This window comes from Pseudoalteromonas sp. H105 (assembly GCF_001469215.1).
Classification (GTDB): Bacteria; Pseudomonadota; Gammaproteobacteria; order Enterobacterales; family Alteromonadaceae; genus Pseudoalteromonas.
This window is the reverse complement of record NZ_LOFH01000003.1, coordinates 288,358-346,028: the sequence shown is the minus strand read 5'-3', so window position 1 is coordinate 346,028 and position 57,671 is coordinate 288,358. Positions and strand designations below refer to the sequence as shown.

Here is a 57,671-nt window from a genome sequence, read left to right as displayed (position 1 = left end):
AGTACATTGCTATTTTTGATTGTGACCACATCCCTGCCCGCTCATTTTTGCAAATGACCATGGGTCAGTTTATGGCTGATGAAAAAGTATGTTTGGTGCAAACGCCCCATCACTTTTTCTCTGCAGACCCCTTTGAAAGAAACCTTGATAATCATCGCAAAATCCCAAATGAAAACATGCTGTTTTATGGATTAATTCAAGATGGTAATGACATGTGGGATGCGACCTTTTTCTGCGGTTCGTGCGCCGTTTTAAAGCGCAAAGCGCTAGATGATATTGGTGGTTTCGCGGTAGAAACGGTTACCGAAGATGCCCATACAGCATTGCGCATGCAACGGGAAGGCTATAAAACAGCCTACATCAATATCCCACAAGCTGCAGGGCTTGCGACTGATAGCTTATCCGCTCATGTTGGCCAACGTATTAGATGGGCCCGAGGCATGGCGCAAATTTTTAGACTTGATAACCCACTACTCGGCAAAGGGCTCAGTTTAGTACAACGTCTATGCTACATAAATGCGATGCTTCACTTTTTATCAGGTATTCCTCGCATTGTATTTTTAACAGCCCCGCTGGCATTAATCTATTTCAACGCTTACATTATTTACGCACCATTTTTTGCTATATTTTTATACATTGTCCCCACTTTAATGCAAGTAAAAATAACCAACTCCAGAGTGCAGGGTAAGTACCGATATTCGTTTTGGGGAGAAGTTTATGAGTCTGTTTTGGCATGGTACATATTAAAACCGACCACAGTGGCGTTAATAAACCCGAATAAAGGAAAGTTTAATGTTACTGAAAAAGGCGGTTTAAACGATACCGCCCGTTATGACTGGCTAATATCCAAGCCCTATATCGTGCTATTATTAATTAATGTCATTGGCATGTGTTACGCTATTTTTCGCTTACTTTTTGGTGATGTGTCACAAATAGGCGTGTTACTTATTAGCATGATTTGGGTTAGCTATAACATCATCATTTTAGGGGCGGCAGTTGCCGTTGCAGCAGAAGCAAAACAAGTACGTAGTTCTCATCGAATAAAAGCCAATTTCCCTGCCGCTATTAGGTTAGAGAATGGTCGAACAATTAAGGTTAAAATTACAGATTACTCTGACAGTGGCGTTGGCATTGAAACTATTAGTGAGCACCCCTGCCGAGAGAATGATAAAGTAGAGCTCTTGATGAGCCGAGGCAAAAAACAATTTTCATTCCCAACGTTTATTTGTAACACTCGAAAAACCCAAATAGGTTTAACCTTGCGAGATCTTGATTTAGCTAAACAAAAAGCATTTATCCAGTGTACTTTCTCAAGAGCTGATGCATGGATAGATTGGCAAGAAAACTTTAAACACGATAGACCCTCATATAGCTTTAAACACGTCTTTATTACCAGCTTGAGAGGCTTTACTAATTTGATTTACCATGCGCCAAGTCAATTCAAACCATTTATAATTTTAATGGCCAACATAATTAACTTTGTAGTGTCGTTATTACCAAAAAAACCAATAAAGTATTATAACCAATATGACTAAATTTATATTTAAACCTGTTTTCCTACTCTTCGCATTATGCAGTGCTCTTTTTGCTGGCGCATCAGAACCGCTCGCAGATAAAAGCATTTTTGATGCAGGGTATCCTGAGCAATCACCAACACAAAGCCTTACTCTTAGCTTTAAGCGTTTGGGGGTCAATAAATATAAACTAGATGGTATCAATAACAAAACAACGGTTGATTTTACAAACCGTCTAGACAAAATTGGGAAAAAGTTAGCGCTCAACTTTTCTTATAGTCATTCCCCGGCATTAATTAGTCGAGTTTCACATTTAAAAATTTATTTTAACGAAAATCTAATAACGGTCATGCCAATTAATGACCACAATAAAAAGATAGAATCATTAGCAACACATAGCATTGAACTAAACCCAAAATACATAAAAGATTTCAACCAAGTGCGTTTTGAATTAGTGGGCTATTACGATTTGATTTGCCAAGATGATTTTAGCAAAACAATTTGGACAGAGCTGAGCCAAAATAGCTCTATAACGCTCGATCAACAAGCATTAGCACTTGAGAGTTTGCTGGAATATCTCCCAGCCCCATTTTTTGATGAGCGGGATTATACGCAATTAAAGCTGCCGTTTATTTTTACTTCCAAAACAGATAAAAACACCCTAGAGGCAGCGGCTACATTGTCTAGTTGGTTTTCAGCGAAAGCTGATTGGCGAAAAGCAACATTCCCAGTAGCGTTTAATAAAACACCGACTCAGCACAGCGTCGTCTTTGCTACTAATGCTAACAAACCAGACTTTTTGCTCGATTACCCTGATGTAGAAAAACCAACCGTAGAAATTATTTCGAGTCCAATTAATCGCTACGCAAAGATTTTGCTTATTTTAGGTAAAGATACGAGTCAGTTAAAAGAAGCGGCGATTGGTTTAGCATTCGGCCATAAAGTAATGACGGGGCGAACAGCCAGCGTTAACGCAATCAACGAGTTGCCACTGAGAAAGGCTTATGATGCCCCTAGATGGGTTCGCTCTGATAGACCCGTTGCGTTTGAAGAATTCGTTGAATACCCTAATCAACTTCAATCTCAAGGTATTCAGGGACGCCCTGTCAATCTTGATGTTCGCTTTGCCCCAGACCTATTTACATGGCGTAAGGAAGGTATTCCGATTGACTTACACTATCGTAATGCGCCTGCCGATGACGCATTACTTTCGCGTTTAAACATGCTTATTAACGGTAAGTTTATTAATGGTTTCGTATTAGCGACGGATAGTTCACAAATGGTTGAGTCAAACGGGTTTATGCCATTGCTTAGTGATAAAAATATGGCTCATACCCAGCGCGATTTTGAATTAACGGGCTTAGACCTCAGCAAGAAAAATCAACTTACTTATGATTTTAACTTTGGTGTTGTTAAAGCCGGTAAGTGCAGCGCAATTCCTGCAGGTGGAGAGTATGGTGTTATTGATGGCAGCTCTACAATAGACGTGAGTGGTTTTCATCATTACATTGCCATGCCTAATCTAAAGGTGTTTGCAAATAGCGGCTTTCCATTTACAAAGTATGCAGATTTACATCAAACAACCCTCATTATAGAACCAAATAGTTCAGCACAAGCAATAGAGTTACTGCTCAATTTCTCAGGACACTTGGGGCAAATAACGGGGTACCCAGCACACCGCTTGAACATTGAATTTCCAGCGAGTCGCCTAGACCTGTCAGACAAAGATTTGATCATTATTGGTAAGCCAGATGCACTTAACTCTGAGCTACCAAAAGATACCGCTATTAGTGTACTACTGAAAAATAACCAACGTATCGTTAATCAAGCACTTTATAATGGTGCTTACAATGATAATGAGCCCGATAAAATAAATGTAAGTATCAATAGTAGAGGCCAATTAGGCATCATCTCGGGTTATCAATCACCGTTCAATTCCGATCGTTCCGTCGTATCAATGATTGCAACCACCGATAATGCTTATAAACTACTGAGTGATTCTCTTATCAACGACAGTATTACGGCGCAAATAAAAGGCAGTGCCACGGTGATAAGTATTAAAGGAATAAAAACAGTCAACACAGATGATCTTTATTATATTGGTCAAGTCCCTATACACACTTTAATTTGGTTCCACTTCTCAGATCACCCATTTGTGTTGGCCTTTTTATCCATCTTTATTTTACTGCTTATCTCCTTTTTACTTTGGCGCTTACTCGGTATTTTAACTCAAAAACGTTTATCTGAAGGAGACGAATAATGAAAAGTACGTGCATTAAAATTTATTCATTATTGGCTTTTTTATTGCTTTCAACAACCAGCTTTGCACAAACGGTATGCGAGCCCTGGATGCAATGGCAAACGTTTAAAAAGCATTTTATCACTGCAGAAGGTCGCGTTATTGACCTGGGCAGTAAACAATCAATTACAACATCAGAAGGGCAATCTTACGCATTATTTTTTGCATTAATTGCCAATGATCGTTTAACGTTTGATAAATTGCTCAATTGGACAGAGGTAAACCTCGCTGAAGGAGACTTAAGCACCCGTCTTCCAGCTTGGCAATGGGGTATTAATGAACTTGGCCAAGAATCAATTTTAGATTCTAACCCTGCATCAGACTCAGACTTATGGATTGCTTACACACTTTCTCAAGCCGCTCTGCTTTGGCAAGATAGGCGTTATAGTGTTCTCGCAGCGGTAATGGCGAAACGCATTATGCGTGAAGAAACAGCTTATATACCTAATTTAGGGCTATCTTTATTACCTGCACCAAATGGTTTTGAATATCCAAATGACCAATACAAGTTCAATCCTAGTTACGCACCTTTGTTTATCTTACGTCAGCTAAGTCAGTTGTACCCACACTCACCTTGGCAGCAATTACATGATAACTCTGCAAAGCTGATTCTTGATACGAGCAAAGAAGGCGTTAGCCCTGACTGGGTAATGTATCAACCAGCTAAGGGATTTTATTATGACAAGGCCACGCCTGACTTAGGTAGCTATAATGCTATTCGCGTTTATTTATGGGCCAGTATGATGGCTGAAGACGCACCGTACAGAAACGAGTTAATTGAGCAATTTAAACCAATGTCAGACCATGTAGTTCGGCTTTCTGGTTCCCCATTAAATACATTTGCTAAGACAGGGGAAGTAAAAAAGTATGGCCCTCGTGGGTTTGATGCTGCATTATTGCCACTATTAGCTATTTATAACGAAAATGAGACCGTTACTGCACTTCAGCAAAAACTAATGATTGACACCTCATTTACCACAAAGCGTTATTACGATAGTGTACTTTACTTATTCGGTACAAGTGCCATCAACAAGCAATTCACTATTGATGAAATGGGGAAATTGATGCCTCATTGGAGCACTGAATGTCGCTAAAAAGGTTGCTGGGTGTTTCACTGTTAAGTACCTTTTATTTCGCATCATCGGCTGTGCTTGCACAGCCAAAAAAAGATTTAGATACGCAATCAATTAACTGGTTAGTGAGTCAAATAGAGTTAGGCGAAATTCAGCAGAACACATTACTCATGACAGACAGTTTAGATAAGCTAATGAGTATCGCGCCCAATAACGTATTGGCAAAGTGTGCTCAGGCTCGTGTCTATTTAACGTTAAATAAGCCAAGCAAAGCACGCACTATCATAGACCAGTTTAGTGCCTTGGATAATACCCAACATTGCGTTAAGCAGTTGAAAGTATTTGCTAAAATAAGCACCCAAGATAAGCAACGAGTCCAAGAAGCCCGCTTATTAGCTAAGGCTGGTCAATACCCTGCCGCAATTAAAATATACGATAGTTTGTTTTCATCTGTTTATCCAAATTCTGAATATGAATTCGAACATATTGGCTGGCTTGCAATTGATTCAAATAATTGGCAGCAGACACTCAGAGGCTACAGGTCATTGCGCAGTCGTTATCCGAGTATTGGCCGGTATGATATTGCCTATGCAAGACATTTATTAAAACGTGACCCATATAATCAAGAAGCGTTTGATATCTATACTCACTACTCTCACAGTAATCAGTACAGTGTTGCAGCAGAGTTTGCTTGGCTAGATGCGTTAAGAAATATGCCAATAAATGAAAAAACGCTATTGGCCTATCGCGACTACATAAGCCACTACCCTAATAGCAGCAAAGGGAAATTGCAGTTTTCTGATTTTAAGAATGATTTAAAAAACGAGTTAATAAAACAAGCCGATCCCGCCTACAAGCTTTGGGTACGAGGTGCTGATGCACTTGAAAAGAAGCAATACATAAAGGCTGAGCGCTTACTACTTAGGGCTAATAAGGGAAGGCCTAATGATCACGAAATATTGAATAGTTTAGGCTTACTGAACCTTCGCCAAGGTAGAAATGAAAAAGCCTATAAATACTTCAAACAAGCACAACGTAGTACATTAGAAGTTGATTTTGTCTCTGTTTATAGAAACTTAGCTAAAACAGCCAAATTTTGGCAATACATAGAACAAACACAACTCGCTTTAAATATGCAGCAGTTTAAACGTGCCCGACTTAAGCTTGACCTTGCTGACACTTTAGCTGAAAGCCCTGATACCGTTAATTACTACCGAGCTGAAGTGTTTAAAGCACAAGGTAACTACCAACAAGCCATGAATTATTACAACAAGGTGTTAGCGAATGACCCTACAAGTAATTCAGCACTGCGTGGTATGTTAGAAGTGTTAAGTGTTGATAATAATTTTGAACGAATTAATCAATTCTATTACCAACTTTCACGAGCTCAACAACAAGCAATTGCCCAAGAGTACACGGCATTTCAAAGCCAACAGTTGCGACAAAGAGCAACCACACTAACCGAGCAAGGGCTGTTAGATGAAGCCGTTGAACTGTTGCTTGTGGCTATTAAGCAAACACCTAGAGAAAGCTGGTTATACTATGACTTAGCAAATGTGTACCAACAACAAGGTTTAAATACCCACGCAAGAGCTTTATATAATAGAACTTTATGGCAATTCCCGCTTGATGCAGAGTTGCGATACAGCCACGCGATATTTCTCAGTTCTCTTAATGATTATGAAGGCGCGTTAAATACCCTTCAGTATATTCCAAACAATGCAAGAACTGACGAAGTTGAACAATTTGCTCAACAGCTCAACGTTAACGCAAAAATTAATCAGCTTGAAAATAATAACGGTATTGCTAGAAGCACCATAATTTATAACCTAACAGAGTTAGGGGCTCAACCATTAACGCCACTCATGCAAGCTGAACTTGCCGTGCAGTGGCAACAAATAAATGAGTTGCACTATGCCACCAAGCAGCTAAAAACAGCTTTAGAACGAGATACTTCGTTAAGCCCATACTGGCATATGACTTATGGGGAGTGGCTGCTAGATAATGATAACGAGGCACAAACAAAACAATGGTTTGCTGATTATCAGTTACCTCAACCTGCAACAGCCGATGAGCAGGCTCGCTGGTTATCATTGCAAGTTGCATACATTAATAAATTCAATCCAACACAACAACGACTTGATAAGTTAAATCAACTAGCCATAAACTCATCAAACAACCCTGAAGTGATAGAAGCTATCATTGCGACAAATATAGAACTCAATCAACCTAGAGCAGCGATTGATTTATATTTACAGCAACGTCAAGAAGGCACTACGTTATCCTCAGACACTCAGCTTGCAGTCGCGCAAATTAGCCGGGAACAAGGTGAAACTGCGTTATCTGATAATATCATTTCGTCATTAGTCAATAATGTTCAAGCGGATCAGACCTATCAGCAACAAATTTTAATGACAGCACTCATCGACTTAGATGATAAAAGCAATGCCATTGATTTGGCAAAAAACTTATTGGTTAAATCTGACTATAATCAAGAAATGTATTATCAAGCCGCGCAAGTTGCGCAAAGTAAATCACAGCCTTTTTATGCTGAAACTTGGTACAAAGAGGCTATTGAGCCGCATAGCAGTATAAAAGCAACCAATGACCCTGATCTTAACTATAAGCTGTATGCGTTAGATGATGATTCACCTTGGTATGTAAATAACGCTAAACGCGAATTAGCCTCTATGGTGCAACGAAACCAAGCTTATATCACAGCTGGTATTAACTTTAGTAGCCAAACAAGTACACAAAATGAATCGACCTTTGGCGCAGGCTCTATCCCTATTGAAGCAGGCTTTCCATTATGGGATGGATTGGCAATAATTAAACTCGATCCTGTCAAAGTCACCAGCCAAGAAACGCGGTTTGATGAGACATTCTCAGGTAGCCGTTACGGTCAGGGCGCATTATGTATTTTAGACTGCCCCTTAAACAGTATTAAACCAGCGCAAGAAGGGATTGATATAGGTCTCGCATGGGAAAATGAGACATGGCGGTTTGACATTGGGTCGACTCCGCTGGGGTTTTTAGTTGAAGATCTTGTCTGGGGCATCGATTATAAAAATAGTATTGGCGACATCGGCTACAGTGTAACATTCAATAAACGCCCAGTGACAAGTTCTGTTTTATCTTACGCAGGCCTTGAAGATGTATTTACAAACCAAGTTTGGGGGGGCGTTAGAGCAACCAGCTTGCGCTTAAATGTATCACACGATCTCGGATTAGAGTGGGGGTTTTGGGGCTCTACCGATTTTCAGCTTCTGCAGGGGCAAAATGTTAAAGATAACCAGCAGTACAGCATTATGGGTGGAGCATATAATCGCTACATACAAGAAAAAGATGTTGAATTAACCATCGGTGCCAGCTTATTACATTGGTCATATAAGTACAATTTAAGTGAAGAGACCTACGGCCATGGTGGCTACTACAGTCCACAAAGCTATATTGGCGCTTCTGTGCCTATTACCTTCGATCATCGTTTAACAAATGATTTTATCTATAGGTTACGTGCAGGTGTGTCGTGGTCAACAACCACCAATGATGGCAATGAGTTTTTCCCAAATGACTCTCTATTACAAGCTCAAGCAATACAAAGGGAAGCTATTACGGGTGTCAACCCGTTCTTTGAAGGTGATAAAAGTTCAGGCATTTCATATAACTTAGGTGGAAGCTTTGAATACCGATTTACCCCTCACTGGTTTTTTGGCGGATTTTTTAACCTCGACCGTGCGGATTTTTATGAACCAAATTATGGCCAGCTTTATTTTAGATATTACTTCAAACCGGTTTACACTGAAATGATATTCCCTGGAACCCCTGTTGTACCTTATGCTAACTATTAACGTTTAGCATCAAGGTACAAGCTAGACTAACTATCGCAATCACTTCCCCTGACCATAAGGTCTATGTATACTTAGCCGCAATTGTAGCTAGGATAAGGGTGTGACTCTTACCACTAAGTTATCGCTTAGTTAGCAAACCATTACCTTAGCTGCATTGAAAACACACATGGCCGCCCGTTCAAAAAGTGCTTAAAAGCACGAACGAATAAAGCAATAAATATAAGGCCTCAATAATAATATAAGTTAGGAAAGAAATATGAGTTCATCTTCAACTGGGGGCTTCTTTGGTCACCCGAAAGGACTTTCGACACTGTTCTTCACTGAAATGTGGGAGCGAATGAGCTACTACGGCATGCGTGCTTTATTAGTACTTTTCATGACTGCCAGCTTGCAAGAAGAAGGGTTAGGTTTTACGGTTGCTTCTGCAGCAGCTATTTATGGTTTATATACTGGTGCGGTGTACTTTTTAGGTTTACCCGGTGGTTGGCTAGCTGACCGTTTATTCGGTGGTCAAAAAGCAGTGTGGTACGGCGGTATCATTATTATGATAGGCCATATTATCTTGGCTGTACCGCATGAATACTCGTTTTTCATTGGTCTCATTTTTGTTGCATCGGGTACAGGTTTATTAAAACCAAATATCAGCGCAATGGTGGGCCAGCTATATACCAGCGAAGATGAACGTCGCGACAGTGGTTATGCAATCTATTACATGGGTATCAACTTAGGCTCAATCATTGGTTACTATGTATGTGGTTACTTTATGGAAAACGTAGGTTGGCACTGGGCATTTGGTGCTGCAGCCGTAGGTATGGGGATTGGTTTAATTCAGTACCAACTAACAACTAAACATTTACCAAGCCACAGCGCGTTGCCTGCAAACCCGCTAACTCCTCAAGGAATTACGCGTACTTGGTTTGCCATCGCTGCCTTTGTTATTATTGTTGCAAGCGTTGTTGCTGCAGCCATGACAGGTAACCTAGTTATTGACCCTGTTGTTATTGCAGGTTACGTTGCAATTGTATTTACACTTATTTTCTTTGCTTACTTTGGTATTATTTACTTCAAAGGCAAACTAACTGAAGCTGAAAAGCGTCGCATGTGGGCACTCTTTTTAGTCTGTGTCGCCTCTGCGTGTTTCTGGTCTGGCTTCGAGCAAGCAGGTTCTTCACTAAACTTATTCGCTCGTGATTATACCGATCGCCTAGTAGGATCATTTGAAATCCCAACGGCGTGGTTCCAATCATTGAATGCAATTTTCATTATTGTACTTTCTCCATTTTTTGCAGCACTGTGGATTAACCTTTCTAAAAAGATGATTTCGCCATCGTATAGTGTGAAATGTGCACTTGGCTTGATCATCATGGCTTCGGGTTTCTTAGTTATGTTTATGGCAGCCCATTATGCAGCTGAAGGTTTAAAGGTGGCACCTTACTGGTTAGTCACTACTTATTTCTTACACACTGTTGGTGAGCTTTGTTTAAGCCCTGTCGCATTAAGTGCAGTAAGCCGTTTATCACCACAGCGTTTCTCAGGCCAAATGATGGGGGTATTCGTTTTAACTTACTCTATCGGTAATATCATTGCAGGCTTACTTGCTGGTGGTTTCGATCCGAACAATATGGAAGAGATTCCGTATCTTTACCTACAAATTGCATTATTTAGTATTGGCGTAGGTATTATACTGGTACTAATGAGCTTCAAAGCTAAAATATGGGAAAAACAGGGTTTAACTGATACCAGCGCACAGTAAATCTAATACTGCGTAGTCGACCCATACATGTCGATTACCTTCCCTTTAAAAGGCATGGTAGCAATACCCTGCCTTTTTTATTACTCCTAAAAAATATTGGCCACTGCCTCTCTGCACTTAACGCTTAATAATACCAATCCTCAAAATAGAACTCTTAATTAAGCGAATTGGTATAACTCGTTATTTTATTGCGAATATTTTCTGTTCAAAGCGCCTATAACCTTGCTTTTATAACTGCTATCATTATCTCTCTAAATTTAGTGGTAAGATGGATATTATGACTTTTTATTCAAGCATTAAGTTATGCTTAATCAGTGCGCTGGCTCTTTTAATCAGTGCTTGCGGTGGTGATAGCTCACAAAAAGACACCAACTTTATAGTCGAAAAATCAAACCTGATTATTTATAAAAGTACAGGGTTGTCTGAGCTTTATGATAGTAACTTAGTTGAACTTGATGCCCCTGCTGATGCTGTATCTACAGACACGAGCTTTGTTTTTAGTAAAACAGATCTGGATGATACAAATAAAGCACAGAGTATTGTATCTGCCAGTTATACGTTTACTCCGCAGGACATCGTATTCAATACCCCTATTACATTAACGATCATGGTTACCGATACAACACCATTGCAAGCCTTTACCATTGTTCAACTCGTTGAAGGCACGTGGCAGCCGTTAACCAGTACAACGGATGAATCAAACCGTGTTAGCGCACAAATAACTGAGTTTGGTACATTTGCAGTTCAAGCACGCACTTTGCCTGCGATAACCAAAAGCATTGGACCTTCATGCGTTGATAACCAAAGCGAACAAACATTACGGTTTATTCATGTCGCTGATCTACACTCTCGGTTTGGCTTTAAAGAACAATATTTCAGCCGTATTAAAAGCTATTATAAAGCAGCCTTAGCCGAACAGCCTTATACCCTTTTTACTAATGGGGGCGATGATTATGAGAAAGGCACTGTTGCAGAACAAATATCCATGGGACAGGCTACTGTTGAGGCAATCAAAGCGATGTCTTTTGATGTTAGGGTTGTTGGAAATCACGATTACGCGTGGGGGCCAGAGCAGCTGCTTGATTATGCCAATGACGACAACGCCATCGTGCTTGCCAGTAACACTCAGTATGAAGGCTCAGAAGATAAAACTTTTGCCGGGGTAGATTTCTCTGTTGTGCAGGTTGGGTGCTTAAAAGTTGGCTTCTTTGGCATGACATCGGTGCCTTGGAATGAGTTGGACGAGCCACTTGAAACCGATCCAATCCCTGATTTTATCGCGAATTTTAAAATGAATTGGCTGTGGCAAGATGTTGCCCAAGAGTTAGTCAATAAGTATCGACAAGATGTTGATTATATCGTCATGGTTAGCCATTTAGGTGAAGGGTCTGATACACGAGTTGCTCAAAATGTACCTGGAATCGATTTAGTATTAGGTGGCCATACACATGGTGGCGAGAGCTATCAAGAGCTGGAAAACGGGACGATTGTTATTCAGCCAAACTTTTTTGCGCAAGGGCTGACAGACCTAACGCTCACTTTTGACGCCCAAGCAAAAACAGTGACAAATATTGACTATAACACAGTAACAACAAACTCTATTTCATCCATTGATTCTGATACACAACGCCAAATCGATTTAATAATGGGTAAGTACGCACCCGATGCGCAAACTGAAATTGCACTTTCACAAAACTACCCTACAAACGAACAGATCAGTGAAATAACCGCATTAGCCACACAGCATCAATTTCAAACTGTCGACGCGGTGTTGTTTGATCCCATGCAAGTACAAGATAGATGGATCCCTGGCACATTGACGCAAGAAGACTTTCACAATGTATTTCAAGTAGAAAGGCAGCCTTCAAATACACCTGGCTTTAATGCTATTTACCAAGTATCTGTCAGCGGTGAAGACCTTAAAACTATGGCAATAAGCCAGCCTGACTGGGTTTATATAGCGCCTGAAAATATTGATGACACACAGGTCTATACGCTTGCTTTACAAAAAGGGCCTGCATTTAATGGAGAGTTATTTTTTGGTAGTGCGAACTTAATGAATCCGACTTTGTTAGCTGAAGCCTGGGCTGTGCTTGATAATTATGCACGATTTCGAACCACTCAGTGCATGTATATCGACTCTGATGACATACTAAACGCGTGTAAGGTCGATGATAGTATTACTATCTGGAACTTTGACAATCCAATCGCGCCATTTGAAGCAGATAGCGGTCCTGGGGTTCTCAGCTACTATGATCCCGAATCTGATAATTGGGGCGATGAGAAAACACAGTTTAAAACAACCACCGAATTAAACATTTCAGAACTAAACGGAGGTCCTTCTGGTGTGATGGCATTTGCACGCCATAGCCCCACTGAAGGCATTAGATTAACACCAAATACACCAGCAAATGGTGATTTTAAAGAACAAAACCTTATTGCAGACTATACGCTCGTAATGGATGTTTTATGGCCTGAAGACAGCGACAAAAGCTGGCGTTCGTTATTACAAACTGATTTAACCAACCTAACTGATGCTGAACTATACTACAATACAAGTAACGGTATCGGTATAACAACCACTGATAGCGGCTACTTTGGTGAGCTAAATAGTAATGAATGGAATCGCATTGCGTTTGTATTTTACGCTGCTCCTTCTAATGGTGTGTTGAAAATATACATTAATGGTGAGCTCGTCGGGGTTAAAGATGAAGGTGAAATAAACAGTCGCTGGGCGATTGACCAAGCCGCCTTGCTATTAACTGAAAATGATTATGAAACGAAACCTGGTTTCTTAAACGCAATGCTATTTGCAGGGCGCACGATGACAGACAATGAAATTGCATCGCTTGGTGAAGCCAAGCAATCATTATCATTCACCCAATCAATCCGCGCGCTAAATCAAAGGGTAGAACGCCATTACCAAAACGCACCAACTATAAAACCTAATGTGTGGTTACAGCAGCGAAGCCTGTTTTTCAACAAAAAACAACCAAGTGTAAACAATTAATTACAAGTGCGGTGAGTAAGTTAAGAAAAATCAGCCCTTACTTACTTGCCGCATTATGTGAATAAAGCATTATTTTACATAGTGTTATACACAATCAATTTTCAATATAATGATCGCAGCATTCATGCTACACAGCTTACTCTTCTAGTACTCTCCCATTTCAAAAACGCCGTCCCATTTAATTTACAATTTAGCGCTGAGCTAAATAAATGCCACCTCTTCCCCTAATCGAATTTATAGTTAATCATCTCCCCAATAAACAACACTAAACGCAGTGCTTAATTGCGGGAGAATTGAAATGAGTGATGAAAAGAACCCTCTAGGTTTAGTTGGTATCGAGTTTACAGAATACGCAACACCAGATGCTGACTACATGGATAAAGTATTTACCGATTTTGGTTTTTCTAAGTTAAAAACATTTAAAGGTAAAGACATCGTTTACTACAACCAAAACGATATTCACTTTTTACTAAATAACGAACGCGGCGGTTTTTCTGCCGAGTTTGCTAAAAGTCATGGCCCTGCAATTTGCTCAATGGGCTGGCGTGTAGAAAACGCTCAACACGCATTTGAAACTGCTGTAGCACGCGGTGCAAAACCAGCAACAGATTCAACACATAAAGACTTACCTTACCCTGCAATTTACGGTATCGGTGATAGCTTAATATATTTCATCGAACAATTTGGTGATAAAGGGTCTATCTACGATAACGATTTTGAAGAACTGGCTGAGCAAAATGTTGTGGCTGACAAAGGTTTCCTTCGTATCGACCATTTAACCAATAACGTTTATAAAGGCACAATGGAAACATGGGCTAACTTTTATAAAGATGTATTTGGTTTCACTGAAGTACGTTATTTTGACATTAAAGGCCAAAAAACAGCCTTGTTATCTTATGCACTTAAATCGCCATGTGGCACCTTCTCAATTCCAATCAATGAAGGTAAAGGCAACGATAACAACCAAATTGATGAATACCTAGGTGAATACAATGGACCAGGTGTACAACATTTAGCATTTTTGACTGATGATCTTGTAGGCTCGCTTGATAAGCTAGATAAATCAACGATTGCAACTCTTGATATTATCCCTGAGTACTACGAGACAATTTTTGACCGTGTACCGTGGGTTAAAGAAGACAAAGAAAAAATCCGTGAGCATCAAATTTTGGTAGATAGCCAAAGTGAAGACTGTTACTTATTACAGATTTTCTCTAAAAACTTATTTGGTCCAATCTTTATTGAGATGATCCAACGTGTGGATGACGGTGGTTTTGGTGAAGGTAACTTCCAAGCACTGTTTGAATCGATTGAGCGTGATCAAGAGCGTCGCGGCGTTCTTTAAGCTTTAGACTATAAAATTAAAAAGCAGCGAACTCGCTGCTTTTTGTCGTTTAATCTATTTTATAAATCACAATCTGATTTTCACTGTTTAAATCGCGCTAATCATCACCATATCCACTGTAAAGCGCGACTGACTAAACCAAAGGAAATGTAATGAGTTTAATTAACGAAACCCATGATATAAATTTAACTAGCTGGGTAGCCTCAGCGAATGTTGCAAACTGTGACTTCCCTATTCAAAACTTACCATTTGCAGAAGTACGTCGTAAGAACGCTGACGAAGCTTTCCGTGGTGCTGTTGCTATTGGCGATCAAGTTATAGACCTTGCAAAAGTAAACGAATTAGCTATTTTTTCAGGTGATGCGCAAACTGCTGTTGCAGCGGCAAGCCAACCGACACTTAATGAGTTTATGGGCTTGGGCCAACAATATTGGTCAGCACTACGTTTAGCGCTTTCAAAAGCACTTCGTGAAGGTGCATCGGAGCAAGCTTTATTATCTGAAGCGTTAATTGCCCAAGCAGATATCGAATTCGCATTACCGTGTCGTATTGGCGATTACACTGATTTTTATACGTCAATTTACCACGCTACAGCCGTGGGTAGCTTATTTCGCCCAGATAACCCATTACTGCCAAACTACAAATGGGTGCCAATTGGTTACCATGGTCGTTCATCATCAATCGATGTATCAGGACAAACTTTCCATCGCCCTAATGGCCAAACTAAAGCACCAGATGCAGAAGTGCCATCATTTGGTCCGTGTAAACGCTTGGATTATGAATTAGAACTAGGTATCTATCTAGGTAAAGGCAATGAACTTGGCGATGCGATTGCTATCGAAAACGCTGAAAACCACGTATTTGGTTTCTGTGTTTTCAATGATTGGTCTGCACGTGACTTACAAGCGTGGGAATATCAACCACTAGGGCCTTTCCTTGCGAAAAACTTTGCTTCTACCGTTTCGCCTTGGATCGTCACTACTGAAGCGCTTGCTCCATACAGAACATCATGGACACGCGATGAGAATGATCCACAACCAATGGATTACCTCGAGTCTTCACAAAACCGTGAACTAGGCGCATTTGATATTCAGATGGATGTACAAATCGAAACGCAAAAAATGCGTGATGAAAAACACACACCAGAGCAAGTATCTAAGTCTAGCTTCAAACATTCATACTGGACAGTAGCGCAAATGGTTACTCACCACACTGTAAATGGCTGTAACTTTATGCCAGGTGATATGCTTGGTTCTGGTACACAATCAGGCCCAACACATGAAGAAGCCGGTTCATTACTTGAGTTATCGCGCGGTGGTAAAGAAAAGATTACCCTGAGTAACGGTGAGCAACGTAGCTTCTTAGAAGATGGCGATAATGTAATCATGCGTGGTTGGTGTGAAAAAGAAGGTTTTGCACGAATTGGTTTTGGCTCAGTTGAAGGCACTATCCTGCCAGCTAAGTGATTAATTAACCAATATTTTTAATAAAAAGTTAACAAATTAAAGCGCCCAACTGGGCGCTTTTTACATATAAATGAGTAAGAATTACAATTTTTTTCTGGCTTTTTTATTTCAAATTGCTATCGTGGACCAGTTAATAGCCAGTATTTATGAGCCATGTCAGTATTTATTAAGTCTTTTTACCACAAATTATTTCCTACCCGACAGCTATTGATCCGTCAAAATGGCGAGGTTAAACATGTGGTTTTAGCGCCTTGGCTACAAATTTCAATTGTTTTAGCTATTTTAGCAGCCACAGTGTGGCTGGTAACAACAACCGTTCACGTTTACTCTCAAACGAATAAAATTTCAGACATTGAAAAAAGCCAAATAACAAAGCAACAACAATGGCAACAACAACAGCAAACTCAACAAGCACTACATGAAAAACAATTAGAGCAATTAGCTGCACTTGAGCAAAAGCATGCTTTACTGCAAAGCATGATTGAATCGTTACCTGAGTCTATTAGCAAAGTAGGCGAGACTGATGCTGTTCAAATTGAAGAGAAAAAACAAGGTGATTTTCATGAGCCTCTTGTTGATGAACCGGTTAGTGGTAAAAATACGGCGCACCTAAACAACTACTCAGCAGAGCAACGATTCGCTCTTTTAAGTGAGCACTATCAAAACAATTTTACCGCACTGGAAGCACACATAGAAAACCGCCAACAACGTATTTTAGCAACACTAAAAGTGGCGGGAATTGATGATGCCATTTCAAGTCGACTACTCATCAATTCGAATGACACCGCGCAAGGTGGCCCACTCAATGTATTTGATGAATCAAAAATTCCGAGTGAATTTTTAGCCATCGCTGATAAATTATTACTGCTAAATAGCCTTGAAAGCTTACTTAATGAGTTACCGCAATCTCTCCCTGCCGCAGATTATTATATTTCAAGCAGCTACGGTTTACGTAAAGATCCTATGAATGGTCGCAGAGCATTTCATAAAGGCGTTGATTTAGCTGGTTGGCATAAAACCGAAATTTTCGCACCTGCTGATGGTACAGTCCTACGTGCTGGCCGTAATGGCGGTTATGGTAATTTTATTGAATTAAAACATAAGAATGGATTTGTAACTCGGTTTGGCCACCTTAATAAAATTAAAGTTAATAAAGGTCAAACGGTCACTAAAAATGACGTAATTGGCTTGATGGGTAGCACTGGTCGAAGTACTAGTACGCACTTGCATTATGAAGTGTTACTCAATGACAAGCATGTTAACCCCGTTAAAATTACTAAGGCGCTCGCACGTGTTCGGTAAAAAAAAGCAAACTAATACTGGTTTAACTGGTAACCAATTAAAAAGAACCAACAACACACCTTCTATTATTTCTGAAGATATGCGCCTCACTGGTAGTTTAACCAGCCAAGGTGAAGTTCAGCTCGATGGCCGAATTGATGGTGATGTACGTGTTAGCCTGTTAGTGATTGGTATTACTGGTGTTGTTGAAGGTAGCGTGGTTGCTGATAGCGTTGTTGTAAAAGGAAAGATCATCGGTTCACTCAATGCGGGTAAAGTTATTATTGAACAAACCGCAGAATTACATGGCGATATATACCAAGATACCCTCAGTATCGAAGCTGGCGCAACGATTGAAGGAAACTTAAAACAACGCCATGAAGCAGAAACCGTCGAGCTAAAGAGCACCGAAAATGATAAACCTGATCTTACTTCCGTGTTAGATACAGGTGATAGTGACTTGTCATTTTTCAATAAACAATCTGCCGAGAAAACAAAGTAACTATTTCTTTTTTGTAATGTACATTGTTATATCTGCGCTAAAAACTAGCTCGTTACGGGTGTTATAAAGCCTTACCGGTACCACTAAATCTTCTTTATCTAACCATTGCCTTGGCATTTGAATTTCTGCAATAGCTGTCACGTCAGTATCTACTTTAGCTAAGTAACTCACAGTCATCCCTTTAGGGATCCAGCGATGGGTTTTGTATGGGACGGTTGCATCAACCATAACGCCAGCGCATAGCTCAGCTAAATTACATTGCGCAATCGCATGAATAGTACCGATATGATTATGTACGCTGCGCCTATTTTTTACTACTGCACTACAATAGCCCTTTTTCAAATCCAAAATATAGGGTTTCATTGAACCAAAATAAGGGGCTTTAAAACATACAGCCTTAGTAAATAACCAATTACCAAACGGCATATTCTTTAATCTTAACCATGTTTTTAAAACTGCAGATTGTTCACTCATTATTTTTCTCATGTGAATGCTTTAATAATCACAAAGCTAACACATCAGACCAGTTATAAAAAGCTAAAAAACATCATATTCTGTTAAGCAAACTGTTAGGGGCTGTTTACCTTTCAAGGTTAAGTTTGCAGCAGTCTGTTTAGTAGTTGGTAGGCAGCGCCTATGTGGCGTGATTATTCCTCGTAAATAGGCGATAACGCAGCATCAATGCCAAACAGGCGCAACCCTTTGGGTTCTGCCTAGGGGCAATTTACTCTTTGTTGCCTACATGAATAGTGGTAAAGGGCGTGATCAGAACGCGTAAGCTTCGCTCGGTTTTGACTTAGCCCACTAGGTTACAAACCTCGCGCCGCGATTAAACCGCCCATAGCTGAACACATTTTAATCCGAAATGATAAACAGACCCTAATACAATGATGACTTTAGATATTTTCTTCTTTTAATAAATAGAGTGCTTTCAATTTACCTACAAGGCACTTAAAATATTGTTTTAAAGGAGTTCGAATGTACCCACCCCAGTCCAAACATACTATTAACTTGCTATTAATCCTTGCGCTACTTGTGATTTTTTGCCCTTTGGCAATTGATATTTATCTACCCGCATTCCCTACAATTGCACAACAGTTTCAAGTTGGTGAAAAACAAGTTCAGCAAACCGTGGCTATTTTCATGCTAACGGTAGGACTTGGGCAGTTAATCGCTGGCCCACTAGCAGATAAATTTGGCCGTAAACCAGTTGCGCTCGTTGGCGTAAGCCTTTATGGCATAGCTTCTTTAGGCGCTTACTTTGCCCCAAACTTCAATACCATGTTAGTAGCACGTGCCGTACAAGGGTTTGGAGCATGTGCAACTTTTGTAGTGGCCTTTGCAATTGTCAGAGATAGGTTTGGCAGCGAGCGAAGCGGCCAAATGATCACTTATTTAAATGGTATTGTGTGTTTTATCCCAGCATTAGCACCTATTTTGGGTGCTTGGCTTACAGTTCAGTTTGGCTGGCGCATGAATTTTCTATTTTTAGCTGGCTTTGCGTTTATAGGTCTTATTGTTACCTTACTTATGTTTAAGGAAACCCGCCCTGCTGATAGTGTTTACGATGGCCATATCCTCGACTTAAGGCGCTTTATTCCAATTATAACAACCCCTATTTTTCTTTTTAATAGCCTAATTTGCATGGTAGCCATGTCTGCAATTTTGGTATTTGTAACGCTGGCACCAGGCTGGCTTATTACAGAGCTTGGCGGAAGTGTTGCTGATTTCACTTTCTGGTTCACAATCAATGCTGTACTGAGTATTTTAGCAAGCTTCACCATGCCTGTATTTATAAAGAAAAATGCAACTAAAGCGTTAAAGTGTGGTTTATTGATACTCATAGGCTCTGGCTTTTTGATGATACTGTTGAGTAATCTAAAAACGCCTTTGGCATTAATGACACCTATGTTTATTGCGGCATTTGGCTTTGCTTTAACATTAGGCTCTGCGGCTGGAGGTGCGCTCAGCATATTCCCAAAACAAGCGGGAACTGCGTCTGCTTTAATTGGACTTATGCAAATGAGCGGTGCAAGTTTGCTCGTATTTTTGACGCAATATCTTAATTTATCGACTCCGCAATTAATTAGTGTTCACTTTTTATTGCTGATCCCTTTTTGCTATCTTCTTTTTAGACAGCTTATACAGCGCTCATCATAAGCCTTATTTTCAACAGCCAGCTTGTAAATAAGAATTATTAAATTTTATTTGTCCATTTAGACATCTCGATATGATTATTAATTATAAAAAATAAAAAAACAGACTTTTTTATTCCTTTTTTATGCATAATAACCCTTGTACCTACGCCACTATTAACTTATGGTTAAGCAATGTTAACAACACATTAACTAATATACACGTTTGGGATACAAAATATGAAAAATAATAAACTTGCCTTAGCCGTAATCATCAGTGGCCTTTTTGCTGCAGGCAGTGCATCTGCAGCAAACGAGCGATATATCATTCAAGTTGATAATAATAAAAAAGGAGTAGTAAAAGCACTCGCAAAAAAACTGGGGGGAGATCTTAAAGTTGATGGCAATGGTTTCATCGCAGCAGAATTTTCTGGCCATGACTTAGCCAGCGTTAAAGGATTACTCAATAACCCTCATATTAAATTAATCGAAGAAGATCAAAAACGATTCCCAACAGCGTTTTACAACGACGATGCTGGAAATGCAATGCAACAACAGCTAACACCTTATGCGGTTTATCAATCACAAGCTGACCAACTGACATTTGACGCGAATGCAGGTATGAAAGTATGTGTTATTGATTCTGGTCTAGATAGCTCAAACCCTGATTTTATTTGGGGCAATATCACGGGGGATAATGATTCAGGTACTGGTAATTGGTTTGATAATGGCGGCCCTCATGGTACTCATGTAGCCGGTACAATTGGTGCTGCTGATAATAATTTGGGTGTTGTGGGTATGGCACCTGGTGTTGCTATGCATATAATCAAAGTATTTAATGCTGAAGGATGGGGGTACTCATCTGATTTAGCTCAAGCAGCAAACTTATGCTCGCAAGCTGGCGCAAACATCATCAGTATGAGTTTAGGCGGTGGCGGTTCAAATAGCACAGAATCAAATGCATTCGACGCTTTCACCAATGCAGGCGGGTTAGTTGTTGCGGCTGCAGGCAATGACGGTAACAATGTACGCTCCTACCCAGCTGGATACCCTTCTGTGATGATGATTGGCGCAAATGACGCCAATAATCAAATTGCTGACTTCTCTCAGTTTCCTAGCTGCTCATCTGGCCGAGGGAAACGTGCTACAAATGACGAAACAATCTGTGTAGAAGTCACTGCAGGAGGTGTAGATACGTTATCAACCTACCCTGCAGGGATGGCAACTGCAGCTAACTTATCTGCTGATAATGTTGCATTTGATTCATCAGCAATGGAAAACTCAGGTCAAGCCACTGCTGCTGCCTATTTCATGGGTACCGGCGAAAGCATTGATACTGACGCAGCCGGTAAAATATGCTTAATTGACCGTGGTAACATCTCTTTTTACGACAAAGTAGCAAACTGTGAAAACTCAGGTGGTACTGGCGCGGTTATCATTAACAACGAGGCAGGTATGTTATATGCGACGCTGGGTGATACCAATAACACATCGATACCGGCTGTAGGCGCTGCATTTGAGGATCGTAATGCTCTACTTAACAGTGCCAGTATTAACATTACTATTGGTGCGAGTGATTATGGATTTATGAGCGGTACATCAATGGCCACTCCTGCTGTTTCAGGTATTGCTGCGCTCGTTTGGTCTTTGCATCCTGAGTGTACAGGGACTGAAATTCGTGATGCACTTAAAGCAACCGCAGAAGATCAAGGCGCGACTGGTCACGATGTATACTTTGGTCACGGTATTGTTAAAGCCGCTGATGCCGATGCTTATTTAACTGCAAATGGCTGTGCGGGTGGTGACGAGGGGGGTGTAACACCCCCTGGTAATGATGACATTAGCTTATCAGCTTCAGGGTATAAATCTAAAGGTACTAAATACATTGACCTTAGCTGGAGTGGAGCAACCACAAGCCAAGTTGATGTATACAGCAATGGTGTAAAAGTGTCGACTGTTGCCAACGCAAATAGTTACACAGATGTTATTTCAAGCAAAGGTGGCGGCAGCTACACTTATCAAGTCTGTGAAGCGCAAAGCACTAGCGTATGCTCTAACAACTCAACGGTTAATTTCTAATACTGTTAATCCAAGCATATAAAGCGAGCTCAGGCTCGCTTTTTCTTTTACTAAAAGCTTGTTAAGATAAGGCTCATTAAAATAACACACAGCCGCAATGATAAACGTTGAATTTTTACTATCCTTCCTAGCGGCAAGCTTTTTAATTGCTGTTGCTCCAGGCCCCTCTAATGCATTTCTTATGGCGCAAACCTTTGCTAATGGTCGTGCAGCGGGTTTACAAAGTGCATTTGGTTTTGCACTTGGCGGCGTAGTACATACGCTATTTGCCGTAGTTGGTTTAACAGCTATCTTAAAAGCCTCTGAGACAGCCTATGCGACAGTGCAGTATGCTGGCGCTGCCTATCTTTGCTATTTAGGTATCACCATACTAAAAAGCACATTAAGCAAGCCAACGTGTGAAAGTGAAGATAAGCCTCACGTTAATACAAAGAAGAAAAGTAATGTAATGTTACAAGCGATGATGACAGAGGTGCTTAACCCAAAAGTGGCGCTGTTTTTTATTGCTTTTATACCGCAGTTTGTTGATCCGACATTGTCGAGTTCAACCACATTTCAGCTGGCATTTTTTGGCTTACTCTACCCGCTTTTTGCTTTTCCTATCGACTGCACATATATTTACTTTGGTGACAAAATTGCCGACTATTTTAGATCACACCCGCAGAGCCAAGTTTGGATTGATCGTATAACAGGCGTCGTGTTTATCGCACTGGCCATTAATCTACTGATGTAATAACAATAAGAGTCAATATGGAACAAAAATTACAGTCACTCCCAGCGCATAAAAATATCGCTTTGGTTGCCCATGATGGTAAAAAAGCGGCCCTTCAAGCATGGTGTAAAAAACACCGCGCTAGCCTTAGTCAACATACATTGTATGGCACAGGCACCACAGGACATTTAATCGAACGCACCACAGGATTGAACGTTGTAAAACTATTGAGCGGTCCTATGGGTGGCGATCAACAGTTAGGAGCAAAGATTGCCGAGCATGAAGTGCATATGCTTATCTTCTTTTGGGACCCACTTGCATCACAGCCACATGACCCAGATGTTAAAGCGTTACTAAGACTGGCTGCGGTATGGAATATTCCCGTTGCCTGTAATGAAGTCAGTGCGGATATGCTATTAAGCTCAACGTTAATGAATAGTGAGCTTGAGCGTACCTTACCGGATTACGAAAAATACCTCGCAACTCGGCAAGTAGATTTATAAGTAAGCATCTGCTTACTTATAAATCATATTTGCCCATTTGGTTAGGCCGGCGGTAACACTACCAAAGTGATCGCCGTTCACTAGATTAATATCACCTAAGTGTTGTTTAAGCGCCGCTTTTATTAGCGGTGACTGCGCACTGCCCCCGGTTAAATAAATTACGTCTGGTACAACGCCTGCCTCTTTAATCGCCTCTTTAGCTAGGGTTACTATTTGATTTATGGAGTCGTCAACAGCTAACGCTAGGTCACTTAAATTCAATATTTTAGATAAATCCGTCGCTAGAAAGTCTAAATTGCAGTTAAAGCTTTGCTCAGACGATAAAGCTATTTTAGCGGCTTCGCCTTGTTGCACTAACTGATGCCCCTGTTTATTTTGCTGTAAATTAATTAAGCGTTGGAAAAGAGCAGGTTCGTTTACATCACGAAGCGCAGTTATAAGCTCACGAGTATGTGCTTGTGCGTAAAATTGGCTTTGTAAATTAACATCATTAATTTTACATGCCTGCCAAAAAGGTTGATTAGGCAATGGTAAGCCCGATTTAAACGCACTCCCAAGGCCTAATAATGGCATTAAACCGTGATAGCTCAGCGCAATATCAAGGTCGTTTCCACCGATACGTTTACCGCTGTGGGCTAAAAAGTCATTATCGCGATCGCTGTTACCACGGAAGTCAGGGCCCATTTGCACAAATGAGCAATCACTCGTACCACCACCAATATCAACTACGAGTACTTTTTGGTTTTGCGTTAAATTACTTTCGTAATCAATTCCTGCAGCTAAAGGCTCATATAAAAATGCAACGTCTTTAAATCCTGCACGTTTAGCGGCACGTTCTAGGATACCAATGGCTTGCTGATTTGACTCTTCCCCACCCACAGCCTGAAAATTAACTGGGCGGCCTATCACCGTATGTGTTAAGGATTGTTGCAAGGAAGCTTCAGCGCGTTGTTTTATTTTTAAAATCATTGCTGTTGCAATATCTTCAAAAAAATTGATTTGCCCTTGCTTTAAGCCCGTTGCGCCAAAAAATGACTTCGGTGATTTAACAAAGTAACCTTCTTCAGGAAATTGCACATACTCGTTAATAGCTTCACGGCCAATAAATAAACTTTGCTCATTAACGGCTAAATCAAGATCTGATTTTATACGCGGCAATGTATTTAGCAAGGCTTGGCGTTGGCTTTTATAATCGTGTTCGAAGGGGGTGCCAGTTAGGTTTTTAGCAACAAAATCAACGACCAATGCGCTATGGTGAGTGTAAAGAGTTGATGGCAAGTAATGCTTACCTTGCTCTAATGGCACAAGTTCAACAAGGTTGCTTTCCCCCATCACACCCATTGCACAATTCGAACTACCATAATCAAAACCAACTACCATGCTTCACCACATTCACGACCAAAAGGCCGCGCAATTTAGCATAATTAGCACCTTTATAAAACACTATTCACTTGAACGCTCTCGTAAAAAACTGGCAAAGCGTGGAAGGCCATTTTTTGTATAACCATGATATCGATAGGTAACACGAGCGCCAATGGCTGGGGGGTATTGCCTTTGTTTATTACTAAACCCTGTGCCTACCTTAAATACAATCCCCGCGTCATTTTTTACTTCTAAAGCACCAAGCATCCCATGGTACTTTCCTTTACCTGGGTGGTGAGCAATGACTGTTGCCTCTTCGTCAAAATAAGGCTTAAGCTTTAGTAGAGCTGAAGAACGACCAGCTTGATGCATCGAATTTGCTAAATGGAGCATCAGTCCCTCTCCCCCTTTGTGTGTGATAACGTCAAAATAGTCTGTTAATGCTTGGTTTGAAGTAAACTGATGTTGTTCTACAGCGCTAATATGCGGTTTATTTATTGTGCGTACAAGATGCAAATAGTTTTTATAACGGATATAGAATGGATTAGTTTGATCGGGCATATCAAATATACGGTATCTCACTTTTTGCCAATCTGAGTCTACTGGGTCTATCGTTCTGACGATGCCGCTCAGCGCGGCAAAATCTCCACGCTTAGTCCATAACTCGCCATCAAGCCATACGTTAGGCAGCACCTCACTAAACCACCGAGGCGCATAGATGGCATTCCCATTACGCGTGACAAATTGTGTTCCAGTCCAAATAGCTCTAACACCATCAAATTTTTCACTCACCAAATATTCCGTGATATTTTCAACTGTTGAGTCATCATAAACATGCGCCAACTGCACTGATGGCTTTGTATTAATGTCTGATACAGGGTCTGCAACAACGTTAAAACTTACCGCTAATAACCCTAAATAAAATAATGTAATAAATCCTTTATCCATTGATGTGTCCTTACTGTTGGGATAAATAAACTATAGTTTACTTTGTACCCATTGCAAAAACTCTTTTAATGAATGTAACTTCATAGCAGCATGAGTAAAATCATGCTTCATTGTATGATTGTTAGGCACCGCTACCACTTCAACACCTGCGTTGTATGCCGCGGTTACTCCGGTGTGAGTATCTTCAACAGCGATAGCTTCATTAGCTGATAAGCCAAGCTGTTTTAACGCTAAAAGGTATGGATCTCCCGCAGGTTTTGGGTTTACCACATCATTCTTCGTTACGACACAGTCAAACAGTTCATAGAAACCATACCCTTTAAGAATAGGTAAGGCTTCATTTCTTGCACTCCCTGTCACTAATGCCACCTTTAAACCACTTTGTTTAACCGCGAGTAAGGTTTCTTTTGCAAATGGCATAAGGGGGGGTAAGTGGGTTGTGACAAACGCATTAAAATAATCATGCTTTCTTTGTGCAAGCGCTTGCGGTGTAATTGCTAAGTTATAATATACAACGACTTCTTTGGCAGCTTCTACAGTCGCTTTACCTGAAAAACGCTGACAAAACTCATCTTCTTCATAACGAATGCCATACTCGGTTAAAATGTCATTCCAGCAATTAAAGTGCGCACTTTCAGAATCAACCAAGGTGCCGTCCATATCAAATAATATTGCCTGTAAAGTCATCGTCATTCCTTATTTAAAGCGCTAAAAAAAGGCGCACATGGCACCTTTTCATTATTTTAGCTACTGCGTTAATCCTGCAGGAGGCTCTGCCGATGCTTCCTCACCTGTTTCAACGTCAACAAGTTCATAGCCACGCTCTTTACGAACCACTTTTAATACCGGTTTTTCGAAAGCTGTTTTAAGCCGTTCGCAATCAGCTTGTAGCTCTTCAACGGTGTTACCAAATGGTGCAGCGCCGGTTTCTGACCAGTTAGTTACTTTACCATTTAAATTATATTCAACTTCATGTATCTGATATTGCGCTGCTTCATCTTTTGTTGCTTCACAAAATATTACACGATAGTTCCAAAATCCAGCCATTATTCGTCTCTTTTCTTTATCAGTTAATTACCGCTACTTTAGCAGTAATAAATGGGGTTTAACAATACAAAAGCCCGCAACATGTGCGGGCTTTTTATACTTCACAACTTTAAAGTGAATTTAGAAAAAACTTACTTTAAATTCAGCACCAATGTAACGCTCTTCGTTAACCATGCCGGTATTATTGTTGAAGTCTACAGCACCAATAGCTTGTTGCTCATCAAACATATTGCGCACAAACGCTGATACTTCATATTCATTATCACCTTCAGCCCACGCATAACCTGCACGAAGGCCAGTCTCTAATAATGCTTTACCTTCAAATTCAACTGATTCATATAAGAAGAAATCAATCTCACTGCGGTAAGAGATGTCAGCGTATGCAAAGAAGTCACCTTCAGCAACTTCTTTAGTATAACGAAGCGTTAAATTAGATATCCACTCTGGTGCATGCGGTAAACTGTTACCATCTAATACAGCTAAGCCGCTCGCATTAATTGGATCTTTTACAGTACATTGCGCGCAAACAGCAACTGCTAGGTCGTTATCATCAAGCTCTGTTTTGTTATAGCTAAGGTTAAATGTGGCATTTAACTCATCCGTTAATACCCACTCAGTGTCTAGCTCAAAACCATAACCAGTTGTTTTATCAGCATTAACTAAACGGTTAAAGTTAGCGCCTCCCCCTACAGCCGTTAACTGCTGGTCATCCATTTGGAAGTAGAAAACGGTTGCATTAACACGACCACGGCCGTCAAGTACATCTGATTTAATACCCGTTTCAAACGACGTAACAGTTTCTGATTGTGCTACCGTTACTTCATCTCCGAACAAGATACGGCCTTGCACACTTGGTGCACGGAAGCTATTAGCTACACGCGTATACCAATTAACATCGTCATTCACTTTGTAAGTCGTTGAAATGTCCCAGCTGATATGATCGTCAGCAAGATCTTCTGTTAAATATAATGCACCACCGCCAATTGGACTAAGTGTACGGTCTGCAGAAAACGTTTTGTCATCGTCTGAATAACGAAGGCCTGCTGTTACTTTTAAATCATCAGTAACGGTGTAATCAACAGAACCAAATACAGCCCATGCAGTTGTATCTTGTTGTTGGATTACATAGCCATTTAACGCGCCAGGTTGAGCTGAATAGGTATCAAAACTATAGTTTTCAATCGTGAGTGCTTCATCAAAATAAAACACACCCACTTGGTAATTTAGATCACCTGCGAAGTTGCTTGATAAACGAAGTTCTTGCGTTAATTGATCATGATCTGGGATACCATCAGCACTTTCTGAGTAGAAAGGAATAAAACCAGGTCCCATTGTTGGTAAATAGCTTGCTCCGTAACCACCATCGATATCTGCACGCGAATAAATTTCAGCACTTTCCCATGCTGAAATCGACGTAATTGTGTGGTTAGCTAAATCCCATTCAAGTTTAAGACTCGCACCTTGTGACTCAACTTGCTGTGTAGCACGCGATGCAGCATCATGGTAAACCACGCCATGCTCATAGTTATCAACTAAGTCATTTGAGCCTTTTTCGATTACGTTCGCACGAAACGCAATTGGAGAACCATCCATATCACGCACGTGGTAGTTGAATAAACCCGTAAAATCATTTCCTTCATAAAGGAATTGAATACGTGCGGCTTGATCTGTGTAACCACCTAAAGCATCTTTTTGTTCGAAACCGGGTGCACGATTATCAATATAATCGTCTTTGTTTTGCCAAAGAACAGAAACACGTGTTGATAAGCGATCGGTTAAACTTCCACCTATCGCACCTTCAAAATCAACTGCGCCTAAGCTTCCGTAAGATACAGAGCCATACCCTTCAAATTCTTGACTTGGCTTAACAGTATCAAACTTAACAAGACCTGCCGGTGTATTTCGACCAAACAAAGTACCTTGAGGACCACGCAGTACTTCTACGCGTGACACATCAAATACTGGAAAACCTTTCAAAATAGCGTTTTCTTGAACGACTTCATCAACCACTAAAGAAACGGGTTGTGATGCATTCAAATCGAAATCTGTATTACCAAGGCCACGAACATAAAAGCGTGGAAATGAACGACCAAAAGAAGATTCTATAGACAGGCTTGGTATTTTGGCATTCATGAAACGAATGTCCATACCCGCTGAGCTGTAAGCGTCTAAGCTATCACCTTGAAGTGCAGAAACAGCAACAGGAACTTCTTGCGCATTTTCGACACGCTTACGAGCGGTAATTTGGATAACTTCTAACTGGTTGTTTTTTTCTGCAGCAGGTGCGTCTTCTGCTACACTTGAAAATGAAGTACCTGCTACGGCAGAGAACAACGTTGCATTGATAAGAGTTGCTAACGTAGATCGTTTCATTGCTTTCATGTTGGGGTTTAGCCTTTTTAATGCACTCTTATTCAACGGTTGATGTGTTGCGCCAAATTCACTCGGCGGGTTCGGCCAATTTTTCGCGCCTTGAAATAATCTGCGCGGACCTCTTTGTCGAGAGTGCAAAACGAAGTAAAGAGGCTGAACGAACGGACAAGATTATAACACTTCATGACATTTTTACTGCATAAATACGTATAAAAAAACAAATATATTACAACTTTTAGCAACAAAGTAACGACTTTTAGACTCATTTATGCAAATATTTCACACTTTAGCGGACATATGTCCTGTATTTAATAATTGCAAAAATTGTAGCGAAAGCTTGTAAGTGAGAATAATTCACACTTCACTCATGTTGTCCCTTTTTGCTTACATTAACCGCTTACGTTTATACGTTCAGGGTTCGCAAGTTCACAGTTATGTTTATTTAGTAACCCTAAAATGGCCATATTGAGCTCCTCAACAACATCTAAATACCTGGTAAAATCGGTGGTATTTACATAGCTCAGTACATCGACTTGCAATGCCCAAGGTGTAAACCCTTTGAATTTAACACGACAAGGGTCATCACATACCTCTTGATGCTCATCTAACAACTGTTTACATGCTGTCATGAATTCTTTTAGATCGGTTTGTAGCGTTGTGGCACTTAACACTAATTGAGGGCGATAAGAAATACGCTCTCGTTCAGAAATGTTTTCTAGCTGCATATCAACAAACTTTGCATTCGCAACATAGACTACTGAGCGATCGAGTGTTCGAATGCGTGTTGCCCTTAACCCTATCTCTTCAATAGTGCCAATATGGTTATCAAACTTACATAAACTACCAATTCTTACTGGTGCTGATATATATAGCGTTATCGCACCAATAATATTCTCAACTGTCTTTTGCGCAGCCAGCGCAATGGCTAAGCCGCCAATGCCCAAGCCTGCTATTAGCGTGCTTGCATTAAAGCCTAAATTTTCAAACCAAATTAAGACGGCAATGATACTAATTAAAACTTTTACAACATTGCTCACTGGGCGCAGTAAAAACACAGCTTGAGGCTTGTCCTGTGCAACAAACCGCGCAGCTAATCGTTGCTTAAAAATATCAACAGCACGTATGAACACCCAAACCCAAGCGATGATCAATACCGTGGCCCCTTGAGAAATAGCAACAACAGCAAGTGTCATATTAGATGTGTCATTTAATGTACGCGCCAAATAGACAGCCATTAGTAAACACACAGGTCCGTTAATAAAGGTCAGTATGTCCGTGGGTGTTTGAATTCTTAATCGCTGTAAAATCGCAGAGAAAATGCGCGTTATCAGAACCGAAAACAGCACGAACCCTAAGAATGTCCCAGTAAAGTAAACCCACTGCCACAACATCACCCCTAATAGCTCAGCTTGAGGTAAATGTTTATATAGCCATTCACCAACAAGATTATAACCAAACTCTTTAATTAAAAACGGAATTTTACTCACTGTTGCATTTGATATTTTCCATATGTGTGATCCACCATGCTCGCTTGGCACACGTTGTAGCAGAATTTGTATAGGGCCAATTGATGTCGCGATCTCTGCGACTAAATCTCGGTAATCCGGTACACCTTCGTTTAGTTTACCTTCTGGGTTTTGACTTAATGTGTCTATATCAATCCACACTGTACGGTCAAATACCATTAACAGCTGCTCAGCTAACAACGCGGGAGAAACCGCTTTGACTTTAGGTGGTAAATTACGAAAGTCTAAATATTTGGCCGCCAGCTCAAAGTCTCGCGCTCTTGCAGCGTTTAAGTAAGCCTGCATTGCAGAGCTTGGCGTTAAACGGTGAAATTCATCGTAAGACAATAAGCCAACGCCTGTGGTCTCATCAACAGCGCTCTTAAATGTGTCCAATGCCTCTTTAGATTGATCTAAATTTTCCTTAGGAAGGGCGTTTAACTGAGCTTGCTCTTTACTTTCTTTGTCCATTATTGATTTGACTGTGATTTCTGGCTCAGCAAACACAGTAATGCTCATACAACTGAGAAAAAAAGCTATCATCCAAGTAACGTAAACTCTGCTGACGTTTACACCCATCTATTTATCCTTAATATCTTAAAAGTAGTCATGAATAACTATAAGAGGGTATGCGTTTATTTAAAAGTTAATCATCATTTTTATAAATTGATTTCACATATAAATAAGTGTGTTATTTGACCAGCGTGATGGCACACGCTAACGTAAGGTCAACACACAAAGGTAAGTAAAGCACGCGATCAGGGGAACACAATGACGTTAAAAAACACACTTTCAAAGAATTGGTCTTTACTTTTTGTTCGAGGATTCATTGCGGTTATTTTTGGCGTAATTACATGGTTTGCACCCGAGGTATCTCTTAAAATTATGTTGCTATTTTTTTCTGGATACTTTTTATTTGATGGCATATTAAGGGTTTGGGTCGCATGGAATTCAAAGCAACAAAACCCATATTGGCACTGGTTATTATTCGCAGGGGGTTTATCAATTATAGCTGGGCTGGTTTCATTATTTGCACCGAATGTCACCGCCATATTATTACTTTATTATGTTGCAGCATGGGCAATAGCGATCGGCGCAGTTGAAATTATCATCGCTATTAGGTTAAAAGCTGAAATAGCAGGTGAATGGTTTTTAATTATCACAGGCGCAATTTCTGTCTTTTTTGGTGTGTATTTGGTGTTTAATCCAAGCGCAGGTATTCACGCATTGCTTTGGTTAGTTGCAACCTACGCAGTAATTTTTGGGTCACTAATAATGGGGTTTTCACTTAAACTCAAAAAACTCGCAGCGTAATGTGATTAATCTACTATGGGATTAATTTTCCACAGTAAAAACTAATCTGCCCCTTAACAAGCCTTGGCGTTTTAAGGGGCCAAGGCCTATCTCTTATAATTTAAACTCAGCAACCAGTACATTCAGCTGTTGAGACATTTCGCTGAGTTGCTCACTTGATTGATGGGTATGTTTAGCCCCTAACTGTGTTTGCTCAGCAATTGCAGCAATCTCAGCAACATTTTGACTTATGTTTGTCACGGCGCTCTGTTGTTCGTTAGTTGCTTGAGCTATTTCTTCATTGATAGTAAAAAGAACTAACACAGCTTCGTCAATATGTTGCAATGTTTGTGTGCATTTTTGGCTTATTTTTAGACCTTCCTGCGTCGCGTTTTGTGCTTGTTGCATTTGTTCAACAGTAACCTGAACTCGCGTCTGTAGCTGCTCAATCATGGCTTCAATACTGCCTGTTGAATCTTGTGTTCGTTTTGCCAGTGTGCGCACTTCATCTGCAACAACAGCAAAGCCTCGCCCTTGCTCTCCAGCTCGAGCCGCCTCTATTGCCGCGTTTAATGCAAGTAAATTCGTTTGCTCCGCTACTTGCTTTATCACATTCAAAATATCGCCAATGTGCTCTGATGCAGCCTGTAATTCAAGGACAACAGATTGAGCATGCTCTACATTATTAGCAACTTGAGTAATTGAATTTAGGTTATCTGCAACATGCGCTAACCCTTGTTTACTGAGCATTTCAACCTTTTGTGTTGTGGTCAAGCTCTGTGCTGTTTGATTGGTAACAGAATGAGCTTGTGAACTAAGCTCTTCAATGTTGCTAGCAACATGCATTGTTTGTTGTTTTTGTTCGACAATTCCCACTTGTATTTGGCTTGTGACACAGGCTAACTCCTCAGCTTGAGATGCGAGCGTACTGGTATTATTACTAATAATATTTAATACTCCCTTAAAATCTTGATTCATCTCATTAAATGCATTTGCCATACTAGAAAGTTCATCTTTACCATGGCTTTTTAAAACTATGGTTAAATCTTTAGTCGCCGCTATTTCACTCATCGACGACGTTAATTTGGCCAGTGGTTTAGTAATATTTCGAGCAACCCATGAAGCCAATAGAATGAGTAATAAAACATAGCCAAGTGTACTGATTACGCTCACCATGAGCATTGAGGTAAACTCTGATTCTATGTCTTCTAAATAAATACCTGTTCCAATTACCCATTGCCCATAACTTAAGCGCTGCACAAATGAAGACTTCTGTTCGAGATCTGTTGAACCGGGTTTGGGCCATTGGTAATAAACAAATCCATGGTCATATGTTTTGGCTGTATTTACAAATTCAGTAAATGCAGTCGCAATAAAGGGTTTTGCGTGTTTTGTCATTGAAAGTGAGTTAAGTTGAGGCTTTATCGGATGCAGCACCATGTCTCCATCGAGATCAAACAAGAAAAAATACCCATTTTCACCATAACGAGCACTCTCTACTGTACGTTTAATTTCACTTTCTAATTTTGTAGGCGCATTAACATGTAGATTTTGTAACGCCCGTATCTGACTTTCTAAATTACTAATTAATAGTTTTGCACTGTTTTTTCGCTCTAAAAGCATGTGATCTTTAAGATCATAAGCGCTGTGTATTTGCAGCATAAAAATAATAATACTTGCGAATGCAATTATGAGGCGTAACTTTGCAGATACTTTTAAATTATTCAAACAGTTAGTTAACAGTTTCATGGTTTTTCCAAATAATGACAACATAGAGCGAACTCTCATTAATACCCAGATTGTACCGATATAAAAAACAATTGAAATAGCCGTATAGACTGTTAACTATCTAAAATAAAAACCGCCTCCTTTAATGTATTGATAATTATTGCCTTTTACACAAATAACAAGTGTAAACAAATGTAACTAAAATAAAGGCGTTGATCCGAGGTTTAATGATGCTTCTTGCTTATTAATGCAATTTCACCATCAATGTGAATATCGCGTTGCGGGAAGGAAATGACCACATCGTGCGCTTCAAATATTTTATAAATGCTGAATCGAATATCACTGCGAACTTGTCTGAGCATGGTTTCTGATTCAGCGCACACCCAAAAAATAGCGTTAAAAACAAGAGAGCTCTCACCAAAATCATCAAAAAATACGGAAGCTGCTGGAGCGGGTAATATTGATGTGTTTTCGTCAAGTACTTGCTTGATTAGTTTTTCCACCAGCACCACATCTGAGCCATAAGCCACACCAACACTAACAGATGAACGAGCGTTGCGGTCTATTAATGTCCAATTTGTCACCGTATTTTCTAATAACTGGCTGTTAGGTACCAACATATGCACGCCGTCATTTCTACGAATTCTTGTTGAACGCGTATTGATCGTTTCGACAACGCCTTTGGCGGTCCCCACTTCTAGGAAGTCTCCGATTCTAATTGGACGCTCCCACATTAATATCCATCCGCTGATGAAATTATTAATAATATTTTGCGCACCAAAGCCAACACCAATTGCAATTGCACCCGAGACAAAAGCAAATGCAGTTAATGGAATATTCAACACTTCTAGGGTGGTGAATATTAAAATTGCAATGCTAAGGACTAAATAAATACGAGTAAACAATAACACTGCATCAGGATTCATTTTACGAGTAAGTAAAGTACTCTTTATGATGCGCCCAGTACGAGTAACCACAAACCACATGGCAAACAGTATAAGGGGGACTTGAATTATTTTAGACACTGTAATACTGACCTCACCATAAGTGAACAGTACATAAGATAAGTAGTGATTAATGTGGTCTAAGTTCATAGATATCCAAAATGACAAAGGTTCTGAGTTTAGTGAGTCTAATACGCCATAGTACTGCTAGGGTCTGTTTACCTTTCAAGGTTAAATTTACAGCAGTCTGTTTGGTATTTAGGCAAGGCAGAGCCTGTGTGGTGTGGTTATTCCCCATAAATAGGCGATAACGCAGCATCAATGCCAAACAGGCGCTGCCCTTCGGGTTCTGCCTAGGGGCGATTTACTCTTTGTTGCTCGGTTTTGACTTAGCCCACTAGGTTACAAACCTCGCGCCGCGATCAAACCGCCCCTAGTTTGAACAAATTTTAATCCGCAAAGGTCAACAGACCCTAATTAAATCAAAAACGAAGCCTGCTATTTGCTTTAAAGGTAAAACGGTCATTCACTCATGTAATGAACGGCTTAATGACTATAAAAAAACACCCTTATCAAACGTATTTTATACCCAGATTCGTTAATTAAATTATCAAGCCAATGAACAACGCCTTGTTACCGAGTGAAACTAAGTTTAGGCTATTATGAAACTATTTTCATAAGCAAAGTATCCACGATGAGAAATAAATAGAAAGACCCACCAATACTTGCTTCGTAATAGTTCTAAAACGAAATATCGTGTTTAAAATACTTTTAAATCACATTATTTAAGTTAAATTTTAAACTACACTGTTAATTTTGACTAAATTTGCACTATTTTGCGCTCAATTCCCGCATTATTTCGATAAACTTAATTGTATATAATCTAAAATTTGCTAACGTAGTTGATTAATGCCTTTATCACACTTTAAGGCGAATTCTTTTATTGGAGCTTTTATGCGCAAATCTCTCATCGCTAGCACTATTGCTGGCGCTTTACTATTATCTGGTTGTAATTCACAAAAAGTGGAAGATTCAGCTGAACAAGCAACTCAAGTTCAAACAGTTAGTGTTGATAACGTTTTGATGAAGCCTAGCCCACTACAATATATGGCGCCAGAATTTGATAAATTTGGCACTAAAGACTACGAGCCTGTTTTCGATGCAGGTATTGCCGAGCAAACAGCACAAATTGCAGCCATTGCAAATAATCCTGAACCCGCTACATTTGCAAACACCTTAGTCGAGCTTGAGCTTTCAGGTGAATTACTTGATCGTGTTTCTACTGCTTTTTACAATCTTTCAGGCTTAATCTCAGATTCTGAATATCAGCGTATTGCCGCTAAAATGGCCCCAATATTGTCTGCTCACTCTGATGATATTTACCTAAATAAAGCATTATTTACTCGCGTTGAAAGCATCTACAACAACAAAGAAAAGTTGAGCGCTGAAGACCAGCGTTTAGTGGAATTTTACTACACAAAATTTGTTAATGCCGGTGCAAAGCTTAACGAAACACAAAAAGAAAAAATGCGTGAAATCAACGCAGAGCTTGCAAAGCTATCAACAGCTTTCTCACAAAACGTATTAAAATCGTTTAAAGAAGACGTTGTTTTAGTAACTGATAAAAAGGAGCTCGCGGGGTTATCTGAAGGTGAAATTGAGAGCTTGGCTGCGGCTGCTAAAAAAGCAGGCAAAGAAGGCTATATGATCACACTTGTGAACACGACTCAACAGCCAATACTAAGCAGCCTCGAAAACCGCAAACTGCGTGAACGTATATTTAAAGCATCTGCAACCCGCGCACAAGATTCTAATGGTCCTATCATCATCAAAGAAACTAACCTACGAGCTCAAAAAGCGGAGCTGTTAGGTTATAAAGATTGGGCCTCTTACGTTATGACTACACGTATGGCTAAAACAACCGAGAATGTATACGGCATACTAGATGACTTAGCGCCTAAAGCAGTTAACAAAGCAAAAGCAGAAGCTGCAGAGATTCAAAAAGTAATTGATGCTTCAGGCGAAACATTTGCTTTACAACCTTGGGATTGGGCATTTTATTCAGAAAAAGTGCGTCAAGCTAAATATGACTTAGACCCTGCACTCGTTAAGCCTTACTTCGAAATGCAATCAGTGATCCACGACGGTATGTTCTTCGCAATGGAGAAACTGTATGGTATTACGTTTAAAGAACGTAAAGATCTACCGCTTTACCACGAAGATGTCATGGCATTCGAAGTATTTGATGCTGACGGCAGCGCAATTGGTTTGTTTTACATGGACCCTTACGCACGTGAAGGCAAACGTGGTGGTGCTTGGATGAGTGCATACGTTGGTCAAAGCGGTTTAAAAGGCACGAAACCTGTTATTTATAACGCGCAGAACATTCCTAAACCAGCGCAAGGTCAACCAACGTTAATGACGTTCTCTGAAGTAACCACCATGTTCCATGAATTTGGTCATGCAGCACACGGGTTATTCTCGGACGTTAAATACCCAAGCCTTGCAGGCACTGCAACAGCGCGTGACTTTGTTGAATTTCCTTCTCAAGCACATGAAGATTGGAACATTGAACCAACCGTACTTGCTAACTACGCTAAGCACTACAAAACGGGTGAGCCAATTCCAAAAGCGCTACTGGATAAAGTACTAGAGTCACAAAACTTTAACCAAGGTTTTGGTACTACTGAGTATTTAGCCGCTGCATTACTCGATATGGAATGGCACTCATTTGGTTCTGACACTGAAATCACAGATGTTCAAAAGTTTGAACACGAAGCGCTAGAAAAACACGGTATTGCCTATTACCCGGTACCACCGCGCTATAAGTCTTGTTACTTTAGCCACACTTTTGCAGGTGGTTATTCAGCGGGTTACTATGCCTACCTTTGGACTGAAGTGTTTGCAGCTGATGCATTTGCTCACATGACAGAGCAAGGTGGCCTTACGCGTGAAAACGGTGATAACTTCCGTAAAGAGATTCTATCAAAAGGTAACAGCCGTGACTTAATGCAAAGCTACATTGAGTTTCGTGGTCAAAAGCCAACGACGGACGCATTACTTAAACGCCGTGGTCTAGTTGAATAAACTTAAACTCACTTAACGTTAAAAGCCCGCACATTATTGCGGGCTTTTTGTTATAGTCGGCCCTATTGACTATACATATTAAAAATTACAATGGCCTACCTTTTTACTGTTACCCTACTTTGGGCTTTTTCGTTTAGTTTAATTGGCGTATACCTAGCTGGCCAAGTAGATGCCTGGTTTAGCGTGCTAATACGTGTTGCGCTTGCAACCTTAGTATTTCTACCCTTTATTAAATTTAATACGATCGCAAAACCAGTAATCGGCAAACTTATGTTGATTGGCGCAATTCAACTTGGTGCCATGTATGGTTTTTATTACCACTCTTTTTTATATCTCAGCGTACCCGAAGTATTGCTTTTTACAGTGATGACACCACTTTATATCGCTTTGCTAAATGACTTGATAGCGCGTCAGTTTACCCCTCGTTATTTACTTGTCGCCTTGGTAGCTATCATTGGTGCAGTGGCTATTCGGTATCAGGGCATCAGTGAAGACTTCATCACTGGACTACTAATGGTGCAAGCTGCAAACCTATGTTTTGCCGCAGGGCAAGTAAGCTATAAGCGATTAATGGCTGGCAGTGAGCTACCACAACGAGCCGTTTTTGGCTGGTTTTTTATTGGCGCGTTTATTGTTTCATGTCTATGTTTTGCCGTGTTTGGTGACACCAACAAACTACCAACGACCAATACACAATGGGGCATTCTTGTTTATTTAGGAGTCATTGCCTCAGGGTTAGGCTACTTTGCATGGAACAAAGGCGCAACACAAGTTAACGTGGGTAGCCTTGCTGTTATGAACAATTTACTGATCCCTGCGGGTATTTTAGTTAATGTGCTAATTTGGAACCGTGATGCTGATCTTGTCAAGCTGGGTATTGGTGGCGCAATTATTGTCTCTGCGCTGCTTTTAAACCACTACCTTAATAGAAGTGCCATAAATAAATCTTAAACTAGTGAGTACAAAATAAAGGATGCTTTATGAAACAACTGGTTTTTATTTTACTTGTGATTGTATTAAATGGCTGTAGCCAAACACATAATACCACCAGCATACAATTAGGCACACGCCCTTATTATCTCATCGATAATATGAAGGCGAGTCCACTCAAAACAAAACTAACATCATGTGGTGACGGGGTATTCTACAAAACAGATTTTTCAATTGGCCACCGTGGCGCGCCTATGCAATACCCTGAGCACACCAAAGAATCCTATATTGCAGCAGCGCGAATGGGCGCTGGTATTTTAGAATGCGACGTTACTTTCACCAAAGACAAAGAACTAGTCTGTCGCCACTCACAGTGTGATTTACATACCACTACCAATATTTTAGCCGTACCGGAACTCGCCGCAAAATGTACCACGCCATTTCAGCCTGCAAAAAACGGTCAGCCTGCTCAAGCAAAATGCTGTACCAGTGATATTACCCTCGCTGAGTTTTTAACACTGAAAGGTAAAATGGACGGCGCTAATAATCAAACCACCACAGTCACTGAATATTTAAATGGTACGCCCAATTGGCGCACTGATTTATACGCAAGTAATGGTACATTAATGAGCCATAAACAAAGCATTACCCTCTTCAAGCAGCTAGGCGTAAAAATGACCCCAGAGCTTAAATCACCGCAAGTAACGATGCCGTTTAATGGCTTTACTCAAGCGCATTATGCTCAGAAGATGCTTGATGAATACGCAGCGCAAAACGTGCCGAGTGAACATGTTTTTGCCCAGTCATTTAATCTTGATGACGTAAAATATTGGATAAACAATGATCCTGAATTTGCAAAAAACAGCGTGTACTTAGATGGTCGCGACGAAACAGCTAATTTCGACCCTAACAACCCCGCGACTTGGCAACCAAGTATGGCTGCACTGTATGATGACGGTGTACGTATTCTTGCTCCACCGATTTGGATGCTGTTAAGAGTTGATGAAAACAAGCAGATTGTGCCATCCCGTTACGCTACTTCCGCTAAAGCCGCAGGACTTAAACTCATAACATGGAGCCTTGAACGCTCTGGTCCACTGAATAGCGGTGGGGGCTACTACTATCAATCAATAAAACAAGTGATTAATAACGATGGCGATATGATGAGGGTGATTGATGTACTCGCCAAGGATGTCGGAGTCATGGGAATTTTTTCTGACTGGCCTGCCACGGTAAGCTACTACGCAAGCTGTATGAATATGACAAAAAGTGATTAATTTTCATAGTATTGCTATATTGCTCGTTATAATTAGCCTGCTTCGTTATCATACCAACACAGTGTTTTCCATTAAGGTTTTTTATGATCATTCAGCACCAAAGTCATGATATAGCTACGGCTACAGGTATGATGCGCACCAGTGTGTATCGACCTCAGGCAGGCGGTCAATTTCCTACGATTATTTTTTATTCTGAGATTTTTCAGCAAACCGCACCTATTGCACGCAGCGCAGCCCTTTTAGCCGGCCACGGTTTTGTTGTATTAGTACCCGAAGTTTTTCATGAGCTCAATCCACCTGGTACGGTACTCGAGTATGATGACTCAGGCAAAGACAAAGGCAATGCTGATAAATGGACAAAACCTCTTGAATCCCATGACAGTGATACCTGTGCAATGCTTGAATTTGTAAAAAAACAGCCTTATTGCATAGGCACTATTGGGGCCATGGGCGTGTGCATTGGTGGGCATTTAGCTTACCGCGCGGCGTTAAATCCAGAAATTAAAGCCACGTTTTGCTTATACGCTACTGATATTCATAGTGATACATTACCAGCCAAGGTCGGAAATAATTCATTTGAGCGTATGGCTGATATCCAAGGCGAAATTCACTTTATCTGGGGTAAGCAGGACCCTCATGTACCAAAAGAAGGCCGTGCAAAACTTTATCAGCAGGTTGTTGCAACTGGCATTAACTACCAATGGCAAGAAGTCAACGCGCAGCATGCATTTATGCGCGATGAGGGCGAGCGTTATGATCCCGCGCTTGCTATTGCTATGTATCAACAAGCTGTGGCACTTTTTAACCGAGCTTTATAGGCACGTTACTAGCTTACAACGTCTTGGTTAGTTACTTTTAAGCATACCTAAAGCGGTATGCTTTTTTACAAAGTAATGTTTCAGATAATCAATAAACAGGCGCAATTTTTTAGACCCTGCGCCCCCTGGCGGAAATACACCATATAATTCGATGTCTTTACTTTTGTAATCATCTAACACGACTTCTAATAACCCAGCTTGTACTTTGGGCCACGCATCATACACAGGAATTCTCCCTATGCCATGCCCCGCTTCGACAAACGCGGTTCGCGCAGCAGCATTATTAGTACTTAATCCGCCTTGCATAATTAAACTGTGCTTTTTTCCCTCTTTTTGTAGTGTCAGTGTTTTACTTCCTAATTGGTACACAACCCACTTATGCGCTTTTAGTTGCTCAGGTGTTTTAGGCTTACCAAAGTGAGCAAAGTAATCTGGTGACCCACAAATACAAGTACTCATCACTGTCAACTTAGTCGCGTGTAAGTTTGAGTCATCCAATGCTACACCTCGTATTGCTAAATCAAACCCATTTTTAATAATATCAATCACCTCATCACTTAACTGTAAGTCGATATCTATTTTTGGATACTGACGTTTGAAGTGATTTATGGCCGGTACTATCAGCTGCATACCTACGTTAACAGGGCAGCTTATTTTTAATATGCCTTGAGGTTCATTTTTAATATTTTCTATTTGTTGATTTGCCGCATTTGCTTGCTCGGTAATAACCCTGCAACGCTCATAATAAGCAATTCCGGCCTCTGTTAATGTCATTGTACGTGTAGATCGATTTAGTAAACTCACTTCAAGCTGTGTTTCTAATTTTTTTAAATGGTAACTTGCTACACCGCGAGTCAATCCTAATTGCTTTGCAGCTGCGGTTAAACTACCTTGCTCAACAATTTGCGCAAACACCACCATACTTTTCAACTGCTCGAACGATACTTTCATCATAACCCCTCAACTCAACACGCTAATTGTATCAATTTTTAAATCAATAAAGTTAAATTTATCATCGTTGTTTAAGTATGGCTTAGATCATATAGTAGTTAGCAGTTAAGTTTATTAAATCATCAGAAGGATAATCATAATGGCTAAGAAAATACTCATGGTACTTACTTCACATTCGGAACTAGGTAATACTGGTGAAAAAACCGGCTTTTGGGTGGAAGAATTTGCCGCTCCGTATTATGCATTTATTGATGCGGGTGCTGAAGTGACGTTAGCATCGCCTAATGGTGGCCAACCCCCTATTGACCCAACAAGCACATTGTCTGATTTTGAAACTGACGCTACGAAGCGTTATGACAATGACAGTACTGCGAAAACATTAATGGCAAATACCAAGACGCTCAACGAGCTTAATGCGAATGATTTTGATGGTGTATTTTACCCAGGTGGCCATGGCCCTTTGTGGGATTTAGTCGATAACACCGATTCAATTTCACTCATAGAAGCGTTTATTAAACAGCAAAAGCCCGTGGCTGCAGTATGTCATGCAAGTGCAGTATTTTTAAATACCAATGATGCCGAAGGAAATACTTTAGTAGCTGGTAAAAAAGTCACGGGGTTCAGTAATACAGAAGAAGCCGCAGTACAACTCACTGACATAGTGCCATTTTTAGTCGAAGACGAGTTAATTAAAAAAGGTGGCGATTATCAGAAAACCGATGACTGGGGCGTACTTGCCTTAGAAGACGGTCTTGTTATCACCGGACAAAATCCAGCAAGCTCTGAGCTAGCTGCTAAAAAATTATTAACTCAACTAGGTTAAGTAATCATATTAAAGCCTTGCTCTTCCTGTAAGGCTTTTCAATTTAGCTTTAAGCTGGGTATACTCATATAAACGCTCACTGATTAAGTTTATTTATGCCAAGCAGTAAGAAATCATCTTTCCTCCCCCCTTTAGCAAGCAAACGCTTAACGTTATTTGGCATTATATTACTGTGCACAGTACTACAAATTTTTAATAGTTTGCCCAGCATTCATTTAAATGGCTTGGGGATCTATCCACGAAACTTAAGTGGTTTATCAGGCCTGATATTTGCTCCTTTTCTGCATGGAGGCTGGGCGCACTTGATTAGTAACCTTATCCCTTTTGCAGTCCTTGGCTGGCTGGTTTGCCAATATAGCGTTAAGCGCTTTTGGCTTATCTTTATCTTTACGGCATTCGTCGGCGGTTTATTAGTATGGTTATTTGGCCGGGCTAATATACATGTTGGCCTAAGTGGGGTGCTATACGGCTTATGGGGGTTTTTAATAAGTTACGGCATTATTCACCGCTCATTTAAAGCAATCGCTATTAGTGTTGTTGTGGTGTTTTTGTATAGTGGCTTTATTTGGGGTGTATTACCTCAGCGACCTCACGTATCGTTTGAGAGTCACTTATTTGGTGCTATAGCCGGCATGTTTATTGGTTACTACTTAGCAAAAAAAGATAAATCTTCATCTCGTGCAACAACGTCTCAGCGTAACTATTAACACAAATTAGATAGGCAGCTCAGCGTGTCTGGGCTACCTAAAATAATGCACTTTAAAACACCATCGCTTTACCATTATTGCGAGTGGGCTTTAGAATAGCTGTTAGCCCTTGCTGCTTAACGTTTTGCTTTAGCGCTAGCAAAATAATCAGCAAAATTAATCGAGGCATGCTTTGTGCGCCCTTCCCGGCAATTAGCTGAAAGAGATTTTTATAAACATTGGGTTACACTTTCTATTGTTAAAAACATCATTCCTTTTTGCTCTTTAGATGGAGTGTTTAACCACCATGCGTTTTTCTGTTGATAAAGTATTCACTTCAGCATTTTGCGATAAAGCACCGCAGGCAACTCCCCTTCCTCATCGCAATGAACATAATCTTTTACAAACTGCATTCCTATTTTTTTCATTACCTTTATAGACCCTTTATTTTCTTTCAAAGCCGTTGCACTGAGTGAGCGCACTTGAAATTCAGTGGCAATGGTATCTGCAACAGCCAGAGCGGCTTCGCTTGCATAGCCTTTACCCCAGCTTTCGCGCTTAAATCGCCAACCGATTTCTATATCAGTAAAATCAGGTTTATCTGTAAAAAAGCCCATCGGGCGAATAAGTACCCAGCCAATAAACGCCGCGGAGTCTAAAAGCGTCACTTGCCATAACCCCCAGCCCCGCTGCTCATCTCGATATGCAAGCATACGCGGAATAAATACCTCCTTTATCGTTTGCATAGAGGTAACCTTCCCCCCTGATAAATACTGCATTACATGAGGATCACTATCGAGTTCAAATAACAAAGGCGCATCATGCTCACCCATTAATTTAAAATCTAATCTGGCTGTTCTAGGTACGTTCATATTATTCCCTGTATATTGTAATCTCTGGATTGTGATTAATTTCAATAACATTACTTAATAACACAATTAATAGAAATAAAAGAGAATGAATATGAAAAAATTAGCGAGTTTGGTTTTAGTGGGTTCAGTTTTTTTGCTTGGTTGTGAAGACGCCAAGGAAGTAAAAGAAGATGCGGCAGAAGCCAAAGCTGAAATGCAAAAAGCACTTGGTGATGTCTGGAACGAAGTTAAAGAAACAACCAATGAGTTTAAAGGTGAATCCTTAAATGAGTTACTCGACGAGAGTAAAAAACTTGGATTAGATATGTTTGATGACGGTAAAGAAATAGCCTTCGACGCGTGGCTAGAAAGTAAAGAAGCCGCAGGTGAATTAAGCGAAAAAACCAAGCAAAAAGCACAAGAACTGGCTGACGAACTAAAAGAAGCACGTGAGAAACGCGAGCAAGAGAAAAACAATTAACAGTCAATCACTCATTGTAAAAGGTATTTACTCAATAAAAAGGGTAAGGCCAATGACCTTACCCTTTTTATTTAAAAGTGTGTTTTATTTACTTAAAGTTCAAAATCCTTTTTAAACTTAATACCAAACTCACTGCGGTCGTTACTACGCATCACGCCGACAAAGCCTGATTGTTGCAAACGTCCTACATCATAAACTTCATTTAACACGTTTTCACCGTAGAGCGTTACTTCCATATCACCGTATGCATTTAGGTATGAAATATTGAAGCCGACTAACTCGCGAGAGTCAATACGCTCGCTTTGGTTATACACAGATTGCCCTTGCATGTCACTGCGATACGAGTAGTTTGCATTTAAGGCAACTGTCGCGCCATTATCTAAATCAATAAAATAAGACGGGGCAACCATGACTGTCCAACGTGGTGTTAATGCGGGTGAGTCACCTTTACCAATCCCTTGCACACCCGAGTCTACTTCTGTTATCTCAGAGTCTAAATAGCCAACTGCACTGCGAATTGTAAAATCATCCGTTACTGCAACCGTGGTTTCAAGCTCAACACCCTGTGCTTTAGACGCACCTGCATTTTCAACAATCGTCACAAAACCACCACCGGCTGTTGGATCTGAAAATGGCAAAGCTAAATCCGTATAATCTGTCACAAATACAGCCAGCATCATCGATACATTGTCGTGTACTTGCCCTTTTAAGCCAAGCTCGTAGTTAATTGCTTTTGTTTCATCGAATGAGACAAACTGATCAGGTCCACCAAATGGACGTGGTGGAAAACCACCCGTTTGATACCCTTTTTGAATTTGACCATATACGTTCATATTGTTATCTAAACGGTAAGACGCATTAATATCCCATGTTACAGCATCGAAATCTGCCGTTACGTACTTACGGGCAGGAAAGCTTGGGAACAATGCATTCGCTTCTTTTTCATCCTTTGAGTAACGTAAGCCGCCGCCAACACTTAAGTTATCCGATAAATCATAGCTGGCATTGATATACGCAGCGTATGAATTAGTTTCTTGGTTTACATCAAAGTAACCATAATCACCAAAGGACGTGGTTGTTCCATCATTTAATAACCCATTAGGTGTATTCCATGGACTGAACACAAATGGCCCTGAACGTGTGAATCCATCTTCATTGAAATAATAAAGGCCTGAAACGAAATCCATATCTGCAAATGTGCCATTTAGCTGAATTTCAAACGAGTATTGATCTGCCCCACCTTCTTCAGGGAATTCTGACAAGTTCAATGCCACCCCATCATCATCCAAACCACCTTCGTATTCTGACGTTCGGTAACTTGAAATGAATTTAGCTGTGTAACTATTGTTTATATCCCATTGTGCTGATAGTGACGAGCCCCAGCCAGAATATGACGTTGACTCAATCCCTTCCACTGCAGTACCTAAATCATCTGGATTTTTCGGTAGCATGTCTGCAGTTAAAAGTGGAAAATCGCCATTCGCAGGGTTACTTGCATCCAGTGGGCTTGTTAACTCAATCGTATACGGTGATTGGCCTGACTCGTTATCAACGGCATCTAAAGAAAGAACCATCGAAAAGTCAGTGTTTGGTTGCCATTTAATAGCAACGCGACCACTGGTTTCTTGCTCTTCACCTATTTCTTTTTCAGGGTTTGCTAAATTTACAGCGTTCCCTACGCCATTACGTTGTTTGTAAGACGCGCTCGCTGACATGCTTAACTCATCAGTTAATGTATTGTTGAAGTAGATGTCACCCGCAAGACGACCACGAGAACCCACCTTTGCAGTCGTTGTTAAAATGCCTTCATCGCCGGGCTGTTTAGTAATAATATTTACCGCACCACCGAGTGTATTACGACCGTATAACGTACCTTGAGGGCCACGTAAGACTTCTACACGCTCAATGTTAGGCAGTGATAAATTAGAACCCATTTGGCGACCTAAATAAACCCCATCAAGGTACACACCCACACCAGGATCTGTCGTGATAATGTGATCTTGTAAACCAATACCGCGAATAAACACAGATGCATGAGCTGCATTACCCACACCGTAACGGGTAATATTCAAATTAGGTACGTATTTACCAATGTCTTCTAGGTTGCTCATATTAGCTTTATCAATTAAGTTTTCACCTATTGATGTCACAGCTGTTGGAGACTCAAAAATGCTTTCTGTACGCTTACGCGCTGTGACTTCTATTTTTTCAAAAGCATCCTGTTTTGCTGTGGCTTTTTCTTCTTGTGCATAACTTGAGGCATTAAAAGCAGCAAGTATGGCAATACTTAGCTGGGAAAGATGACGTGTTTTCAATGTATTCTCCAAAGGGTACCGTGTGTGGGAGTGCCTAGTAAATTTCAGACATAAAAAAAGATGCTTAATTAAGCATCTTCCCTCTGGAGGGGCATTATATTTCATTTTTGCAAAAAATGGTATAATTAACACTGTTAAAGCCAATTCAGCAATGATCCAATAGCTAATTATCCTAACAAAGTGCTCCACCATTATTAGCTTAATCTAACTTTATTTTCGATATTTCATCGCTAACTTGCTCTTTTACTACTAAAATATCTTTGAAATCAACCTATCTTTAATACTTAGGATACACAATGAAAAAACTTCCTATCGCTATTGCACTGTGTGCTGCGCTGGCCTCTACAACCACAATTGCAGAAGTACGCATTAATGGTTTTGCCTCCATTGTTGGTGGTAAAACAATGGATGATAATACGACATTGTATGGATACGATAATGATATTTCATTTAAAAATGAGAGTGTATTTGCTCTGCAATTGTCTGCAGATTTACAAGATAAGTTAAGCGCAACAGCCCAAATTGTAGCGCGGGGTGAAAATGACTTTAATGCTGAATTTGAGTGGGCTTATTTAACGTATGAATTTACCGATGAGCTGCAACTCAGTGCTGGGAAAATGCGTGTTCCATTTTACCGTTACTCGGACTTTCTAGATGTTGGTTATGCTTATCGTTGGATCAGGCCGCCACAGTCTGTATATAACATCCCATTTTCAACCTATGAAGGTTTAAGCCTACTACATACCTCGCAAATTGGTGACTGGGATTCAACCGTTCAGGTCATCTATGGTGGTTACGATGGCACCATTGCTGTTGTATCAGTGAATGGTGATACTGAGCTTAATGACATCGCTGGGATCAACTGGACATTAAGCTATGACTGGTTTAGTGCACGTGCAGCGTACTTTGTCGCAGACACCTCTATTGCGATTGAAAACGATACCGATACAGGCATTGCCCTTAATAACCTCGAAGCAACTTTACGTGGTGCAGGGTTCGTCGACCAAGCAAACGATATTGCAATCGATGAAGACGATGGTTCATTCTTTGCTATTGGTTTCTCTATCGATTACAACGATATTTTATTTGATGCAGAGTACACAGAGTTTGAAGTAGACAACAGCGCATTAGCTAAACAAACTCAATATTATACCTCATTGGGGTACCGCATGGATGAGTGGACAGTTCATTTTACTTATGAAAATAACGATGATGAACATGAAAGCAGCCGCTACAATGCACTGACTGCGGTTCCCCCGCTAAATCAGGGCATAAACCAAGTGCTAGAAGGTTCAAAAGCAAAGAGTAACGTATACACGATAGGTACTCGTTATAACTTTCATCCATCTGCTGCACTTAAAGTGGATTTCAGCCGCTTTAAAGATGACATCACAAGTATAGAAATTGATGCTGTGGCTGTTGCTGTTGACCTAGTGTTTTAATTGGAGCGTATGATGAAAAAATTATTTTTAACTACCGCATTAACTCTATGTTCGTTACACGCATTCGCTGAAGTTGCTGTTATCGTAAACCCTGCAAATTCAAATCAACTCGATGCCAATGCAATCAAAAAGATTTATTTAGGTAAGAGCAAATCGTTTGATGATGGAATGAAAGTGAACCCTGTAAATCAAGATGGTAACAGTGTTGCGGACGAGTTTAACGATAAAGTGGTTGGTAAATCAGGTAGTCAGCTAAATGCTTACTGGTCTAAACTGGTATTCACAGGAAAAGGCACACCGCCAGAAAAATTAAGCAACGACCAAGCTGTCATTGACTTTGTCAGCAGCAACAAAGATGGCATTGGATATATTGACAGTGCAAAAGTTACGGATAGCGTAAAAGTGATTGGTAAGTTTTAGACCTACTGATAGGCCATAAAAAAACCACCGACAAACTCGGTGGTTTTTTACATCTATCCGGTGATTCACTCATCACCAAATACATTTATAAAACATACCAGCGACTTGGACCACTATTCAACTTTGAACTTTGCCGTTGCATCCAAGAGGTTGTCTGATAGGTAATGAAGGTTCTTAGCAACATCTCTCACCGCAGCTAAAGACTGCATTGTATCTTCGAATGACATGTGCATATTAGATACGTTATCAACTACCATCGCTGCCACTGAAGTTTGCTCCTCGGTTGCAGCTGCAATTTGCGAGTTCATACCATTAATTTCAAGCATCTGTTCAGCAATCTTTTCTATGGATATCCCGGTATTTTCAGCAGCCGTTGCATTATTTGTTGCCATATCTCTGGCTGAGGTCATTGCACTGACTGACTCATTAGCCGCACTAGTCAACGTATTTAATAACTCACGAATTTCATTCGTCGACTTCGCAGTACGAGAGGCAAGCTCCCTTACTTCATCGGCAACAACAGCAAAACCACGTCCCTGTTCACCAGCACGAGCAGCCTCAATTGCTGCATTTAAAGCAAGTAAATTAGTCTGCTCTGCTATGGCTGTTATTACATTCAAAATTTGCGTCACATTTTTAGTATCATCCGCTAACTTATTGATTGTTGTAGCCGCATGATTTATTTCATTACTTAAGGTTTGAGACTCTGAAACAGCGGTTTGAATCTGGCTACGACTTTGCTCAACTTCTTGCTCAGCTGTTTGGGCTGCACGGGACGCATTTGCCGCTGATTGAGAAATATCGCCTACGCTCTGTTTCATTTCCTCCATTGATTGCTTTACAACTTCAGCATCAGACGTCTGCTTGCTTGTCGCTCTTTCAGCTTGCTCCATACCTTGCACTAAACGCGTGGAGTTTTCCATCAGAGGCTCACACACTGACATGACGTCCAGTACAGAGCCTCTCAGCAAAGTAATAAAGGTATTAAAGTTAATTGCAACTTGACCTATTTCGTCTTCCGAACGCACTGTCAACTGGGTACTTAAAGAGCCTTTACCTTCACCCAGTAAACGTAGGTTATCTGCTGCATCACTAGCAGCTGCACCAATTCCTCGAGCAATCCATACTGCCATAAATAGTAAAAGAGATAATGACACTAACGATACAACAAGCATTAAGGTTAATGCGTTATCTGAACGGGCCTTGGTATTTTTAACTAACTCAAAGAAGCGATCATCTGCACGTTCTTGAGCGTCTTTAAAGCTTTTTAATACTGAGGTATAAATTTGCGTCTTGGTTTGAGCCTGTTGCTGTATTTTACTAAAGTCAGCGGTCCCATCTATCATACCCACTGCTATTTGAGATGAAATAGTTGAGTAATTATCGAGCTGACCCCGTACTTTACTATCAATATAGTTATTACTAATCCCCGTGATCCTATCAATGTTCTGTATTAACTTTTTGTATGTATCTGTTGCTTTGTCGACAAGCTCCTGCTCGCCGAAGGTCACAGCCTGTGTATAAAGCTCATCAAGTTTTTCTAACAGCACAACATTGGAAGAGGTTAACTTTACTACCTGATATGAGGTTTTTTCTAACTCATCCAAAGAACCGCGGTTGTCATCCATGGCAACGTAATTTATCAATACGATCACAACAAATGCAATAACAGCAATACTGGTAATTGCATGGATTTTTTTTGTGATGCTGATATTTTGAAAAGACATACTTGACGCCATTCGAAGTACCTTACTATTTTTATAACTGAGTGTATTATCGGCCTAAAAGCCCAAATCATTAACTATATTTTTAATTTATATAGCTTTTTCATAACATGTATTACTTTATCTAATGTGTCTGAGTGTACCTATTAGTTAACAATGATTCTTTCATAATTCGATATAAACTCTAAACTACATTGGCTTATTTATATCATGTTCGAAAAAACGCATGTTTCATAAAGCGGCCAAAGAAGAGCCTGCTTTATAAATTATTCTACAAACGTAATAAATCAGTCTTGTTAAAATTTTTATGTTAATAAACACATTAGCTTATAGTTAAACATTAAGCAAAAAATGACGTGTTTTTCACACTCACTGTTTCAGATTTTAGGAAGGTTGAAGTCAATTTATACGCCGTCATCCGGATAGATTCATATTTAAATTCGGAAACATAGCGAGTAGGCGTAACATTACATTTTATAGAATAAAGGCGCAGACTAGAAAGGTAGTTAAGATTCACTATTGATAAAGGGATACACGGGAGAGTATGTGTTTTTTGACGCTAGAAACAAAAAACCAGTAACATCTCTGTTACTGGTTTTAAAATATGGTGCGGTTGGGGGGACTTGAACCCCCACGCCCTAAAGCACTACCCCCTCAAGGTAGCGTGTCTACCAATTCCACCACAACCGCATTTTTAAAGCTTTCGCTTTGTTTATTAAGCTTAATGATTTACTTGAGGATTGTAAATCGCTTAACGTTTTAATCTATCTTAGTTAGGTACGTCAGACTTCTCATTAGACGTTACCGGCACATCATCAGCTGCAGGAGAAATGGTCTCAACTGCAGGAGCTGCTTCTAAGTTTTCCCACTCATCACTTTTTTTGATTTGATTCGCAGTTAAATTACCTAACACTATACTTAACACAAAAAATATTGTTGCTAATGTAGTGGTTGTTTTTGTCATAAAGTTACCTGCACCCGATGAACCGAATACTGTTCCAGATGCGCCAGCTCCGAACGAAGAGCCCATATCCGCGCCTTTACCTTGCTGGATTAAAACCATGCCAACAAGTGCCAATGCGATAACTAAATAAACTACTAATAAAATTTCGTACATCTTATACGGTCCCTTTTGCACTTTCACAGATTGCAGTAAATGAATCTGCTTTTAGACTAGCGCCGCCAATAAGGCCGCCGTCTATATCTGGTTGTGCAAATAATAATTCGCTATTTTTTTCATTAACGCTGCCACCATAAAGGATGGTCAGCCCTTGTGCTAAATCGCTATTTAAATTTGCAATTTTATCACGGATAAACTTATGCACATGTTGTGCTTGTTCAGGCGATGCAGTCTTACCTGTGCCAATGGCCCAAACGGGCTCGTATGCTACCACAGAATCTTTCAGTGCTGCTAGACCTAATTCGTTAATTACTGCATCAATTTGAGCAGCAACTACCTGTTCAGTTTGTTCTTGCTCACGTTGCTGTTCACTTTCACCAACACAAAGAATAGGTGTTAACCCAACTTGCTGTGCTCGAGCGAACTTTTTGGCAACTGTGTCATTGCTTTCACCATATATACTACGGCGCTCGGAGTGGCCAACCAGTGTATAACCAGCGCCTAAGTCTTTAATTAACTGTGCGTCGACTTCACCAGTGAATGCCCCAGGCTTATTCTCAGATACTGTTTGCGAACCGGTTGTTATACCACTCGCTACAAGCGAAGTTAACAACGGGTAAGGTGGAAATATTACAACGTCTAAATCTGTTGATTCTACGTTTTTAACTGCATTAGATAACTGTTTAACGAGCTCTAAAGAGCCATTCATTTTCCAGTTCCCAGCTACCATCGGCTTACGTAATGCCATTTTTCCACTCCAGATTAGAAAGCGGGCGAGATAGTAACTCGACTCGCCCAAAGTTACAAGAGGTTATTGTTCTTAATCAGTTTGTTTGCTCATAGATTCGACAACATCAGCAATTTTGCGAGCACTATCAAGAACTATTTTTTCTTCTTCGGCCTCGACCATAACGCGAACTACTGGCTCAGTGCCTGATTTACGTAGCAAAACGCGTCCTTTATCTGCTAGCTTCGCTTCAACTTCTGCAACAGCAGCAATGACTTCAGGCGCTTGCGTAGGATCTGTTCCCGCTTTATAACGTACATTAATCATTTTCATTGGGTATTTAGTGAAACCTGCCCCTAAATCTTTTAACGTACGGTTTTGCGCAACCATTGCGGCTAAAACCTGCAAGCTCGAAATGATACCGTCTCCAGTACTTATTAAGTCTAAATTGAGTACGTGACCAGAGCTTTCACCACCGATTTTCCATCCTTTTTGCTGAAGCAACTCCATAACATAACGGTCGCCCACTTTACTTCTTTCGAAATCAATACCTTTGGCTTTTAATGCGTTTTCAAGGCCCATATTTGACATGACGGTACCAACAACACCTCCACCTAACATATCATCTTGCGCTGCTTGGCAAGCGATAATGTAAACAATGTCATCACCATCAAAAACACGCCCGTTGTGGTCAACCATCATTACGCGATCGCCATCACCATCGTAGGCAATACCCACATCGGCATTGTGTTCAAGCACCTTACGCTTTAGTGCATCTACATGTGTTGCACCGCACTCTAAATTGATGTTTACCCCATTTGGTTCACACGCATGGCAGATAATATCAGCACCTAACTCACGCATAACAGAAGGCGCTATGTGGTAAGTTGCTCCATTGGCACAATCTAAAACAATCTTTAAACCTTCAAGTGATAAGCCCTGTGGGAACTGGCTTTTACAAAACTCAATATAACGTCCATCAGCACTTTCTAAACGCTTGGCTTTACCAAGTTTATCAGAGGCAACACATGTCATTGGTTCATCAAGCATTGCTTCTATTTGAAGCTCAACATCATCACCTAATTTTAAACCTCGACCACAGAAAAACTTAATACCATTGTCGTGGTATGGATTGTGCGAGGCACTGATCACAATGCCCGCCTCGGCACGAAATGTTTGTGCGAGGTATGCTACAGCCGGTGTCGGCATTGGGCCTAATAAAACAACATCGATACCCGCAGCGATTAAACCTGCCTCTAATGACGTCTCTAACATATAACCAGATATACGCGTATCTTTACCGATAATTACTTTTTTAGTGCCTTTCGCTGACAACACTCGCCCGGCAGCCCAGCCTAATTTTAGAGCGAATTCTGGAGTGATCGGATACTCCCCAACCATTCCTCTTACACCGTCAGTACCAAAATATTTTCTATTGCTCATTAGATATTCCTTGTTCGCAAGCCTGCCAAACAGCAAGCACATCTGCAGTTTCTTTTACATCATGTACACGAATGATTTTTGCGCCATTTTGCGCAGCGATAAGCGCACCAGCTAAACTACCAGCCAGTCGCTCTTTAGTATTTCTATTTAATAAATTACCAATCATTGATTTACGAGATAATCCAGCTAAAACAGGTAAATCAAAGAGGTTAAATTCACCAAATCGTTTTAATAATTCGTAATTGTGAGCCATGCTTTTACCAAATCCAAAACCAGGATCAAGGATAAGTTGTTCACGTTTTATACCGGCGCCTTCACACACACTTACTCGTTGCATAAAGAAGCGATTAATATCTGTCATTAAATCATCATACTGAGGATTGCTTTGCATGGTTCTTGGTTGACCTTGCATATGCATAAGACAAATCGCAATATCATCAAATTTGGAAGCAACATCCAGAGCGCCCGGCTCTTGCAAAGCACGTACGTCATTTATCATGTCGGCGCCGGCCAATAAAGCTTGGCGCATTACTTCGCTTTTACTCGTATCGATTGAAATAACACAGTCACTCAACACGGTATCTGAATGGCTGCGAATTGCTTTGATTGCCGGAATAACTCGATTTAGCTCTTCATCAAGTGAGACATCAGGCGCACCAGGACGCGTTGATTCACCACCAATGTCGAGTATGGTTGCACCGTCTGTTAATAATGTTTGCGCTTGAATGACAGCGCTGTCTGTCTGGTAGAAGCGCCCTCCATCTGAGAATGAGTCAGGAGTAACGTTTAATATCCCCATAATTAACGGGGAGCCGAGGTGCAGTGTACGACCCCGTGGTAAGTTAACTGTGGCCATTTATCACCTTCAATACATCCATTGCATTGATATTCTTTAAATACAAAAAACCCCGGAAGCCCGGGGTTTTTAGGTAAGCTATTTTAACTATTATTCAGCTTTATCATCAAGGTTTGTTTCATCTTTTTGTGATGAATCTTGATCTTTAACAACTGATTCAGTTTTAGCCTCTGTTTTTTTCTCGTTAGTATCACGCCTATCATGTGCATCACGCGGCTCACGAACAGGTTGACGTGCCATTAGGTCATCAATTTGTTTTGCATCAATTGTTTCATACTTCATTAATGCGTCTTTCATCGAATGTAATATATCGATGTTTTCTTTCAAAATATCTTCGGCACGCTGATAATTTCTATCAGAGAATAAACGAACTTCGGTATCAATTACTTTCGCGGTTTCATCTGACATGCTCATAGCACGGCCACCGCCGCCACCCATGTACATTTCATTTTGATCTTCAGCATAAAGTAATGGACCTAACTTCTCGCTTAACCCCCACTGAGTGACCATTTTGCGAGCAATATCTGTTGCACGTTCAATATCGTTACTGGCACCCGTAGTCACTTTATCTTCACCGTAAATCAATGCTTCTGCAATCCTGCCACCATATAGGCTTGAAATCATTGATTCCAACAACTCTTTTGAATGACTTACGCGATCTTGTTCAGGTAAGTACATCGTTACACCCAGCGCTCTTCCTCGAGGGATAATTGATACTTTATAAACGGGGTCATGCTCTGGTACTAGGCGACCAACAATTGCATGACCTGCTTCGTGGTATGCCGTCATCTCTTTTTCTTGCTCGCTCATCACCATGGTCTTGCGCTCAGCACCCATCATGATTTTATCTTTAGCGGCGTCAAATTCAGCCATACTTACAACACGTTTGTTACCACGAGCAGCATAAAGCGCAGCTTCGTTAACTAAATTTGCTAAGTCTGCACCAGAGAAACCTGGTGTACCACGCGCTATCACAGCAGCTTCAACGTTATCACCCAATGGCACTTTGCGCATATGCACTTTTAAGATCTGTTCGCGACCACGGATATCTGGAAGGCCTACTACAACCTGACGGTCAAAACGACCTGGACGCAGTAGCGCAGGGTCAAGAACGTCTGGGCGGTTAGTCGCAGCGATAACAATAATACCTTCATTGCCTTCAAAACCATCCATTTCGACTAGCATTTGGTTTAGTGTTTGCTCACGCTCATCATGTCCGCCACCCATGCCTGCACCACGTTTACGACCAACAGCATCAATCTCATCAATGAAGATAATACATGGCGCAGCTTTTTTAGCTTGTTCAAACATATCGCGCACACGCGACGCACCTACACCGACAAACATCTCTACAAAATCAGAGCCTGAAATGGTAAAGAACGGGACTTTGGCTTCACCAGCAACAGCCTTGGCAAGCAAGGTTTTACCAGTACCAGGGGGGCCCACCATTAAGACGCCCTTGGGAATACTACCACCCAATTTTTGGAATTTTGACGGGTCACGTAAAAAGTCAACCAATTCAGTTACATCATCTTTTGCTTCATCGCAACCAGCGACATCTGCAAACGTTGTTTTGACTTGGTCTTCACTCATTAAGCGAGCTTTGCTTTTACCAAACGACATCGCGCCTTTTCCACCACCGCCTTGCATTTGACGCATGAAAAAGATCCATACTCCAATTAGCAACAGCATTGGGAACCAAGAAATTAAAATACTTGCTAAAAACGATTGTTCTTCAGGTTTGACCCCTTTCACATTTACGTCACTTTTAAGCAAATCATTTAAAATATCTTTATCATAAATAGGCATAATGGTTTGAAAACGCTCACCATTTGTCTTAGTACCAGTAATTGTTCCACTGTTACTTTCGATTGCCACTTCTTGTAAAACACCGTTACGAGCATCTTTTACAAATTGAGTGTAACTTGTTTGACGATCAACTTGATCGCCACCATTAAAGCTCTGAAATACTGACATCAGCACAACTGCAATAACCAGCCAGAGTATTAGATTTTTCGCCATATCGCTCAAGGTGTTAACCTCTTGTATCCAATTAATTTAAATTCAACTTAACGCCAGACAACTGTACTACAGTTTGTAGCCTGTCGCTACTATATATACTTCGCGAGAACGAGCACGTGAGGCGTCGGGTTTGCGTATCTTCACTGTTTTAAAACTATTACGTACATCTTGCAAATATTGATCAAAACCTTCGCCTTGGAAAACTTTCACAATAAACGCGCCATTTTTCTTAAGTACTTGGTTGCACATATCAAGTGCTAATTCCACTAAATACATACTACCGGCTTGGTCAACGGAGCTATTTCCACTCATATTTGGTGCCATATCTGAAAGCACCACGTCTACATTTTTACCTCCGATACGATTTAACAACGCATCAAGCACCGCTTCCTCTCTAAAATCTCCTTGTAAAAAGTCGACCCCGGCAAGGGAATCCATTGGTAATATATCACAGGCAACAACTTGGCCTTTGGTGCCAACTTTATCAGCTAAATACTGTGACCAACTACCCGGTGCTGCACCTAAATCTACCACGGTCATTGCTGGGCGTAGTAATTTATCTTTATTTTGAATTTCATCAAGTTTGAAAATCGCACGAGAGCGCCAACCTTTCTTTTGGGCTTCGTGAACGTAAGGATCATCAAAATGTTCCTTCAACCATCGCTGTGAACTGGCTGAATGTTTTTTATTTGTCATAAATTAACACGCAACTAATTAGTAATATTCTCTAGATGGCGTTAGAATACCCTTAATTCAAGCCATATTCAGCAAAATTTGTAACAACATGAAATTATCGAACAAACAAAAGCAGTTTTTAAAAGGTCAAGCACACTCTCTAAAGCCAGTGGTTCTTCTTGGATCAAACGGTTTAACTGAAGGCGTTGTCGTTGAAATTCAAAGCGCTTTAGAAATTCACGAACTGATTAAAGTAAAAGTACCTACTGACGACCGTGAAACTAAAGCATTGATTTTTGAAGC

General features: G+C 40.5%; 44 protein-coding genes and 1 tRNA gene (2 of these 45 only partly in view). 25 read left to right on the top strand and 20 right to left on the bottom strand.

All coding sequences use genetic code 11. The annotated features are described in order from the left end of the window. From bcsA to ATS75_RS07730, 10 genes are all read left to right on the top strand, one after another. Window positions 1-1,535, top strand: partial view of a UDP-forming cellulose synthase catalytic subunit gene (bcsA, locus tag ATS75_RS07775; protein WP_058559876.1) — the 3' portion only. It extends 1,132 nt beyond the left edge of the window; the window shows 1,535 of its 2,667 coding nt (coding positions 1,133-2,667); its start codon lies off the left edge, out of view; its stop codon occupies window positions 1,533-1,535. Then, on the top strand, window positions 1,528-3,774 hold the full coding sequence (bcsB, locus tag ATS75_RS07770) for a cellulose biosynthesis cyclic di-GMP-binding regulatory protein BcsB (RefSeq protein WP_058559875.1): 2,247 nt from the start codon (window positions 1,528-1,530) through the stop codon (window positions 3,772-3,774). Before bcsA ends, bcsB begins: the two co-directional genes overlap by 8 nt. Continuing rightward, window positions 3,774-4,907 carry a cellulose synthase complex periplasmic endoglucanase BcsZ gene (gene bcsZ / locus ATS75_RS07765; RefSeq protein ID WP_058559874.1) on the top strand — a complete coding sequence of 378 codons (1,134 nt, stop codon included), beginning with the start codon at window positions 3,774-3,776 and terminating at the stop codon, window positions 4,905-4,907. Before bcsB ends, bcsZ begins: the two co-directional genes overlap by 1 nt. Continuing rightward, the gene (locus tag ATS75_RS07760; RefSeq protein WP_058559873.1) at window positions 4,898-8,734 is read left to right on the top strand and encodes a cellulose synthase subunit BcsC-related outer membrane protein; all 3,837 of its coding nucleotides are present in this window, start codon (window positions 4,898-4,900) and stop codon (window positions 8,732-8,734) included. The genes bcsZ and ATS75_RS07760 overlap by 10 nt, the downstream gene beginning before the upstream one ends. 256 nt (window positions 8,735-8,990) lie before the next feature. Further along, the gene (locus ATS75_RS07755; protein WP_058559872.1) at window positions 8,991-10,487 is read left to right on the top strand and encodes a peptide MFS transporter; all 1,497 of its coding nucleotides are present in this window, start codon (window positions 8,991-8,993) and stop codon (window positions 10,485-10,487) included. A gap of 277 nt (window positions 10,488-10,764) precedes the next feature. Continuing rightward, entirely contained in the window at window positions 10,765-13,497 is a 2,733-nt protein-coding gene (locus tag ATS75_RS07750) for a metallophosphoesterase (RefSeq protein ID WP_058559941.1), read from the top strand. A 298-nt stretch (window positions 13,498-13,795) separates the two neighbouring features. Further along, on the top strand, window positions 13,796-14,842 hold the full coding sequence (gene hppD, locus ATS75_RS07745; protein WP_058559871.1) for a 4-hydroxyphenylpyruvate dioxygenase: 1,047 nt from the start codon (window positions 13,796-13,798) through the stop codon (window positions 14,840-14,842). Window positions 14,843-14,994: 152 nt separating this feature from the next. Then, window positions 14,995-16,308 (top strand): fumarylacetoacetase, encoded by a 1,314-nt coding sequence (gene fahA / locus ATS75_RS07740; RefSeq protein WP_058559870.1) that lies wholly within the window; start codon window positions 14,995-14,997, stop codon window positions 16,306-16,308. 153 nt (window positions 16,309-16,461) lie between these two features. Continuing rightward, window positions 16,462-17,610 (top strand): M23 family metallopeptidase, encoded by a 1,149-nt coding sequence (locus tag ATS75_RS07735; RefSeq protein ID WP_058559869.1) that lies wholly within the window; start codon window positions 16,462-16,464, stop codon window positions 17,608-17,610. Beyond that, window positions 17,600-18,091: a bactofilin family protein gene (locus ATS75_RS07730; protein ID WP_058559868.1), complete on the top strand. Its 492-nt coding sequence runs from the start codon at window positions 17,600-17,602 to the stop codon at window positions 18,089-18,091. Before ATS75_RS07735 ends, ATS75_RS07730 begins: the two co-directional genes overlap by 11 nt. Here ATS75_RS07730 and ATS75_RS07725 read toward each other — a convergent pair whose 3' ends face one another. Next, window positions 18,092-18,565 (bottom strand): hotdog fold domain-containing protein, encoded by a 474-nt coding sequence (locus tag ATS75_RS07725; RefSeq protein ID WP_058559867.1) that lies wholly within the window; start codon window positions 18,563-18,565, stop codon window positions 18,092-18,094. A gap of 504 nt (window positions 18,566-19,069) precedes the next feature. Here ATS75_RS07725 and ATS75_RS07720 point away from each other — a divergent pair. The 4 genes from ATS75_RS07720 to ATS75_RS07705 all read left to right on the top strand — a co-directional run bounded on the left by ATS75_RS07720 (window position 19,070) and on the right by ATS75_RS07705 (window position 23,520). Further along, window positions 19,070-20,251 carry a multidrug effflux MFS transporter gene (locus ATS75_RS07720; protein ID WP_058559866.1) on the top strand — a complete coding sequence of 394 codons (1,182 nt, stop codon included), beginning with the start codon at window positions 19,070-19,072 and terminating at the stop codon, window positions 20,249-20,251. 215 nt (window positions 20,252-20,466) lie between these two features. After that, window positions 20,467-22,305 (top strand): S8 family serine peptidase, encoded by a 1,839-nt coding sequence (locus ATS75_RS07715; RefSeq protein WP_058559865.1) that lies wholly within the window; start codon window positions 20,467-20,469, stop codon window positions 22,303-22,305. A gap of 97 nt (window positions 22,306-22,402) precedes the next feature. Then, window positions 22,403-23,038: a LysE family translocator gene (locus tag ATS75_RS07710; RefSeq protein WP_058559864.1), complete on the top strand. Its 636-nt coding sequence runs from the start codon at window positions 22,403-22,405 to the stop codon at window positions 23,036-23,038. 17 nt (window positions 23,039-23,055) lie between these two features. After that, window positions 23,056-23,520 carry a methylglyoxal synthase gene (locus ATS75_RS07705; protein ID WP_058559863.1) on the top strand — a complete coding sequence of 155 codons (465 nt, stop codon included), beginning with the start codon at window positions 23,056-23,058 and terminating at the stop codon, window positions 23,518-23,520. 12 nt (window positions 23,521-23,532) lie between these two features. Here the strand turns inward: ATS75_RS07705 and yegD are convergent, their stop codons facing one another. The 6 genes from yegD to ATS75_RS07675 form a co-directional block, all read right to left on the bottom strand. Then, complete coding sequence (yegD, locus tag ATS75_RS07700) at window positions 23,533-24,900, bottom strand: molecular chaperone (protein ID WP_058559862.1); 1,368 nt, start codon at window positions 24,898-24,900, stop codon at window positions 23,533-23,535. Between the two features lie 63 nt (window positions 24,901-24,963). After that, window positions 24,964-25,830, bottom strand: coding sequence for a DNA ligase (locus ATS75_RS07695; protein ID WP_058559861.1), 867 nt, complete (start codon window positions 25,828-25,830; stop codon window positions 24,964-24,966). 30 nt (window positions 25,831-25,860) lie between these two features. Then, window positions 25,861-26,517: an HAD family hydrolase gene (locus ATS75_RS07690; protein WP_058559860.1), complete on the bottom strand. Its 657-nt coding sequence runs from the start codon at window positions 26,515-26,517 to the stop codon at window positions 25,861-25,863. A 60-nt stretch (window positions 26,518-26,577) separates the two neighbouring features. Next, window positions 26,578-26,877, bottom strand: a complete 300-nt coding sequence (locus ATS75_RS07685) for a hypothetical protein (protein ID WP_058559859.1) — start codon at window positions 26,875-26,877, stop codon at window positions 26,578-26,580. Between the two features lie 120 nt (window positions 26,878-26,997). Beyond that, on the bottom strand, window positions 26,998-29,259 hold the full coding sequence (locus ATS75_RS07680; protein ID WP_058559858.1) for a TonB-dependent receptor: 2,262 nt from the start codon (window positions 29,257-29,259) through the stop codon (window positions 26,998-27,000). A gap of 380 nt (window positions 29,260-29,639) precedes the next feature. Further along, complete coding sequence (locus tag ATS75_RS07675) at window positions 29,640-31,334, bottom strand: mechanosensitive ion channel family protein (RefSeq protein WP_058559857.1); 1,695 nt, start codon at window positions 31,332-31,334, stop codon at window positions 29,640-29,642. 192 nt (window positions 31,335-31,526) lie between these two features. Here ATS75_RS07675 and ATS75_RS07670 point away from each other — a divergent pair, with 192 nt between their 5' ends. Then, on the top strand, window positions 31,527-32,069 hold the full coding sequence (locus ATS75_RS07670; RefSeq protein ID WP_058559856.1) for an HdeD family acid-resistance protein: 543 nt from the start codon (window positions 31,527-31,529) through the stop codon (window positions 32,067-32,069). Window positions 32,070-32,162: 93 nt separating this feature from the next. On the opposite strand, the gene ATS75_RS07665 is transcribed toward ATS75_RS07670, so the two are convergent. Continuing rightward, window positions 32,163-33,797: a methyl-accepting chemotaxis protein gene (locus ATS75_RS07665; protein WP_058559855.1), complete on the bottom strand. Its 1,635-nt coding sequence runs from the start codon at window positions 33,795-33,797 to the stop codon at window positions 32,163-32,165. Between the two features lie 203 nt (window positions 33,798-34,000). Next, entirely contained in the window at window positions 34,001-34,870 is an 870-nt protein-coding gene (locus ATS75_RS07660; RefSeq protein WP_058559854.1) for a mechanosensitive ion channel family protein, read from the bottom strand. Window positions 34,871-35,674: 804 nt separating this feature from the next. Here ATS75_RS07660 and ATS75_RS07655 point away from each other — a divergent pair. From ATS75_RS07655 to ATS75_RS07640, 4 genes are all read left to right on the top strand, one after another. After that, window positions 35,675-37,807 carry a M3 family metallopeptidase gene (locus ATS75_RS07655; RefSeq protein WP_058559853.1) on the top strand — a complete coding sequence of 711 codons (2,133 nt, stop codon included), beginning with the start codon at window positions 35,675-35,677 and terminating at the stop codon, window positions 37,805-37,807. Between the two features lie 90 nt (window positions 37,808-37,897). Next, window positions 37,898-38,758, top strand: coding sequence for a carboxylate/amino acid/amine transporter (locus tag ATS75_RS07650; protein WP_058559852.1), 861 nt, complete (start codon window positions 37,898-37,900; stop codon window positions 38,756-38,758). 29 nt (window positions 38,759-38,787) lie between these two features. Next, window positions 38,788-40,014 (top strand): glycerophosphodiester phosphodiesterase family protein, encoded by a 1,227-nt coding sequence (locus ATS75_RS07645; RefSeq protein WP_058559851.1) that lies wholly within the window; start codon window positions 38,788-38,790, stop codon window positions 40,012-40,014. 83 nt (window positions 40,015-40,097) lie between these two features. Continuing rightward, window positions 40,098-40,832 (top strand): dienelactone hydrolase family protein, encoded by a 735-nt coding sequence (locus ATS75_RS07640; RefSeq protein ID WP_058559850.1) that lies wholly within the window; start codon window positions 40,098-40,100, stop codon window positions 40,830-40,832. Between the two features lie 27 nt (window positions 40,833-40,859). Here the strand turns inward: ATS75_RS07640 and ATS75_RS07635 are convergent, their stop codons facing one another. Next, window positions 40,860-41,783, bottom strand: coding sequence for a LysR family transcriptional regulator (locus ATS75_RS07635; RefSeq protein ID WP_058559849.1), 924 nt, complete (start codon window positions 41,781-41,783; stop codon window positions 40,860-40,862). A 139-nt stretch (window positions 41,784-41,922) separates the two neighbouring features. Here ATS75_RS07635 and ATS75_RS07630 point away from each other — a divergent pair, with 139 nt between their 5' ends. Both ATS75_RS07630 and ATS75_RS07625 read left to right on the top strand, forming a co-directional pair. Beyond that, window positions 41,923-42,606 carry a type 1 glutamine amidotransferase domain-containing protein gene (locus ATS75_RS07630; protein WP_058559848.1) on the top strand — a complete coding sequence of 228 codons (684 nt, stop codon included), beginning with the start codon at window positions 41,923-41,925 and terminating at the stop codon, window positions 42,604-42,606. Window positions 42,607-42,701: 95 nt separating this feature from the next. Then, complete coding sequence (locus ATS75_RS07625) at window positions 42,702-43,313, top strand: rhomboid family intramembrane serine protease (RefSeq protein ID WP_058559847.1); 612 nt, start codon at window positions 42,702-42,704, stop codon at window positions 43,311-43,313. Between the two features lie 311 nt (window positions 43,314-43,624). Here ATS75_RS07625 and ATS75_RS07620 read toward each other — a convergent pair whose 3' ends face one another. Beyond that, a complete protein-coding gene (locus tag ATS75_RS07620) occupies window positions 43,625-44,164 on the bottom strand; it encodes a GNAT family N-acetyltransferase (RefSeq protein WP_058559846.1) in 540 nt (179 codons plus the stop codon). 91 nt (window positions 44,165-44,255) lie between these two features. On the opposite strand from ATS75_RS07620, the gene ATS75_RS07615 reads away from it, so the two are divergent. After that, a complete protein-coding gene (locus ATS75_RS07615; protein WP_058559845.1) occupies window positions 44,256-44,624 on the top strand; it encodes a hypothetical protein in 369 nt (122 codons plus the stop codon). Window positions 44,625-44,716: 92 nt separating this feature from the next. Here ATS75_RS07615 and ATS75_RS07610 read toward each other — a convergent pair whose 3' ends face one another. After that, entirely contained in the window at window positions 44,717-46,939 is a 2,223-nt protein-coding gene (locus ATS75_RS07610) for a TonB-dependent receptor (RefSeq protein WP_058559844.1), read from the bottom strand. 296 nt (window positions 46,940-47,235) lie between these two features. On the opposite strand from ATS75_RS07610, the gene ATS75_RS07605 reads away from it, so the two are divergent. Both ATS75_RS07605 and ATS75_RS07600 read left to right on the top strand, forming a co-directional pair. After that, a complete protein-coding gene (locus ATS75_RS07605; protein ID WP_058559843.1) occupies window positions 47,236-48,381 on the top strand; it encodes a porin in 1,146 nt (381 codons plus the stop codon). Between the two features lie 12 nt (window positions 48,382-48,393). Next, a complete protein-coding gene (locus tag ATS75_RS07600) occupies window positions 48,394-48,801 on the top strand; it encodes a hypothetical protein (RefSeq protein ID WP_058559842.1) in 408 nt (135 codons plus the stop codon). A gap of 113 nt (window positions 48,802-48,914) precedes the next feature. Here the strand turns inward: ATS75_RS07600 and ATS75_RS07595 are convergent, their stop codons facing one another. From ATS75_RS07595 to rlmE, 8 genes are all read right to left on the bottom strand, one after another. Next, the gene (locus ATS75_RS07595) at window positions 48,915-50,540 is read right to left on the bottom strand and encodes a methyl-accepting chemotaxis protein (protein ID WP_058559841.1); all 1,626 of its coding nucleotides are present in this window, start codon (window positions 50,538-50,540) and stop codon (window positions 48,915-48,917) included. A gap of 590 nt (window positions 50,541-51,130) precedes the next feature. Beyond that, window positions 51,131-51,215: transfer RNA gene (locus ATS75_RS07590), tRNA-Leu, on the bottom strand. A gap of 79 nt (window positions 51,216-51,294) precedes the next feature. Further along, the gene (secG, locus tag ATS75_RS07585; RefSeq protein WP_058559840.1) at window positions 51,295-51,642 is read right to left on the bottom strand and encodes a preprotein translocase subunit SecG; all 348 of its coding nucleotides are present in this window, start codon (window positions 51,640-51,642) and stop codon (window positions 51,295-51,297) included. Window position 51,643: 1 nt separating this feature from the next. After that, window positions 51,644-52,393, bottom strand: a complete 750-nt coding sequence (tpiA, locus tag ATS75_RS07580; RefSeq protein ID WP_058559839.1) for a triose-phosphate isomerase — start codon at window positions 52,391-52,393, stop codon at window positions 51,644-51,646. A gap of 72 nt (window positions 52,394-52,465) precedes the next feature. Further along, window positions 52,466-53,815 (bottom strand): phosphoglucosamine mutase, encoded by a 1,350-nt coding sequence (gene glmM / locus ATS75_RS07575; RefSeq protein WP_058559838.1) that lies wholly within the window; start codon window positions 53,813-53,815, stop codon window positions 52,466-52,468. Then, window positions 53,805-54,671 (bottom strand): dihydropteroate synthase, encoded by an 867-nt coding sequence (folP, locus tag ATS75_RS07570; protein ID WP_058559837.1) that lies wholly within the window; start codon window positions 54,669-54,671, stop codon window positions 53,805-53,807. Before folP ends, glmM begins: the two co-directional genes overlap by 11 nt. Window positions 54,672-54,761: 90 nt before the next feature. After that, the gene (ftsH, locus tag ATS75_RS07565; RefSeq protein WP_058559836.1) at window positions 54,762-56,693 is read right to left on the bottom strand and encodes an ATP-dependent zinc metalloprotease FtsH; all 1,932 of its coding nucleotides are present in this window, start codon (window positions 56,691-56,693) and stop codon (window positions 54,762-54,764) included. Window positions 56,694-56,759: 66 nt separating this feature from the next. Next, on the bottom strand, window positions 56,760-57,389 hold the full coding sequence (gene rlmE, locus ATS75_RS07560) for a 23S rRNA (uridine(2552)-2'-O)-methyltransferase RlmE (RefSeq protein WP_058559835.1): 630 nt from the start codon (window positions 57,387-57,389) through the stop codon (window positions 56,760-56,762). 88 nt (window positions 57,390-57,477) lie between these two features. Here rlmE and yhbY point away from each other — a divergent pair, with 88 nt between their 5' ends. Further along, window positions 57,478-57,671, top strand: the 5' portion of a protein-coding gene (gene yhbY / locus ATS75_RS07555; protein ID WP_058559834.1) for a ribosome assembly RNA-binding protein YhbY. The gene runs 103 nt beyond the window's last position; the window shows 194 of its 297 coding nt (coding positions 1-194); it begins with the start codon at window positions 57,478-57,480; the stop codon falls past the right edge of the window.

What these genes read in the sequence shown, in the direction of transcription:
- bcsB (WP_058559875.1), top strand. Translation starts at nt 1,528, where the DNA reads ATGACTAAATTTATATTTAAACCTGTTTTCCTACTCTTCGCATTATGC.
- bcsZ (WP_058559874.1), top strand. Translation starts at nt 3,774, where the DNA reads ATGAAAAGTACGTGCATTAAAATTTATTCATTATTGGCTTTTTTATTG.
- ATS75_RS07760 (WP_058559873.1), top strand. Translation starts at nt 4,898, where the DNA reads ATGTCGCTAAAAAGGTTGCTGGGTGTTTCACTGTTAAGTACCTTTTAT.
- ATS75_RS07755 (WP_058559872.1), top strand. Translation starts at nt 8,991, where the DNA reads ATGAGTTCATCTTCAACTGGGGGCTTCTTTGGTCACCCGAAAGGACTT.
- ATS75_RS07750 (WP_058559941.1), top strand. Translation starts at nt 10,765, where the DNA reads ATGACTTTTTATTCAAGCATTAAGTTATGCTTAATCAGTGCGCTGGCT.
- hppD (WP_058559871.1), top strand. Translation starts at nt 13,796, where the DNA reads ATGAGTGATGAAAAGAACCCTCTAGGTTTAGTTGGTATCGAGTTTACA.
- fahA (WP_058559870.1), top strand. Translation starts at nt 14,995, where the DNA reads ATGAGTTTAATTAACGAAACCCATGATATAAATTTAACTAGCTGGGTA.
- ATS75_RS07735 (WP_058559869.1), top strand. Translation starts at nt 16,462, where the DNA reads ATGTCAGTATTTATTAAGTCTTTTTACCACAAATTATTTCCTACCCGA.
- ATS75_RS07725 (WP_058559867.1), bottom strand. Translation starts at nt 18,565, where the DNA reads ATGAGTGAACAATCTGCAGTTTTAAAAACATGGTTAAGATTAAAGAAT.
- ATS75_RS07720 (WP_058559866.1), top strand. Translation starts at nt 19,070, where the DNA reads ATGTACCCACCCCAGTCCAAACATACTATTAACTTGCTATTAATCCTT.
- ATS75_RS07715 (WP_058559865.1), top strand. Translation starts at nt 20,467, where the DNA reads ATGAAAAATAATAAACTTGCCTTAGCCGTAATCATCAGTGGCCTTTTT.
- ATS75_RS07710 (WP_058559864.1), top strand. Translation starts at nt 22,403, where the DNA reads ATGATAAACGTTGAATTTTTACTATCCTTCCTAGCGGCAAGCTTTTTA.
- ATS75_RS07705 (WP_058559863.1), top strand. Translation starts at nt 23,056, where the DNA reads ATGGAACAAAAATTACAGTCACTCCCAGCGCATAAAAATATCGCTTTG.
- yegD (WP_058559862.1), bottom strand. Translation starts at nt 24,900, where the DNA reads ATGGTAGTTGGTTTTGATTATGGTAGTTCGAATTGTGCAATGGGTGTG.
- ATS75_RS07695 (WP_058559861.1), bottom strand. Translation starts at nt 25,830, where the DNA reads ATGGATAAAGGATTTATTACATTATTTTATTTAGGGTTATTAGCGGTA.
- ATS75_RS07690 (WP_058559860.1), bottom strand. Translation starts at nt 26,517, where the DNA reads ATGACTTTACAGGCAATATTATTTGATATGGACGGCACCTTGGTTGAT.
- ATS75_RS07685 (WP_058559859.1), bottom strand. Translation starts at nt 26,877, where the DNA reads ATGGCTGGATTTTGGAACTATCGTGTAATATTTTGTGAAGCAACAAAA.
- ATS75_RS07680 (WP_058559858.1), bottom strand. Translation starts at nt 29,259, where the DNA reads ATGAAAGCAATGAAACGATCTACGTTAGCAACTCTTATCAATGCAACG.
- ATS75_RS07675 (WP_058559857.1), bottom strand. Translation starts at nt 31,334, where the DNA reads ATGGGTGTAAACGTCAGCAGAGTTTACGTTACTTGGATGATAGCTTTT.
- ATS75_RS07670 (WP_058559856.1), top strand. Translation starts at nt 31,527, where the DNA reads ATGACGTTAAAAAACACACTTTCAAAGAATTGGTCTTTACTTTTTGTT.
- ATS75_RS07665 (WP_058559855.1), bottom strand. Translation starts at nt 33,797, where the DNA reads ATGAAACTGTTAACTAACTGTTTGAATAATTTAAAAGTATCTGCAAAG.
- ATS75_RS07660 (WP_058559854.1), bottom strand. Translation starts at nt 34,870, where the DNA reads ATGAACTTAGACCACATTAATCACTACTTATCTTATGTACTGTTCACT.
- ATS75_RS07655 (WP_058559853.1), top strand. Translation starts at nt 35,675, where the DNA reads ATGCGCAAATCTCTCATCGCTAGCACTATTGCTGGCGCTTTACTATTA.
- ATS75_RS07650 (WP_058559852.1), top strand. Translation starts at nt 37,898, where the DNA reads ATGGCCTACCTTTTTACTGTTACCCTACTTTGGGCTTTTTCGTTTAGT.
- ATS75_RS07645 (WP_058559851.1), top strand. Translation starts at nt 38,788, where the DNA reads ATGAAACAACTGGTTTTTATTTTACTTGTGATTGTATTAAATGGCTGT.
- ATS75_RS07640 (WP_058559850.1), top strand. Translation starts at nt 40,098, where the DNA reads ATGATCATTCAGCACCAAAGTCATGATATAGCTACGGCTACAGGTATG.
- ATS75_RS07635 (WP_058559849.1), bottom strand. Translation starts at nt 41,783, where the DNA reads ATGAAAGTATCGTTCGAGCAGTTGAAAAGTATGGTGGTGTTTGCGCAA.
- ATS75_RS07630 (WP_058559848.1), top strand. Translation starts at nt 41,923, where the DNA reads ATGGCTAAGAAAATACTCATGGTACTTACTTCACATTCGGAACTAGGT.
- ATS75_RS07625 (WP_058559847.1), top strand. Translation starts at nt 42,702, where the DNA reads ATGCCAAGCAGTAAGAAATCATCTTTCCTCCCCCCTTTAGCAAGCAAA.
- ATS75_RS07620 (WP_058559846.1), bottom strand. Translation starts at nt 44,164, where the DNA reads ATGAACGTACCTAGAACAGCCAGATTAGATTTTAAATTAATGGGTGAG.
- ATS75_RS07615 (WP_058559845.1), top strand. Translation starts at nt 44,256, where the DNA reads ATGAAAAAATTAGCGAGTTTGGTTTTAGTGGGTTCAGTTTTTTTGCTT.
- ATS75_RS07605 (WP_058559843.1), top strand. Translation starts at nt 47,236, where the DNA reads ATGAAAAAACTTCCTATCGCTATTGCACTGTGTGCTGCGCTGGCCTCT.
- ATS75_RS07600 (WP_058559842.1), top strand. Translation starts at nt 48,394, where the DNA reads ATGAAAAAATTATTTTTAACTACCGCATTAACTCTATGTTCGTTACAC.
- ATS75_RS07595 (WP_058559841.1), bottom strand. Translation starts at nt 50,540, where the DNA reads ATGGCGTCAAGTATGTCTTTTCAAAATATCAGCATCACAAAAAAAATC.
- secG (WP_058559840.1), bottom strand. Translation starts at nt 51,642, where the DNA reads ATGTACGAAATTTTATTAGTAGTTTATTTAGTTATCGCATTGGCACTT.
- tpiA (WP_058559839.1), bottom strand. Translation starts at nt 52,393, where the DNA reads ATGGCATTACGTAAGCCGATGGTAGCTGGGAACTGGAAAATGAATGGC.
- glmM (WP_058559838.1), bottom strand. Translation starts at nt 53,815, where the DNA reads ATGAGCAATAGAAAATATTTTGGTACTGACGGTGTAAGAGGAATGGTT.
- folP (WP_058559837.1), bottom strand. Translation starts at nt 54,671, where the DNA reads ATGGCCACAGTTAACTTACCACGGGGTCGTACACTGCACCTCGGCTCC.
- ftsH (WP_058559836.1), bottom strand. Translation starts at nt 56,693, where the DNA reads ATGGCGAAAAATCTAATACTCTGGCTGGTTATTGCAGTTGTGCTGATG.
- rlmE (WP_058559835.1), bottom strand. Translation starts at nt 57,389, where the DNA reads ATGACAAATAAAAAACATTCAGCCAGTTCACAGCGATGGTTGAAGGAA.